Below are 55,408 nucleotides of genomic sequence, written 5' to 3'. Positions count from 1 at the left end.
GCGTCAGCTACACCATCCGCGGCGAGCGGGTGACGGGCGCCAACCCGATGGTCGAGGTGGTCACCACCGGCGTGCTGCTCCAGCGGCTGCAGCGCAACCCCGAGCTCCCCGGCGTCGACGTCGTGATGCTCGACGAGTGCCACGAACGCCACCTCGACGCCGACACCGCGCTGGCGTTCCTGCTCGACGTGCGCGAGACGCTCCGCCCCGACCTGCGGCTCATCGCCACCTCCGCGACCGCCGACGTCGAGCCGTGGTCCAGGCTGCTCGGCGACGCGCCCGTCGTCATCGGCACCGGGTCCGCGCACCCCGTCGAGGTCGTCTGGGCGCCGCCCGCCCGGCCCGTCGCTCCCCCGCACGGCCTGCGCGTCGACCCCGCCCTGCTGTCCCACGTGGCCGCGGTCGTACGGCAGGCGCTCGACGCGTCCGGAGGCGACGTGTTGTGCTTCCTGCCCGGCGTGGGCGAGATCAGGAGGGTCGCGGCGCAACTCGGCGACCTGGCCTGCGACGTGCTCCAGGTCCACGGGCAGGCGCCCGCCTCCGTGCAGGACGCGGTCCTGTCGCCGGGCTCCGCGCGCCGGGTCGTGCTGGCCACCTCGGTCGCCGAGTCCTCGCTCACCGTGCCGGGCGTCAGGGTCGTCGTCGACTCGGGCCTGGCCCGCGAGCCGCGCACCGACCACGCGCGCGGACTGGGCTCGCTCACGACCGTGCGCGTCTCCCGCGCCGCCGCCACCCAGCGGGCCGGGCGCGCGGGGCGCGAGGCTCCCGGCACGGTGTACCGGTGCTGGAGCGAGGCCGAGCACGCCCGCCTGGCCGAGCATCCGCGTCCCGAGATCGTCCTGGCCGACCTGACCGCCTTCGCGCTCCAGGCCGCCTGCTGGGGCGGCTCGGAGCTGGCCCTGCTCGACCCGCCGCCCGCCGCCGCCATGGCGGCCGCGCAGGCGGTGCTGCGCGAGCTCGGCGCGCTGGAGGAGCGCGTCACCGGCCTGGGGCGGCGCATGGCGCTCATGGGCGTTCACCCGCGGCTGGCCAGGGCGCTGCTGGAGCTGGGGGCGCCGGCCGCCGAGGTGGTGGCGCTGCTGTCGGAGCAACTGCCCAGGGAGGCGGGCGACGACCTGGTCGAGGTCTGGCGCGCGGCACGGCGGGGCGGCGACGGCTTCAGCGCGCGATGGCGCCAGGAGGTCAGGCGCCTCAGGCAGGCGGCTGACCCGCGCCCCGGGCGTGCGGCCGTCGCGGACGACACGCGTCAAAAGCGCGCTCCCGTCACGGACGACACGCATCTCAAGCGCGCGCCCGTGTCCGACGACACGCTTGCCGGGCGGGCCGTCGCGCTGGCCTTCCCCGAGCGGGTCGCCAGGAAGCGCGGCTCCGGCTACCTGATGGCCAACGGCACCCGCGCCGAGCTGGCGGCGGGCTCCCGCCTCGACACCGCCGAGTGGCTGGCCATCGCGGTGGCCGACCGCCAGACCGGCCAGGCCTGCGCCCGCATCAGGCAGGCCGTGGTGATCGACGAGGAGACCGCGGCGCTGGCCGTACCACCGACGACCGGCCAGGAGGTCGCCTGGCGCGACGGCGACGTGGTGGCGCGGAGCGTCACCCGGCTGGGCGCGATCGAGCTGTCGTCACGCCCGCTGGAGGGCGCCGACGTGCGCGAGGCGCTCCTGGAGGGCCTGCGCTCCGACGGCGTGCTGGTCTGGAGCCGCGAGGCGCTGGCGCTCAGGGACCGGCTGGCCTTCTGCCACCGGCGCCTGGGCGAGCCGTGGCACCCCATGGACGACCTGGCCGGCCTGGCCGACCTGTGGCTGGAGCCCGAGCTGTCACGCGCCAGGAGGCGCAAGGACCTCGAACGCATCGACGTGGCCCAGGCCCTGCGCAGGCTCGTCCCGTGGAGCGAGCGGCTGGAGGAGCGGGCGCCCGAGCGCATCGAGGTGCCCAGCGGGTCGAAGATCAGGATCGACTACTCGGGCGAGCGGCCGGTGCTGGCGGTCAAGCTGCAGGAGCTGTTCGGCTGGGACGACGCGCCGCGCATCTGCGGCGTGCCGCTGGTGATCCACCTGCTCTCACCGGCGGGGAGGCCCGCCGCCATCACGGCCGACTTGGCGACGTTCTGGCGGGAGGGATACCGTGCGGTCCGCGCCGAGCTGCGGGGGCGCTATCCGAAGCACCCGTGGCCGGAGGATCCCCTGGAAGCGGTGGCGAGTCGTGGAACCAAGCGCGGCGGCGCGTAACAACGCGGAGTGGTGCGACCTGGTGTGCCGCACCCATGGCCGGCCCGGCCGGTTCGGCGAGCGGGCGTGGACCAACCCGCGCCGCACGCCCGTCTACTACCCCGACGCGGTCACCCTCTCCCCGAACGCGACCCCTGACGACGTGCTGGCCGCCATCGACACGGGCGCCGGAGCCTCGGTCAAGGACAGCTTCGCCACGCTGGACCTGAGCGCCCACGGCTTCCACGTGTTGTTCGAGGCCAAGTGGATCGCCCGGCCGCCGGCCCCCGCACCCGCGGCGGACGGCTGGGAGGTGACCACCGACGTGCGGGAATGGAGCAGGTCCTACCCCGACGGCCTGTTCCTGCCCGAGCTGCTGGAGGAGGCGACCCTGGTCTGGCACCGCGACACGGCCTGCGGCGCGGCGCTCAACCGGACCGGCGACGTCGTGGGCCTGTCCAACGTCCACGGCGACCCCGACGCCGCCTTCCGCGGCTCGGTCGCGATGGCGGCCGAGCTCTTCCCCGGCCTCCCCGTCGTCGGCTACGAGGCGGGCCAGGACCTGGAGGCGGCGACGTCGGCGGGCTTCCTGCCCATCGGGCCGCTGCGGGTGTGGCTCAAGGATTGATCAGGCGCTCCACGCTCTCCCAGGTCGCCTCGGCCGTGGCGGGCACCCGCTCGCCCACGCCCTTGTCCTTGAGCCCGGTGGAGGTGGAGACGCACACCACGGGACCGTCGAAGCTCTGCCCGAGCTGACGGAAGCCCGCGACCGCGGCGGCTCCCGACATCTCCGCCCACATGCCGCGCGCGGCCATCCAGCGCTGCGCCTCGGCCATCTCCTCGTCGCTCAGGGTCAGCGCCTGGCCGCCGCTGCCGCGCAGGGCCACGACGCCCCGGTAGCCGCTGACGGAGGCGCCGATGGAGTAGGCGTCCGAGCTGCGGTAGTCGACCTTCGCCGTGTCCTGTCCCGAGCGGAAGGCGACGGCCAGCGGACCGCTGGTGGCGGGCTCGCAGGAGTAGAGCCGGGGCACCTCGGCGATGACGCCCAGGTCCCGCAGCTCGGCGAAGCCCTTCCAGACGCCGTAGATGAGCTCGGCGTATCCGGTCGGCACGAAGACCGCGGCAGGGGCCTGGCCCAGCTGGCCGTACAGCTCGTAGGAGATCGTCTTGTAGCCCTCGGGGCCGAAGCCGTGTCCGGTGTGGGTGACGGTCAGGTTGCTGACCGGGTGGTAGCCGAGGCGCTCGACGATCTGCCTCATCAGCGGCCAGCGTCCGGCGGCCGGGACCGACAGCACGTGCGCGCCGTACGCCCTCAGGAAGTCCTGGACGACCGGGGGCGACTCCGCCGAGCCCAGCACGATCGCGGGCAGTCCGGCGCGGGCGGCGTAGGCCGCCGCCGAGGCTCCGTGGTTGCCGGAGGAGGCCACGACGACACCCGGCGCGCCCGCGCCGATCGCCGCGCTCACCGTGACCCGGTTCAGCCGGTCCTTGTGCGACCAGGTCGGGTTGCGTGACTCGTCCTTCACGAACAGGCCGTCGAGCTCCACGAGCGGGGTGCCGCCCTCGCCGAGGGTGGGCGCGTGCAGCGGCGGGAGCAAGGGGGCCCAGCGGGCGATGTCGGGCAACGGCGGCTGCTCGAACAGCTCGGGCGGGACGCCCGCGTAGTCGTAGTCGACCTCGACCGGGTAGGCCACCTCGGCCGTGCTGGTCTCGGGGCAGCCCGCGGTCAGCGGCGGCCAGAGGGGGAGGCGGATCGCGGGATCGCCGAGTGAACGCTGTCCGGTTGCCAAGGATCTCGTCATATGAGCTATCTTAGTGATATCACTTCGATAGCAAGGAGCCGGGCATGGAACGACGCGTCTTCAGGGTGAACGGTTTTCTCGTCCTGCTGATCCTGCTGGCACTCGGCGCGGCCGCCTTCTTCGCCGGCGGGGGCGACGAGACCAGGCTGCTCGTGTTCGGCGGCGTGTGGCTGGTGGTGTTCCTCTTCACCATGACCGGCTTCACCGTGGTCAACCCCAACCAGGCCAAGGTGGTGCAGTTCCTCGGCCGTTACATCGGCACCGTCTCGTCGGCGGGCTTCCAGTGGGTGCCGCCGCTGACCAGCAAGCGGCAGGTCACGCTGCGGGTGCGCAACTTCGAGACCGCCAAGCTCAAGGTCAACGACGCGGTGGGCAACCCGGTGGAGATCGCCGCGGTCATCGTCTACAAGGTGACCGACACCGCCAAGGCCGTCTTCTCCGTCGACGACTACGAGGAGTACGTGGCCATCCAGTCGGAGGCCGCCGTGCGCCACCTGGCCACCACGCACCCCTACGACTCGCACGAGCCCGACGTCACCAGCCTGCGCGACGGCGCCGAGGTGGCCGGCGAGCTCACCACCGAGCTGCGCGACCGCACCGACCTGGCCGGGGTCGAGGTCCTGGAGGCCCGCATCACCCACCTCGCCTACGCGCCCGAGATCGCCCAGGCCATGCTGGTGCGCCAGCAGGCCGCCCAGGTCGTCGCCGCCCGCACCCGCATCGTCGAGGGCGCCGTCGGCATGGTCCAGCTCGCGCTCGACCGGCTGGCCGCCGAGGGCGTCGTCGACCTCGACGAGGAGCGCAAGGCGCAGATGGTCTCCAACCTGCTGGTCGTCCTGTGCGGCGACCGGGCGACGCAGCCGGTGGTCAACGCCGGCAGTCTGTATGCCTGAGCGCAAGCGGCTCCTGCTCCGGCTGGATCCGGAGGTCTACGACGCCGTCGCCAAGTGGGCCGCCGACGACCTGCGCAGCATCAACGCGCAGATCGAGTTCGCGCTCCGGCTGGCGTTGAAGCAAGCGGGGCGGGAGCCGCGCAAGGACTAGCATGCCGCCTGATATGCCAGTTAAATCGGGACATGTCATGGGCCGGTCGATCAGCCGTTGAGATAGCGGAGGCGGTACGGCAGGGCGAGGTGTCCGCCGTCACCGTGGTGGAGCAGCACCTGGAGGTCATCGCCAAGCGCGACCAGGCCGTCGGGGCCTTCCGGGTGCTGCGCGAGCAGGCGCTCGACGAGGCGCGTGCCGTACAGGACCGCCGCGACCGCGAAGACCTCCCCCTGGCCGGCGTGCCGGTCGCGATCAAGGACAACCTCGAGGTCGCGGGCGTGGCCACCCGCAACGGCTCGCGCGCCACCTCCCAGGAGCCCGCGAACGCCGACCACCCCGCGGTCGCCCGGCTCAAGGCCGCGGGCGCGATCGTCGTGGGCGTCACCAACGTGCCCGAGCTGTGCCTGGTGGGCTTCGGCGACAGCGTGTTCGGCACCGTGCGCAACCCCTGGAACCTCACCCGTACGGCAGGCGGCTCCTCCAGCGGCGGCGCGGCGGCGGTGGCCGCGGGCATGGTGCCCATCGCCCTCGGCAACGACGGCATGGGCTCCCTGCGCATCCCCGCGGCCTGCTGCGGCGTGCTGGCCATCAAGCCGGGCACAGGGCTGGTCCCGCCACCCGCGCACGACTGGCGCGGCCTGTCGGAGAACGGGCCGATGGCCACCTCCGTCGCCGACCTGTCGCTGGCGCTGTCGGTGCTGGCCGCCGATCCCGGCCTGGCCGAATGCTGGCGCGCCGGCGCCCGCACCGACCCGTCGCCGCGCCTGCTGCGCTCGGTGTGGGACGACTCCGACGACTACGCCGTGCGCGCGCCCGGCGAAGCTCGCCACAGCAGCCCAGAGCCGTTCGACCTGCGCCTGGGCGTCGCCCCCCAGCCGCTGCCGGTGGGACTGAACGTCGACAAGGAGTTCCAGGGCGCGGTCCGCGCCGCCGCCGACGCCCTGCGCAACGCCGGGCACACCTCGCTCGACCACACCCGCCGCCTGCCCGCCTGGCTCGGACCCGCGACGATCGCCACCTGGCTGACCTGCGCCGCGGAGGACGCCGACGAGCTGGACCTGGGCAGGCTCGAACCGCGCACCCGGGGTCTGGCGCGGGCCGGGCGGCTGTTCAAGCGCCTCGGGCTCGACGGCGCCAGGAGCAGGGCACGCTGGACCGACTCCGGCGCCGAGGTCTGGTTCGACGGCTCCGACGTGATGGTCGCGCCCACCCTGGCCATGCTGCCGCCGAAGGCCGACCGCTGGGGGCGCCGCGGCCTGCTGCGCAACCTGCTGGTCAACGTGCGCTACGCCCCGGTGACCGGGCCGTGGAACATGTCGGGCTGGCCCGCGATCACCGTGCCGTTCGCGACCCACTCCAGCGGCATGCCGCTGGGCATCCAGCTCGTCGCGCCGCCCGGCGGCGAACCCCATCTGCTGGGGCTCGCGGCCCAGCTGGAGACGGCCCGGCCGTGGCCGAGACACGCGCCCGGCTACTCGTCGTGACGTCAGGTGAGTCCGAGACAGGCGTGTCGGCATTGATCTGATGTGGCACGATTTCCCCCGTGACTGGGGGACAACTGGGGCCGGTGATTCCGGGCTACCAGCTCATCGAGGCAGTCGGGCAGGGCGGCTTCGCCGTCGTCTACCGGGCCCTGCACGAGCGGGTCGGGCGCGTCGTCGCCGTGAAGGTGCTCTCGGTCACCGACCTCGACGAGCGGGCCGTGCGCAACTTCCGGCGCGAGCTCGAGGTGACCAGCCGGCTCAGCGACCACCCCAACATCGTCGCCGCCCTCGACACCGGCACCACCGCCGACGGCCGGCCCTACATCGTCATGGACTTCTACGAGGCCGGCAGCCTGTACGGCAGGCTGCGCACCTCGGGAGCGCTCCCAGTCCCCGACGTGCTCCGCATCGGCGTCAAGGTCGCGGCGGCCCTCGCCGCCGTGCACGAGGCCGGCGTCTTCCACGGCGACATCAAGCCGCAGAACATCCTCATGTCCAAGTACGGCGAGCCGGCGCTGGCCGACTTCGGCGTCGCCCGCATGCTCGACGTCGGGCAGCTGTCGTCCAACACGCTCACCCTCACCCCGCACCACGCCGCGCCCGAGGTGCTCAACGGGTCGCCGCAGACCGTGTCGTCCGACGTGTACGCGCTCGGGTCGACGCTGTACCAGCTGCTGTCCGGGCGGCCCGCGTTCTACGAGCCGGGGGACGTGGGAGTGGCGCCGTTGCTGCTGCGGGTGCTGCGGCAGCCGATGCCCCCCATGGAGCGGCCCGACGTGCCGGTGGCGCTTCGGGCGCTGGTGGAGCGGGCGATGGCCAAGCAGGCCGGCGAGCGGCCGGTGGACGCCTGGGCGTTCGCGGGAGAGCTGCAGGAGGTGCAGCGAGGGCTCGGGCTGCCCGTGACCGAACCCGCCACCGTCACCCGGGCGACTCCGCCGCCGGCCCACCATGCCGCGCCCTCCCCGCCCACCGCGCCTTCCCCTGCCGGTGCGTCGCCGTCACCGGATGCCGCCGGTGGGCGCAGGTCTCGGCGGTGGGTCGTCGCAGCTGTGGCGACCGCCGTCACCGTGGTGGGCGCGGCCGTGGCCGTCAGCCTCTCCACCAGCGGCTCCACCCCCGCCACCGCCGCCGACGGCGCCACCCAGTCCCCGCCCTCCGCTCCCGCCGAGACCCCCACCGGGGCCGCGGGCACCCCCACGTCCAGCGCGTCGCCGCCGCCCACCAGGAAGGCGTCGGCCCTGGCCAAGGTCACCCTGACGGCCGACACCACCAGCCCCGCCGCGCCCGGCCAGTCGTTCCAGCTCAAGCTGACCGGCCGCCTCTCGAACGGGCACCCGGCCAACCTCACCCGCGCCGCCGTCGAGTACCACAGCGCCAACCCGCAGGTCGCCACGGTGAGCCCCGACGGCCAGGTCACCGTGCTCGCCAAGGGCAGGGTCCGCATCACCGCGAAGGTGACCATGAACGGCACCTCGCGCGTCGCCGCCCTCCCGCTCGACGTGGGCGGTACGGCGACGCCGACCCCCAGCGCCTCCCGGCAGGCCGCGCCGAAGACGGTGAAGGTGCCCGCGTCGCTCACCAACATGGTCCGCGGCGGCGCCTACTCGGGCGACGCCTTCCCGTCCTGCGCGACCTGCAAGGTGAAGTACGGCAACCCGGCCTACTACCGCGAGACCTACTTCCGCTTCGACCTCGGTTCCGTCAGGGTCAAGCCCGCCCAGGTCCGCTCGATCGTGCTCCACGCGTGGATGCACGTCGACGACCACGGCGACGTGGAGGGCAACGCGATCGCCTACGCCATGGGCAACAACTGGACCTCCCGCGTCACCATGGACAACCGCCCGCAGGTGGGCAACCGGCTCGCGAACTTCCCGCCGGTCGGCGACACGGGCACCTGGGTCGAGCTCGACCTCACCGGCTACTTCGCCTCGAAGCTCGGCGGCCAGGCCAGCATCGCCCTGGCCGAGGAGAAGGGCGTGGGGCTGGCCGTCGGCGGACTGTCCTCCGGTTTCAAGCCGTACCTGGAGATCTCTACCCGTTAGATCCGCATATGGCACGATTTACCCCCGTGACGTTGGAGATCCCTGGGTACCAGCTCCTCGAGCCGGTCGGCGAGGGCGGCTTCGCGGTCGTCTACCGCGCCCAGCACGAGCGCCTAGGGCGCACGGTCGCGGTCAAGGTCCTCACCGTGAGCAGGATCGACGAACGCGTGCTGCGCGGATTCCGCCGCGAACTGGAGGTGACCAGCCGGCTCAGCGACCACCCCAACGTGGTCGCGGCACTCGACACCGGCGTCACTGCAGACGGCAAGCCGTACATCGTCATGGACTTCTACGAGGGCGGCAGCCTCTACGACCGGCTCCAGTCGGGCGGGCCGCTCCCCCTGCATGAGGCGCTCCGGATCGGCGTCAAGATCGGCGGCGCCCTGGCCGCCGTCCACCACGTCGGCGTCTTCCACGGCGACGTCAAGCCGCAGAACATCCTGCTCTCCAGGTACGGCGAGCCCGCGCTGGCCGACTTCGGCGTCGCACGCATGCTCGACGTCGGGCAGCTGTCGTCGCACACACTGACGCTCACGCCGTACCACGCGGCTCCCGAGGTGCTCAACGGCTCGCCGCAGACCGTGTCGTCGGACGTGTACGCGCTCGGGTCGACGCTGTACCAGCTGCTGTCGGGCCGGCCCGCGCACTTCGAACCGGGGGACACCGGGGTGGCGCCGCTGCTGCTGCGCGTGCTCCAGCGGCCGGTGCCGCCGTTGTCGCGCCAGGACGTGCCGGAGGCGCTGCGGCGGCTCATCGAACGGGCGATGGCCAAGTCGCCGGAGGAGCGGCCCCGGGACGCGCTGGCGTTCGCGATGGAGGTTCAGGGGGTGCAGCAGGCGCTGGGGATGCCGGTGAGCGAGCTGCCGTCGCACATGGGGATCACGCCGCATGTGTCGGGGCCGCACCCGGCGCCTCCGACTTCGGGGCCGCACTCGGCGCTGCCGTCTTCGGGGGCCGTGCCGTCGGGGCCGGTACCGGGGTTCTCCGCCGCACCCCCATCGTTCGGCGCCCCGCTGCCCGCCACACCCGGTCAGCCGACGCCGCTCCCGCACCCCGCGCCTGCCGCCCCGCCCCTGCACCCCGCGCCTGAGCCCCCGCAGCTCGGCCAAGCCGCCCCGCCGCACCCCACACCGCATGCCCCGCCGTACCCCACGCCGCACGTCCCGCCGCACGCCCCACCGCACCCCACGCCGCACGTCCCACCCGTCGCGTCCGGTGGCGTGGGGCGCACCAGGCCGGCCGAGCCCGTGGGGCGGCGAAGGTGGCTCGCCGTCGCGGGTGCCGGTGCCGCCGTGGTCGCCGTCGCCGTGGCCGCGACCGTCTTCCTGACCACCCGCGAGCCCGATCCCCCGACCCAGGCCCTGACCGCCGCCACCACACCCCCGCCCGCGCACGCCACCCCCACCCCGTCCCCCACCGCGACCTCCTCCCCCCGCCGCCCCAAGGCCACGCTGAAGACCGTCTCCCTGTCTCCCGGAGCCCACGCCCTCACCCCCGGCCAGACGATCCAGCTCGCCCCGAAGGCGGTGCTGTCCGACGGCCGCCGGGCGGACCTCTCGAAGGCCGAGGTCACGTACGAGAGCTCCGCCCCCGAGGTGGCCACGGTCGGCCCCGAGGGCCTGGTCACCGCCGTCAAGCCGGGCACCGCGGAACTGACCGCCCGGGTGACCGCGGGCGGCCGCACCCGCAAGGCGACCACCACCGTGAGCGTGGCGCCCGCCGCCGGAAAGCCTTCGACGATCACGGTACGGGCGTCGTCGTCCGCCGACGTCCGCGGCGGGACCTACGCCAACGCGATGTTCCCCGCCTGCTCCCAGTGCGAGGTCAAGGGCTCGTCCAACCCCAGCTACACCCGGGAGACCTACCTCGGCTTCGATCTGGGCGGCATCAAGGCCAAGCCGGCCGACATCGCCTCGGTGAAGTTGCGCGTGTTCGCCTACGTCGAGGACGACCGCAGCAAGACCCAGGAGGTCTTCCAGGTCCACACCGCGGGCAACGCGTGGAAGGCGCTGGACGTCACCTGGAACTCGCGGCCGGCGGTGGGCGGGCGGCTCGCGACGCTGACCGTGTCCGACGTGGGCCGCTGGTACACGGTCGACGTCACGCAGTACGCGAAGTCCAGGCTGGGCGGCCGGCTGAGCGTGGCCTTCGCGGACGCGGACCAGAGCGACGGCCGCATCGTGGTCCGGGCGGTGGGCGAGGCCACCAACGCCCAGTTGAAGATCACCAAGCGCTGACCCAAAAAAGCGAATCGATATCGGTATATGTCATCCTCCAGGCGTGACTGGGGGAGATCTTGGCGACCGCATACCCGGATACCGGCTGATCGAGCCGGTAGGCCAGGGCGGGTTCGCGATCGTCTACCGCGCCCTCAACGAGCGGCTCGGCCGTACGGTCGCGGTCAAGATCCTCTCGGTGGCCGGCATCGACGAGCGGGCGCTGCGCAACTTCCGGCGTGAGCTGGAGGTCACCAGCCGCCTCAGCGACCACCCGAACATCGTCACCGCCCTCGACACCGGCACCACCGCCGCCGGCCGGCCGTTCATCGCCATGGACTTCTACGAGGGCGGCAGCCTCTACGACCGCCTGCGCGCCGCCGGGGGCCTGCCGGTGCAGGAGACGCTGCACCTCGGGATCAAGGTGGCCGGCGCGCTGGCCGCCGTGCACGAGACGGGCGTCTTCCACGGCGACGTCAAGCCGCAGAACATCCTGCTCTCCAGGTACGGCGAGCCGGCGCTGGCCGACTTCGGCGTGGCCAGGATGCTCGACGTCGGGCAGCTCTCCTCCAACACGCTCAACCTGACGCCGCACCACGCCGCGCCCGAGGTGCTCCACGGCTCGCCGCAGAGCGTCGCCTCCGACGTCTACGCGCTCGGCTCGACGCTCTACCAGCTGCTCTCCGGGCGCCCCGCTTTCTACGACCCCGCCGACGCGGGCGTCACCCCGCTGCTGCTGCGTGTGATCAGCCAGCCGCTCCCGCCCCTCCAGCGTCCCGACGTGCCCGCCGGGCTGCGGCAGCTCATCGAACGCGCCATGGCCAAGGACCCGGCCGCCCGGCACCGTGACGCCACCACGCTCGCCAGGGAGCTGCAGGAGTTCCAGCGAGCTTCCGGCCAGCCGGTCACGAGCCTGCCCGCCCTGCTCCAGGCGCCCCAGCCGCTCCCCCAGCAGCCGGTGCCGCCGCAAGCCCCGACCCGAGCGACCTCCAGGAAGCGGACCTGGCCGATCGTCACCGCGTCGGTCGCCGCCGCCGCGATCGCGGTCGCCGCCGCGGTGATCCTCACCCGCGACGATCCTGCCACGGGACGACGTCCTGTCGCCGCGGAGTCGCCCGGCATGCCGACCCAGCCCGTGGCGGGCACGAGCGAGCCCACCGCGAGCCCTGCGGCCCGCAAGGCGCGCAAGCCCGTGCTGGAGACCGTCTCCCTCACCCCCGCGGTCCACACCCTGCGGCCGAAGCAGACGGTGCGGCTGTCCCCCGAGGGCACCACCACCGCCGACCGGCCCGCTGACCTGGCCAAGGCCACGGTCGTCTACGAGAGCTCGGCGCCCGCCGTCGCGTCGGTGGACGCCAGTGGCCTGGTCACCGCGCTCAAGGCGGGTACGGCTCAGCTGACCGTCCGGGTCACCGCCGGCGACCGCACCCACACCGCGACCACCACCGTGCGGGTCGCGGTCCCGGAGAAGCGGATCAAGACGATCAAGGTCCCGGTCACGGCCTCCGCCGATGTGCGCAGCGGCAGCTACGCCAACGCGATGTTCCCCACCTGCTCGGTCTGCGAGGTGAAGGGCGCGGGCAAGGGTTTCTGGGTCCGCGAGTCCTACTTCGGCTTCGACCTGGGCTCAGTTAAGGCCAAGCCCGCCGAGATCACCTCGGTCACCCTGCACGTGTTCGTCGTCACGGCCGACGGCAACGGCTCCGACGCCGACCTGGACGTCCACGTCCTGGGCGATGCCTGGAAGGCCATGGACGTCACCTGGAACTCCAAGCCCGCGCTCGGTGCGCAGCTCGGCACGTTGCACGTCGACCGCACGGGGCGCTGGCATACGCTGAACATCACCTCCTACGCCAGGTCCGAGCTCGGCGGCCGGCTCAGCCTGGGCTTCGCCGACGACCGCACCGACGGCCTGCGCACCCACCTCAGCGGCGTCGGCAGCGGCAAGTCGGCCGCCTACCTGGAGATCAGGACCTCGTGATGGCGGGCGAGAGCGTTCCCGGCTACCAGCTGATCGAGCCCGTGGGCCAGGGCGGCTTCGCCGTCGTCTACCGGGCGGTCAACGAACGCCTGGGCCGCGAGGTCGCGGTCAAGGTCCTCTCGGTGACCAACGTCGACGAGCGGGCGCTGCGCAACTTCCGACGCGAGCTCGAGGTGACCGCCAAGCTGAGCCACCATCCGAACGTCGTCGCCGCCCTCGACACGGGCCTGACCGCGCTCGGCCGGCCGTACATCGCGATGGACCTCTACGAGGGCGGCAGCCTGGCCGACCGGTTGCGGGCCCACGGCGGGCTGCCGGTGCAGGAGGTGCTGCGGGCCGGAGTGAAGATCGCCGGGGCGCTGGCGGCCGTGCACGAGACAGGGGTCTGCCACGGCGACGTCAAGCCGCAGAACATCCTGCTGTCCAGGTACGGCGAGCCCGCGCTGGCCGACTTCGGCGTCGCCAGGATGCTCGACGTCGGGCAACTGTCGTCCAACACGCTGAGCTTCACCCCGCATCACGCCGCGCCGGAGGTGCTCAACGGCCGGCCGCAGAGCGTGGCCTCCGACGTCTACGCGCTCGGGTCGACGCTCTACCAGCTGCTCTCCGGGCGCCCCGCCTTCCATGACCCAGGAGATGCCGGAGTCGCCCCGCTGGTGCTGCGCGTGATCAACCAGCCCTTGCCGCCGCTGGGGCGCTCCGACGTGCCCGCCCCGCTCCGCAAGCTCCTGGAGAGGGCCATGGCGAAGGCTCCCGCGGACCGGCCCCGCGACGCCCGGTCCATGGCGGTGGAACTCCAGGGGCTGCAGCGCGCGCTCGGGGTCCCTGTCACCGAGCTGCCGGAACTGCTCGGGGCGCCCGAGACCACGGTGCCCCACGAACCCCCGAAGCCCCGGCGTCCATGGAGGATCGCCGCCGCCGCGGCCACCGTCGCGGCGGTGGCCGTCGCCACCACCGTCGTGCTGCTCGACGGCTCTCCCGAGAGCGGCGGGCAGCAGGTGCGCGCCGAGCAGCCCATCGTCCCCACCCAGCCCGCCGGGAAGACGGTCGAACCGGAGCGGACCACGCGGCCCTCTCCCCGCAGGACGAAGAAGGCCACGGTCCAGCCGGTCTCGCTCGCCCCGTCGATCCACCGGCTCGCTCCGGGCAAGACCGTGCAGCTCGCGCCCAAGGGCGCCGGGCAGGCCGCGCTCGTCTACGAGAGCTCCGATCCCGCCGTCGCCACCGTCGACGCGAGCGGCCTGGTGACCGCCGTCAAGCCGGGCACCGCCGTCCTGACCGTCCGCGTGAGCGTCGCGGGCAAGGAGCAGACGGCCACCACGGCGGTCCGCGTCACAGCCCCGGCCAGGAAGACGATCAAGGTGACGGCGTCCGCGGCGGCCGACGTCCAGGCGGGGACGTACGCGAACGTCATGTACCCCACGTGCGCCGAGTGCGGGATCAAGAGCCACAAGCAGACCAGCCTCAACCGCGAGACCTACCTGGGCTTCGACCTGGGCGCGGTCAAGGGCGAGGTCGTCTCGGTCACGCTGCACGTGCACGCGCGGGTCGCCGACGACTCGGGCGACGGCGCGGAGAACGTCCACGTGCACGCCGTCGGCGACGCCTGGAAGGCCCTGGACGTGACCTGGAACTCGCGGCCGGCGCTCGGCGCCAGGCTCGGGACGCTGGACGTCGTGAAGTCGCCGCGATGGCTGACGCTCGACATCACGAAGTACGCCAGGGGCAAGCTCGGCGGCCGGATGAGCCTGGGCTTCGCCGACGACGACTATCCCAAGGGGCTGAGGGTCTACGTCGGCGGCAAGACCGCCTACCTGACGGTCACGACCCGCTGAAGGCCGGGAGCACCCGGCCTTCAGCGGGAGCGTCAGATCCCGACCGGGTGCCAGACCGTCTTGGTCTCCAGGAAGCGAGTCATGCGCTCCAGGCCGGGCTCGGCCGTCCAGTCTTGCGCCGCGGGCCTGATGACGCGCTTCAGGTTCTCGGCGGCGTCCTGCTCGGCCTTGAGCGCGAGCTCGGGGTCGTCGACGCCGGTCAGGTCGAGGCCGTTGACGTCCATGTGCGCGGCCAGGCCGGGCACGAGCTCCTTCTGGAAGCCGGTGAGCAGGTTGACCACGCCGCCGGGCAGGTCGGAGGTGGCCAGCACCTCGCCGAACGTGATGGCCGCCATCGGCGAGGAGCACACGACCACGCACGTGTTGCCGGTGACGATCACCGGGGCGATCACGGAGATCAGCCCCAGGAACGGGTCGGCGGGCGCGACGACGGCGACGACGCCGCTGGGCTCGGGAGTCGACAGGTTGAAGTACGGCCCGGCGACGGGGTTGGCGGTGCCGTGCACGGAAGCGATCTTGTCGGACCACCCGGCGTACCAGACCAGCCGGTCGACGGCGGCGTCGACCTGCTCGGCCGCCGCCTTCTTGCCGCCGCCGATCTCCTCGGCGAACTGCGCCCTGCGCCCCTCGAGCATCTCGGCGACGCGGTAGAGGATCTGGCCGCGGTTGTACGGCGTGGCGCCCGACCAGCCGGGGAAGGCCTTGCGGGCGGCGGAGACGGCGTCGCGCGCGTCCTTGCGCGAGGCACGCGCGGCGTTGGCGACGAACTCGCCCTTGGAGGAGGCCACCACGTAGGACCTTCCGCTCTCGGACCGGGGGAAGGCCCCGCCGATGTACAGCTTGTAAGTCTTGCGGACGGACAACCGGGTCATCGTGGCTCCTGGATCGGCCGTACCGGCACGAAGATCTGACCGCAGCGGCTCACACCGCAGCGGTGGGCGAACGAGCCGGTGCGGACCGGGCGGCCGGCGCGGGCGTAGGCCTTGCCCCGCGTGGCCAGCGACCGGCGGCCACGGCGCTTGGACAGCCGATGATCACACATCAAGGTAGGCCTCCAGTCCCCGCAGCCCGCCTTCTCTCCCGTAGCCGGACTCCTTGTAGCCGCCGAAGGGCGAGGTGGGGTCGAACTTGTTGAAGGTGTTGGCCCACACGACTCCGGCGCGGAGCCGGTCGGCCATCCACAGGATGCGCGAACCCTTCTCGGTCCAGACGCCGGCGGACAGGCCGTAGGGGGTGTTGTTGGCCTTCTCGACGGCCTCGGCGGGGGTGCGGAAGGTCAGCACGGACAGGACCGGGCCGAAGATCTCTTCGCGGGCGATCCTGTGCGACTGCGCGACCTCGGTGAAGAGCGTCGGGGCGAACCAGAAGCCCTTGGCGGGCAGCTCGCACGCGGGCGACCAGCGGGCGGCGCCCTCGGCCTCGCCCGCGTCGGACAGCTCGCGGATCTTGGCGAGCTGCTCGGCGGAGTTGATCGCGCCGATGTCGGTGTTCTTGTCGAGGGGGTCGCCGACGCGCAGGGTCGAGACGCGGCGCTTGAGGGATTCGAGCACGACGTCGTAGACCGACTCCTGGACCAGCAGGCGCGAGCCCGCGCAGCAGACGTGGCCCTGGTTGAAGAAGATGCCGTTGACGATGCCCTCGACGGCCTGGTCGACGGCGGCGTCGTCGAAGACGATGTTGGCGGCCTTGCCGCCCAGCTCCAGGGTCAGCTTCTTGTCGGTGCCAGCGACGGTGCGGGCGATGATGCGCCCGACCTCGGTGGATCCGGTGAAGGCCACCTTGTTGACGTCGGGGTGGGCGACCACGGCGGCGCCGGTCTGGCCCGCGCCGGTGACGATGTTGACCACGCCGGGCGGCAGGTCGGCCTGCTGGCAGATCTCGGCGAAGGCCAGGGCCGTCAGCGGGGTGGTCTCGGCGGGCTTGAGCACCACCGTGTTGCCGCAGGCGAGCGCCGGGGCGATCTTCCAGGCCAGCATGAGCAGCGGGAAGTTCCACGGGATGACCTGACCGGCCACGCCCAGCGGCCGGGCGTCGCCGTAGCCGGCGTACTTGAGCTTGTCGGCCCAGCCGGCGTAGTAGAAGAAGTGCGCGGCGACGAGCGGCAGGTCGACGTCGCGCGACTCGCGGATGGGCTTGCCGTTGTCGATCGACTCCAGGACGGCCAGCTCGCGGGCGCGCTCCTGGATGAGGCGGGCGATGCGGAACAGGTACTTGGCCCGCTCGCTGCCGGGCAGCTGGCTCCACACGCCGAAGGCCTTGCGCGCCGACTGCACGGCGCGGTCGACGTCGTCGGAGGTGGCGTTGGCGATCTCCGCGAGCTTCTCTTCCGTGGCCGGGTTGACGGTCTTGAACGGCTTGCCGGAACCCTCGACGAACTCGCCGTTGACGAACAGGCCGTAGGACGACTTGATGTCGACGACGTCGCGCGATTCCGGCGCAGGTGCGTATTCGAACATCATCAGTCCAAGGTGAAGTAGTCGGGACCGGCGTAGCGGCCGGTGGTGAGCTTCTGGCGCTGCATCAGCAGGTCGTTCAGAAGCGTGGAGGCGCCGAGGCGGAACCAGTCGGGGGACAGCCAGTCGTCGCCGACGGTCTCGTTGACCAGGACCAGCATCTTGATGGCGTCCTTGGTGGTGCGGATGCCGCCCGCGGGCTTCACGCCGATCTGGGTGCCGGTGGCCGCGCGGAAGTCGCGGACGGCCTCCAGCATGATCAGCGTGACCGGCAGGGTGGCGGCGGGCTGCACCTTGCCCGTGGAGGTCTTGATGAAGTCGCCGCCGGCCATCATCGCCAGCCAGGACGCCCGCCGTACGTTGTCGTAGGTCGCGAGCTCGCCGGTCTCGAGGATGACCTTGAGGTGGGCCTCGCCGCAGGCGGCCTTCACCGCGACGATCTCCTCGTAGACCTTGAGGTAGTCGCCGGACAGGAACGCTCCGCGGTCGATGACCATGTCGATCTCGTCGGCTCCGGCCGCGACCGCCAGGGCGGTGTCGCTCACCTTGACCTCGAGCGAGGAGCGCCCGCTCGGGAAGGCGGTGGAGACCGAGGCGACCTTGACCCCTGAGCCCTTGAGCGTCTCGACGGCCACGTGGACGAGGTCGGGGTAGACGCAGACCGCTGCCACCCTGGGTGCGCCCTCTCCGGGGTGCATCGCCTTGGTCGACATCGCCCGGACCTTGCCGGGGGTGTCGGCGCCCTCCAGGGTGGTCAGGTCGACCATGGAGATGGCCAGGTCGATCGCCTTGGCCTTGGCGGTGGTCTTGATGGAGCGCGTGCCGAGCATGGCCGCGCGCTGGTCCGCGCCCACCCGGTCGACGCCGGGCAGGCCGTGCAGGAATGCTCGCAACGCCGCATTGGAGGATGCGACGCCGGCGAGCGAAGTAGTCACAGTTGACACCATCACAGCATCGCCGACGGAACGTGATGATTCCAAACTCACTTGTAGCTGAGAATCACCTGTTCGCCACGGGCGTCGACGGTCGCCCACATCATCGTGGTGCCCGGGACGTTGGCCAGACCGGTGATTTCCGCCTCGGGCAGGTCCAACGGCACCTCCTGCCACTTGCTCGACGCGGTGTAGTGCGTCATGGAATCGGGACCTTGCTGTTTCCTGGCGGCCAGCCACAGACCGCCCGCGCCGTCGGGCGCGGCCCGCCGGAAGCCGGTCCCCGCGGGCCGGTAGGACGAACGTTTCCACGACACGCCGTCCCAGTGGAGCACCAGCCCCTCCTTGGAGGAGACGAGGGAGCCCACCGCCCAGACGTCGTCGGGCCCGAGCGCCACGATGTCGTGCAGTTCCGCGTACGGCAGGCGCGGCAGTGACACGCGCCGCCATTCCCGCCCCGACCAGCGCAGGATCGACGCCGACGGCCCGCCTTCGTAGCTGCTGAGCGCCCACAGCTCGCTCCTGGAGGCGGCGGCGAAGTCGGTGATCGGCATCGGCGCCCGCCGGCTGGTCCAGCTCTTGCCCGTCCAGTGCCACACCATGTCCTCCATGCCATGGTCGCCGAACCTGAGCCCGGCGGCCCAGCACTCGCCCTTCCTGGGCACCAGGGCGGCGGTGGCGTGGGCGCCGGACTCACGGATCGGCAGGGCCGTCCACGTCCTGCCGTTCCAGCGCCAGACCTCGACCTGTTCGACGCTCTCGTTGAAGCGCCAGATCTCGCCGGGGCCATGGGCGCGCACCAGGTAGGGCACCGCCGTACCGCCCGCGTTGTGCCAGGCGCGGCCGTCCCACCGCAGCAGGGGCTTGCCCGTGCGCACCACCCAGGCGTCGTCCGCGCGGCTGGCGCCCACGTCCTGGTAGCCGCCTAGGACATCGCTCCTGGCTGTCCTGACCACCCCCCATTCAGCCTCTTGACCTGCGGCGGGAGTGTTCTGGCTGAGCAACGCCAGGATCAGAAGAAGCTTCACGGAGCACCATCGTGGCCTGCCTTAGGCGCTCATGAGGCGTGTCCTAGGTAGTCCTAGGCCCACGGTTAGGCAAGAGATAAGGCATCCGTCCGATGCCTGCCCATGGGCCTTAGGAGGAGAGTTATAGCCATGAACGCAGAACTCGAATACCAGCTCATCAAGTCCCACGCCTCCGAGCTCCAGCGCGAGGCCGCCCGCCACCGCCGGGTACGCGAGGCCGAGAAGTCCAGCCGGTCCGAGCGCCGCTCGGTCTTCGGCAAGCGCCGCCACGAGTCATGACCGCCCCACAAGTGCCCGGCCGCATCCTCCCTCGCGGCCGGGCCCTGGAACCACCGTGACGATTTGACCCGATTGTGATTGATCGACTCTCAGCTTCCTTGCGGGCGGTTGGCCCGCAGCTTCCTTGAGAGACAGCAGACGTTTTGACACCCGCGGCCGTGGAGAGACCCTCCGCGGCCCTCGCATATCCACGGAAAAAGCAATAGACGGGGCATGCCATGCTTAACGACATGCTGGGACGTTCGGTGAGCCCGGTCTTCGTCGGGCGGCAGGACGAGCTCGAGGTGCTCGCGGAGGCCTACGACGAGGCCAGGAAAGGGTCCGCGACCGCCGTGCTGATGGGGGGCGAGGCGGGGGTCGGCAAGACCCGCATCGTGCAGCGCTTCTCCGAGCGGGCCTCCCAGGACGGCGCCCACGTGCTCTTCGGCGGATGCGTCGAACTCTCCAGCGAGGGCCTCGCCTACGCCCCCTTCACCGCCGCGCTGCGGCAGCTCGTGCGCGAGACGAGCACCACCCACGTGGCCTCCCTGCTTCCCGAGGGCGCCGCCCGCGATCTGGCCCGGCTGCTGCCCGAGTTCGGCGCGCCGAGCGCCGACGGCGACACCGACACCGGCCGCGCCCGGCTGTTCGAGCAGTTCCTCACCCTCCTGGAACGCGTCTCGGAGAGCCGCCCCACCGTCCTGGTGATCGAGGACATCCACTGGGCCGACCGCTCCAGCCGCGACCTCATCGCCTTCCTCAGCCGCAACCTGCGTGCCGTACCCGTCCTGATGGTCCTCACCTACCGCTCCGACGACCTGCACCGCCAGCACCCGCTGCGGCCGGTGCTGGCCGAGCTGGGCCGGGTCGAGGGCGTGCTGCGGCTCGACCTGCCCCGCCTGTCGCGCGACGAGGTCGCCCAGCAGATGGCGGGCATCCTCGGCAACACCCCCGAATACACCTCCGTGCAGAGCGTCTACGAGCGCAGCGAGGGCATCCCCCTGTTCGTCGAGGCGCTCATCGAGTGCGGCGTGGAGTGCGCCTTCCCCGACTCCATGCAGGACCTCATCCTCGGCTCCGTCGAACGCCTGCCCGAGGAGACCCAGCGGCTGCTGCGCACCGCCGCCGCCGGCGGCACCAGGATCGGCCACACCCTGCTCGCCAGGGTCAGCGGCTTGTCCGACATCGAGCTGGAGAGCGCCCTGCGCCCGGCCATCGCCGGCAACGTCCTGCAGATCGCCGACAACCGCGCCTACGTCTTCCGCCACGCCCTCATCCGCGAGGCCGTCCACGACGAACTCCTGCCCGGCGAGCACCAGCGCCTGCACGCGCGCTACGCCGAGGAGATCTCCAAGAACCGCATGCTCGTGCCGCCAGGACGGGCCTACGTCGAGCTGGCGCACCACTGGTACAGCGCGCGAGACGACGAGCAGGCGCTGGTGTCGGCCTGGGAGGCGGCGCGCAAGTCGTTCAAGGCCTTCGCCTACACCGAGGCCATACCGCTGCTCGAGCGCGTGCTCATGTTGTGGGACAAGGTCCCCGACGCCTCCCAGCTGATCGGGGTCAGCCACACCGACGTGCTGGAGAAGGCGGCCTCGGCCGCCGCGGCGGGCTCGGAGATCGAAAAGGGCCTGAAGTTCATCAAGGGCGCCCTGAAGGAGCTCGACGAGGCCGTCGAACCCGAGCGCGTCGCCCTGCTCATCATCAAGCAGATCGGCCTCAGCATCTCCAAGGGCAAGCAGAGCATGATCGGCGACTACCGCCACGCGCTCGGCCTGGTGCCCCAGCCCGGCTTCGCCCGCGCCCAGGTGCTGCACCACATGGGCCGCCACCTCATGCTCATCGGCGAGGTCGAGGAGGGCAGGCAGCAGGCGGAGGAAGGGCTCAGGCTCGCCCGCGAGCTCGGCGACGCGGGCCTCGAAGGCGATTTCCTGCTCGACCGCGCCCTGGGCTTCTCCATCCACAGCGACCTCGAGTCCACGATCGACCACATCATGCGCGCCCGCGACCTGGGCGAGCAGACCGGCGACGGCAGCCTCGTCACCCGCGCGATCGGCAACGGCGTCGACTCGCTGTGCGAGCTGGGCCGCCTCGACGACGCGATCGAGCTGTCCTTCGAGGGCGAGCGGCTGGCCAAGAAGTACGGCAGGCTGCGCACCAACGGCACCTTCATACTCAACAACCGGGCCGAGGCGCTCGAAGCGCTCGGACGCTGGGACGAGGCGATCGAGACCGTCGAGCGCGCCCTGTCGCTGGGCCCCGCGCTGCGCAACCGCTACCACCTCATCCGGGTGCGCGCCGACATCGCCCTGTCACGCGGGGAGCTGGAGTACGTCGAGGGCATCCTGGGCGAGCTGGGCGTGCTCAAGGAACGCCCGGAGGACTTCGTCCAGGACATCACCAACAGCACCCGCCTGCACATCGGCTGGCACCTGCTCAAGGGCGAGCCCGACGTGGCGCTGTCGGTCGCCGAGCGCATCCTGGGCCACCCGCTGCTGTCGAGCAAGGCCATGCTGACCTGGCGCCTGCTGTCGGTCATCCGCCTCGTCTGCGACGCCGCCTCCGCCGTCGAGCCCGCCCGCGCCACGGCTGTGCGCGAGCACGCCAGGGCCGTAGCGGCGGGCCTGCGCCGCAGCGGGCCGGTCGCCACCGCCTACCAGCTCACCTTCAACGGCGACTTCGACGCCGCCGCCACCGCGTGGGAGGCGCTGAAGCGGCCGCACGCCCAGGCCAAGGCGCTGCTCCACGCCGCCTCGGAGTTCGCCCACTCGGGAGACCGCGACTCGGCCGCCGTACGGCTGCGCGCCGCCCATCCCCTGGCCTCGGCCCTGCGGGCGACGCCGCTCATCACCGAGATCGAGACGCTCTCCCGGCGGGTCGGGGCGACGCTGGAGCAGCAGGACGGCTCCTCCGAGCTGCTGACGCCTCGCGAGCTCGAAGTGCTGCGCCTGGTGGCGCTCGGGCGCAGCAACCGCGACATCGCGGCCGAGCTGTTCATCTCGGCCAAGACGGTCAGCGTGCACGTGTCGAACATCCTGGGCAAGCTCGGGGTCGGCAGCCGCGGCGAGGCCGCGGCCGCGGCTCACCGGTTGTCGCTGCTGGCCTGAAGCAGTGTCCTGACCCGCTCCAGCTCCTCGGGAGCGGCTCGCGTCGACGCCCACATCCGCTTCAGGTCGTCGCCGTGCCGCCGGGGGACGACATGGGTGTGGAAGTGGAAGACGTCCTGGCCGGCGGCCTCGCCGGTGGAGTGGGTGATGTTCACACCGTCGGGGGCCAGCGCCGCCCTGACCAGCGCGGCCACCCGATGCGTCATGCGCGCCACGTGGGCGTGGCTCTCCTCGGAGATCTCCCAGGCGTCCCGCGCGTGCACGCGCGGGACGATCAGCGTGTGACCGGGCGCGGCCGGGGCCCGGTCGAGGAAGGCCACGGTGTGCTCGTCCTCCAGCACCCGGTGGCTCGGCAGCCGCCCGGCGACGATCGAGCAGAAGATGCAGTCGATGACGACCCCCATTGATTAGTCCGGAGTTACCGGTTCCCCGCGGAATCCGTCGTTGATCCGGCCCAGGCTAGCCGAGAGGCTGATACCCCACATATGCCTTTTCACCTGGGGAGAAGCTGGTGCATGCTGCGCTCAGCCTGACCGGCCTGCGCAAGTCCTTCGGCGCCTCGCGCGCCGTCGACGGAGTCGATCTGGTGGTGCCTCCCGGCGCGTTCCTCGGCCTGGTCGGGCAGAACGGCGCCGGCAAGACCACCACGTTGTCGATGGCCGTCGGGCTGCTTCGCCCGGACGCCGGCCGGTCACACGTGTTCGGACACGACGTGTGGGCGGCTCCCGACGAGGCCAAGGCGCTGATCGGAGTCCTGCCCGACGGCTTGGCGATGCCGGAGCGGCTGACCGGGCGCGAGGTGCTGACCTATCAGGGGCTGCTGCGGGGCATGCCGCGCAGCACGGTCGACCAGCGCGCGGACGAGCTGCTCAGCGTCCTGGAGCTGGACCGGGCCGAGAAGACCCTCGTGATCGAGTACTCCACCGGCATGCGCAAGAAGATCGGCCTGGCCACGGCGCTGCTGCACGCGCCGCGGCTGCTGGTGCTCGACGAGCCGTTCGAGGCGGTCGACCCGGTGTCGGCGGCGACGATCAAGACGATCCTGCGCGGCTTCGTCGCGGGCGGCGGCTCGATCGTCCTGTCCAGCCACGTGATGGCGCTGGTGGAGCAGCTGTGCGACCACGTCGCGGTGATCGACCGCGGCAGGGTGGCGGCCGCCGGGTCGCTCGCGGAGGTGCAGGACGGCCGGAGCCTGGAGGAGCGGTTCGTGGAACTCGTCGAGGGCGAGTCCGCCGGAGCGAAGGAGCTGACGTGGCTGTCGCGCTGACGATGGCCAGGATGAAGGTCTCGCTCCTGCGACACTCGCTCAAGGGGCCGATGACCTCGACGGGGGTGCTCCTGGGCGTGCTGCTCGCGGGCTGGACCCTCTACCTGGCCCTCACCGCCGATCCCGCCGTCCTCGCGGGGGCGTACGCGGTGTGGATGCTCGGCTGGATGCTCGGGCCGCTCTTCATGGGCGGCGGGGACGAGTCGCTCAGGCCGGAACACTTCTCCCTGCTCGGCATCAAGTCACATCGCCTGGCCAGCGGCCTGCTGGTGGCCGCCTTCATCGGCATGGCCCCGCTGATCAGCCTCGTGGCGTCGCTCGGGCTGGTGATCTCCGGCGTACGGCAGAGCCCGGCGGGCGCCCTGATCGCCGTGGTCGCGATCGTGCTGCAGCTGGCGCTCTTCGTGCTCGTGTCGAGGGTCGCCGTCGCCCTCCTCGGCCTCGCCCTGCGCTCGCGCCTGGGCGCGGTCGGCGCCGGCCTGCTCAACGGCGCCATCCTGGGCGCGCTCTGCCAGATCTGGGTCTTCCTCGCCCTCTTCGACCAGAGCGGGGTGCCGCAGCTCGTCTGGCAGCTCCCCTCGGGCTGGGGGCTGCTGGCCGTCAACGGCGAGCCCGGCCGGCTGGTCGCCCTGGCCGTCCTCGACCTGGTGCTGCTGGGCGCGTGGGCGGCGCTGCTGTCGAGGCGTGCTGGGGCGCCGCGCACGTCAGGAAGGCCCAGGCGGGCCGTCACGGCCCATGGCGCCCTCGGCGGCGTCTTCGCCAAGGAACTGCGGACCTGGACCCGCGACCTGGTGCGCAACTACCAGGTGATCTTCTCGCTCTCCTTCGGCGTCTGCTTCGGCGCCTCGCCGCTGCTGCTCGGATGGGACGGCATGCTGCCGTACGCCGGGCCGATCTTCGTCGTGATGGCCGCCTCCCTGACGTCCAACCTCTACGGCTCCGACGGCACCGCGTTGTGGCTCACGCTGCTGACGCCCCGGGCGTCGGACGTGCGCGGGCGCCAGCTGGCCTGGCTGGCGGCGGTGGGCCCGGCGGCCGCCGCGGTCACCGTGGTCACCGCCGCCGTCGCCGGCGGGCCCTGGCCGCTCGTGCTGGCGCTGCTGGCCGCGATGCTCGGCGGGGCCGCCGGGCTCATCCCGCTGGTGTCGGTCTACGGGCTGGTCCCCGGGACCGACCCGCACCGGCGGGGCGGCAACCCGCTGCGGGTGAGCGACGACAACGGCGGGCTGACCGGGCTGGCGTACCTGATGCTGGCGCTCGTGGTCGCCTCCGGCGTGCCCGCCGGGCTCGTCGCGCTCTCCTACGGGTGGGCCGGGGTCCCGGTCGGGCTGGCCACCGGGTTCCTGTCCGCGTGGGGGCTCGGCCTGCTGGCCGAGCGGCGGCTGCGCGAGCGGGGCGTGGAGCTGCTGCAGGCCATGCGCACCGGGCGTCGGGTCCCGGTGCTCACGCCCGCGGGGCCGCCTCAGAGGGTGCGGACCCTGCCCAAGACCGCGCCGCCCCCGCTCGCCGCCCTCCTCTTCCTGCTCGGCGCGATCCCGCTGTTCCCCCAGGGCATCGTGGCCGGGATCTTCGTCGCCAACGGGGTCGAGGGCCAGAGCTGGTTCCTCGCCACCTACCTGGCGCCCGGCCTGCGCTGGCCCGCCGTGGGCGGCATGGTTGTGCTCGGGCTGATCCTCTTCGGCGTCGCCGCCCACCAGACGGCTAGCGCCAGAAGGCGAGGTCGTGCTCTGCCGCATAGTCGATCTGCCTGATGTCGTCAGGGGCGAGCGACTGCGTCGTCCTGCCCTTCGACAACTTCGGCCACTCCGGCAGTCCCGGCCCGTTGGGTGAGCCCGTGCGGGCGAAGTTCGTCCAGTAGCCGACCATCTGGTCCGACAGGACCCGCTGCTTCGGCGACAGCTCGGTCTTCGCCTCGGGGAAGATGTACGGCAGGTCGCCGGCGTGATAGGCGCCCCAGTCGAACCCGTTCCGCAGCGGCAGGAACATCGGGGCGTCCCGGTCGGCGAACTCGTATCCGTAGACCGGCACGTGCCTGGCCAGAGCCGTGTTCTGGGCGTGCGTGCCGCGTGCCCACATGCGGTCGGTGATCACCGTGGCCCACGCCATGCTGGGCGACGGCTCGGCCGGGTAGCGCTTCATCACCCGTCCCGCGTCCTTGCCGAAGGCCGCCTCCAGCCGCTTGCCGTACTCATCGAGCGTCAGCGGCTCGCCCATGCCCACGAAGAGCCGGTGCTCGTCCTTGGTGGCGCCCGCGAGCACCGGCACCCGGTGGAACTCCCCCGCCGCCAGCCGCTTGGCGGGCGACTCGGGCAGGACCGCGTTGCCGTACGCGTAGACCTGGAAGACGTTCATGATCTGCGGCACCGCCAGGATGCGCTCCACCGGCAGCGCCCGCAGGCACGCCACGTCGGAGCAGCCCAGCTGCTTGGCGTAGATCTGGCCCAGCCCGGTGACCTCGGCCTCCGAGCGCCATCCGAACGACTCGATCGTGGGCACGCCGGGCACCAGGCTGCCCGCGGGCATGTCCATCATCGACTCGCCGCTCATCATGATCGCCCGCTGGAACAGGCCAGCGGAGCCCGGCGCCGTCAGGTGGCCGCCGATGGCCAGGCCGCCGTAGGAGATCCCGAAGAGGGTGACGTTGGCCGGGTCGCCGCCGAAGGCCCCGATGTTGCGCCGTACCCAGCGCAGGGCCTCCTGCTGGTCCTGCAGGCCGTAGGCGCCGGAATCACGCAGGCCCGGGTAGCCGAAGCCGCTGAAGACGCCGAGGCGGTAGTTGATCGTCACGACCACCACGCCCTTGGCCGCCAGCAGCTTCGCGTCCGAGTAGTGTCCCGCGCCCAGCGCCCCGTCACCGTGCACCCACACCATGACCGGGCGCTTGCTCCCCTTGGCGCGCGGCGTGGTGACGTTGAGCATGAGGCAGTCCTCGTTCGTGCTCGCCGTCTTGGCGTACTCGGAGCCGACCTGCGGGCACATGGGACCCGGCTTTGTGCCGTCGCGCACGCCCGTCCACGAGGGCACGGGCTTGGGGCTCTCCCAGCGGGCGGCCGTGGCGTAGCGGATGCCCTGATAGGTCGCGGTCTGCGCGGTCACGGATCCTCGAACGGCCCCCGCAGGCGTCTCGACGATCGCCGGATCCGCCGACGTCGCGGTGCAGCCGGTGGCCAGAAGCGTGGCAATGAGCAGGGTTTTCATACCTACCACGGTCCGGGATCCCGGGCAGTGGCCACTAGAACCGTAGATCCGGGAAAGGCCGGGACAAATGTCACGAGGCCAGGTGAGCGTGGTGGTCGTAGGGCTTCAGCGTGATCGAGTCCGCCTTCTGCGCGGCCTTGGCCATCAGGCCGCGCAGGGGCCGCGAGGTCATGACCTTCACCGACAGGTTGCGCATCCTGATCGCCATGCGGCTCCCGGGCAGGAACCCGCCGACCCCGCCGGGCGGCAGCTTCTGGCACTCGGTGACGTAGGGCCGCATCGCCTCCTCGTAGCGCGCGAAAGCCGTACCGTGCTCGCCCCCGGCCGCGGCCAGCTCGCCCGCCAGCACGTACGCGCCCACCAGCGCCATCGCGGTGCCGTTGCCCGACAGCGGCGAGCCGCAGTACCCGGCGTCGCCGAGCAGCACGACCCGCCCCCGCGACCAGCTGTCCATGCGGACCTGGCTGATCGTGTCGAAGAAGAAGTCAGGCGCCTGCGCCATCACGCTGAGCAGGTACGGCGTGTGCCATCCCACGTCGGAGAACCGCTCTCGCAGGATCTGCTGCTGCCCGGCGGCGTCGTGCCGGTTGTAGACCAGGTCGGTGGCGGTGAAGCTGAACATCGCCTTGGCGCTGCGCCCCTTCTCCGGCCGGATCCCCGCCAGGCGGCCACCGGGCGCGCTGTGCAGCAGGAACCAGTGCCCGAGGGTGAGATCGTCGGCTGGGATGGTGAAGTAGGCGGTGTAGGCGCCCAGATGGTGCACGAACTGCTGCTCGGATCCGAAGGTCAGCCTGCGGACGTTGGAGTGCAGGCCGTCGGCGCCGACCACCAGGTCGAACCGTCGCGGCGCGGCGCGTTCGAAGGAGACGTCGACGCCGCCATCCGACTCGGCGATGGAGGTGATGGAGTCGTCGAACAGGTACTCCACGCCCTGCTGGGCGGCGCCGTACAGGATGTCGGTCAGGTCGCCGCGCAGGATCTCGATCTCGGCCACGGCGCCTTCGCCGCCGAACAGGTCGGCCGGCATGGCCGCCCGCCTCCTGCCGTTCGCGTCGACGTAGGCCAGGCCGCGCTCGTCGATGGCCGCCGCCCGGATCCGCGCCATGATCCCCATGCGTTCCGCCACCTCGCGGGCCGCTCCGCGCAGGTCCACCGCCTGGCCGCCCGGCCTGGGAGCCGGCGCCCGCTCGACCACGGTCACGGAGAAGCCATGGCGAGGCAGCCAGTGGGCCAGGGCGAGTCCGGCGATGCTGCCGCCGGAGATGAGGATGTGCTTCATGGGGGACGACGCTACGCAAGGTGCCATACCGGCGAATCAGTCATTTATTGGGTAATCGATACTTAATGCCGTGTTGTGCGGTCGGAAGCAGGAGATGGCGGTCATCGACCGTCTGCTGGACGGCGGCGGCGCCCTGATCGTCCGCGGCGAGCCGGGCATCGGGAAGACGGCGCTGATCGACTACGCCGTCGCGGCGGCGTCGGGCACGCGGGTCGCCGGCGCGTCCGGCATCGAGCCTCGTGAGGGAGGCACGCGGGTGCTCCGGGCCACCGGCATCGAGGCCGAGGCCGACCTGCCCTTCGCCGCGCTCCACCTCCTGCTGCGCCCCCTGTTCGACCGGATCGACGGCCTGCCCGACCCGCAGCGGGCGGCCCTGCGCGGCGCCTTCGAGCTGGCCCCCGTCACCTCCGCCGACCGCTTCCTCATCGGCCTCGCCGTCCTGTCGCTGCTGTCCGAGGCCGCCCACGAGCGCCCCCTGCTCTGCGTGATCGACGACGCCCACTGGCTCGACCGGGCCTCGGCCGACACGCTGCTGTTCGCCGCCCGGCGGCTGGGGACCGACAGGATCGTGCTCCTGTTCGCCACCCGCTGCGAACAACCCACGCCCGGCCTCGACGAGGTCAGGCTGGCCGCGCTGACCATGGAGGACTCGGCCGCCCTGCTGTCGCGACGAGCCGCGGAACTCAGCCCGGTGGCGCGCCGCCGCCTGCTGACCGAGGCCGCCGGCAACCCGCTGGCGCTGCTGGAGCTGCCCGCCGACGAGGCCTACTCCACCGGCGACCTGCCCCTGGCCCAGCGTGTGCAGGACACCTTCCTGGCCCAGATCCACCGGTTGCCCGAGCAGACCAGGCTCCTGCTGCTCGTCGCGGCCAGCGACTCGAGCCCCGACCTGGACGTGGTGCTGGGCGCGGGCAAGGCGCTCGGCGCGCCCGCCGTGGCGCTCGACGCGGCGCAGGGCCTCATCACGGTCGCCGAAGGCGTGGTGACCTTCCGCCACCCGCTGGTCAGGGCCGCCGTCTACCGGGGCGCGCCGCCCGTCCTGCGCCTGGCCGTCCACGCCGCCCTCGCCGAACTGCTCGCCTCTCCCGCCGACGCCGACCGCCGCGCCTGGCACCTGGCGGCTGCCACGGCGGGCCCCGACGAGCACGCCGCGCACGAACTGGAACGCACCGCCGTACGAGCAGGGCAACGCAGCGGCTTCGGCTCCGCCGCCATCGCCTACGCCCGCGCCGCCCGCCTGTCCCCCGACCCGGCGGAACGGGCGCGCAGGAACGTCCTGGCCGCCGAGGCGGCGGCCGAGGCGGGCGACCTGGACCTGGCCGACGAACTCGCCGAGCTGGCCTCGGGCCAGACCACCTCCCCGCGGCTGCTGGTCAGGATCGCCATGACCCGCTCCACGGTGAACTCCGCCCGCGGCCGCCTGCGCACCGCGCACGCGCTGCTGCTGGAGGCCGCCGAGCTCGACCCCGGCGGCGCGCTCTGGCCGCTCATGGGCAGCATGTTCCTGGCCTGGAACTCCGGCGACGACGACCTCGCCGCCGAGACGCTCGAACGGCTCGCCGCCCTCCGCATGGCGCCGGACGACCGCCTGACCCCGGTCCTCCAGCTGGCCGTCTGGTCGGTCACCCTGCAACTCGGCCTGCCGCCCACCGGCCTGCCGCCGCTCCCCGACGTCACTCGCGCCGCCCTGCGGCTCGACATCGCCGGCATGGACAGCCTCATCCTGATCTGCGGCGCAGGACTGGCGATGGGACACGACAGGAGGATCAGCGAGCTGGCCGCCGCCACGGTCGGCGAGCTGCGCGCCCAGGTCCGCATCGGCCCGCTCCCCGCCGCCCTCACCTACCTGGCCGCCGCCCACGCCCTCATCGGACGGTACGGCGAAGCGCTCGGCGAGGCCGAGGAGGCGCTGCGGATCGCCCGCGACACCGCCCAGGCCGAGTGGGTCGGCCAGGCGAGCTCCATCCTGGCCTACATCGCCGCCGTCCAGGGCGACGAGCGCCGCTGCGCCACGCACGCGGAGAGCGCCGGCTCCGTCGCCGTCGCGGCCGGCCGCTGGTCCACGGCCCTGCTCGACCTCGGGTACGGCAGAGCGGAACAGGCGCTGACGCGGCTGGAGAACCTGGCGGCCGGGGCGATGCACTGCCAGCTGCCCGTCGTCCGCAGCACACCGGACCTGATCGAGGCGGCGGTGCGGGTGGGACAGCAGCCTCGCGCCCGTGCCGCGCTGCGGGCTTTCGAGTCGTGGGCGGCGCACATCGGGCTGGCGTGGAGCGACGCGCTCGTCGCCCGGTGCCGCGCGCTCGTCGAGGACCAGGAGGAGCACTACGTGCGGGCGCTGGAGCTCCACGCGGACGACACGCACCTGTTCGACCAGGCGCGCACGCAGCTGTTGTACGGGGAATGGCTGCGCAGGGCCCGGCGGAAGGCGGAGGCGCGCGGGCGTCTGCAGGCAGCGGTCAACAGCTTCGAGCAGCTGGGGGCCGGGCCGTGGGCTGCCCGGGCCCGCGCGGAGCTGCAGCTCATCGGGGCGGGCGGGGTCTCCGGTATCGGCGGCGTCGGCGGCCGGCTCACGCCGCAGGAGCTGCAGATCGTGAGACTCGCGGCTCGCGGCATGTCGAACCGCGACATCGCGGCCCACCTGTTCCTCAGCCATCGGACCGTGGGACATCACCTGTACAAGGCGTATCCGAAGCTGGGGATCGCGGGGCGGGGTGAGCTGGCCGGGATCGACCTCGGCTGACTCTCGCGAGGTCCGGCGCGTGCCGCCGTCAGAACGTGGCGATCGGGTTGACAGGGCTCCCGGACGTCCCGGCGAAGCGGACCGGCGCGACCGCCAGCTGGAAGTCCCACTGCCCCAGCTCCTCGGCCGTCGCCGCGCACGCCTCCAGGTCGCAGTTGTCGAGCATCCACAACCCCATCGCCACCAGGCTCACGGCGTGGACCGGCATCAGCAGGTCGTCGTACCCCGACGGCTGGACATCCTGCGGGCTGTCGGCTCCGATCAGCGCGACACCCCGCTCATGCAGCCACGGCAGGCACGAAGCGTGCCAGCCCGTCTGCGTGAACCCGATCGCCGCACCCGTCTCGTGCCGGGCACGGCCGTACCCGGTCCGCAGCAGCACCGCGTCACCGGTCCCCACCCGCACCCCCTGGCGCCGCTCGGCCTCCTCGAGATCCTCGGGGAACACGCCCTCCCCCGGCTCCAGCCACGGCACATCGCGAACCTTCGCGACGTCCAGCAGGACACCCCGCGTCACGATCCCGTTCGCCGCCGCCGTGACGGCCGCCCACCCCGACCCCGTCTCGGCGTCGACCATCGAGTGCGACCGCCCGTTGTACATCGTGCCGTCCCAGAAGATGTGGCACGGCGAGTCGATGTGGGTGAGCGTGTTGCCGTGGAAGGTGATGCCGAGCCGCTCGGTCGAGAAACCCCAGCGCCGGTCGGCATGGAACGCGGCCACCGGCATGTTCTCCGCGCCCGGCATGTCGGCGGCACACGGGCACGCCGTCGTCGCCCGCTCCATGTCCTTCGGCACCGCGACCTCCCACGCGCACGACACGCTCCTGCCATGCCGTACGGCACGCGCCGCCGCCAGCCGCACCTCGTCGGTGATGTGGTTGAGCGTGCCGAGCTCGTCGTCGTCACCCCAGCGTCCCCAGTTGGACAGGGAGTCGAAGTAGTCGAGCACGTCGTCTTGGGTGGGCATCGGTCGCTCTGCCGTCATACCAGCATCGGCTCCTCGGGTCACGCCACGGCCTGCTGAGGCGGGATCCTACAAGAGCCGTCCCGTCAGCCCCATGTCTTCCGAGGACGCGACGCTAGGCTCTCCGATCAGCAGCGCGCCCGCGACGGCCGCGTGTCGATCCGCGGGCCGCTCGTTCGACGAGTGGGTGAGGGCCGAGAGGCGGCCCCGCCGGACGAGGAGAACACGATGTCGAAGTACCTGCTCATCATGCGAGGCACCGACGAGTCGAACGCGGCCATGATGGCCGACATCGACGAGATGATGGCCACGACCCGCCAGTTCATCGAGGAGACGGTCAAGGCCGGCGTCCTCCTCGCGGCGGAAGGGCTGGACGATCCCGGCCAGGGCGTCGTGGTCGACTTCAGCGGCGAGACCCCGGTGGTCACGGACGGGCCCTACGGCGAGACCAAGGAGCTGTTCGGGGGCTTCTTCCTGCTCGACGTCGCCTCGAAGCAGGAGGCGGTCGAGTGGGCCAAGCGGGTCCCGACGGCCCGCGGGGCCAAGATCGAGATCCGGCGGGTGCCGGGAAGCGAGGAGGTCCCGCGGGCCGACGGGTGAGTGCCCCGCCCGCGCCGACCACGTTCTACGAGATGGCGATCCACGGAACGGCGATGAGCCTGCGAACGGCCTCGACGATGCCCGCGCGGATCTCGTCATCGCGGCCGGGCCGGGTGGTCGAACCAGGCGGCACGGTGGCTCCGACGGGGCTGTCAGCGGTGGCCAAAGCGACGATGAGCGCCAGCAACACCGCAGGAGGGCAGGCGTCGCTCACACGCCCGTCACGCTGGGCCGCTTCGATGGCGGCCAGCTTGGCCGCGTAGGCGGGCGCCGAGGTGGCGGGCTCCGGCCGGCCGGCGCTTTCCAGCCGGTGCCACGCGGTCAGCCGGATGACCTCCGGATGCTTGCGGCAGTGGTCGTGCACCTGCCCGGCGTAGGCGGGCAGGTCGTCGACGGTGAACGGGACGGCTTCGAGGCCCTGGGTGACCTGGGCCTCGAAGACGGCGTCGAAGAGTGCTTCCTTGCTGCCGAAGTAGACGTAGATGAGGTTCTTGTTCGCCGAGGCCGCCTGGGCGATGCGGTCCACGCGGGCTCCGGCCAGCCCGTGGGCGGCGAATTCGGCGGTGGCCGCCTGCAGGATGCGGGCCTGGGTGGCTTGGGCGCGGGACATGACCTCAAGTGTGACAGTTGACTAACCGGTTAGGCGCCGACGGGCCAGGAGATGTACTTGTGCTCCAGGAACTCCTCGATGCCGTAGGCGCCGCCTTCCCTGCCGATGCCGCTGTGCTTGCAGCCGCCGAAGGGCGCGTCCGGGTTGACGCCCCAGGAGGCGTTGACGTTGACCATCCCGGTGCGCAGCCGGCGCGCGACCGCGTGGGCGCGGGCGAAGTCGCGGGTGAAGACGCCGGCGTTGAGCCCGTAGTCACTGTCGTTGGCGATGCGGACGGCCTCGTCCTCATCGGCGAAGGGGATGACCGTGTTGACCGGGCCGAAGAACTCCCGCCGGGCGATGGTCATGGTGTTGTCGACACCGGTGAACAGGGTCGGTTCCAGGTAGAAGCCCTGGGCCAGGTCTTGCGGGCGGCTTCCGCCGTAAGCGAGGGGGGCGCCTTCAGCCTGGCCCTGCCGGATCATCGTCTCGACGCGGTCGCGTTCCTTGGCGCTGATGAGCGGCCCCATGGCGGTCGCCGGGTCGGCGGGGTCACCGATGGTGACGGCCTTCAGCAGCGGGATCACCTTGGCGACCAAGTCGTCGTGGACACGCTCGTCCACGAGGGTACGGGTGAGCAGCAGGCAGCCCTGACCGGCGTTGGTGACGGTGTTGCCCGCCACCTCCAGCGCCGCCCGGTCCAGGTCGGCGTCGGCGAAGACGATGTTGGCCGACTTGCCGCCCAGCTCCAGTACGACCTTCTTGAACGTGGCCGCCGCCTGCGTGGCGATCTGGCGGCCGACCGTGTTCGAGCCGGTGAAGCTGACGATGTCGACACCGGGGTTGGTGGTCAGCTCGACGCCGGCTTCCAGGTCACCGGTGACGACGTTGACCACGCCGGGCGGGAGATCGGCCTCCTGGACCATCTCGGCGAGCAACAGGACCTGCAGGGGCGTGTACGGCGACGGTTTGACCACGGCGGTGCATCCGGCGGCCAGCGCCGAGGCGAGCTTGTGCACCGTCAGCGGCACGGCCGCGTTGAACGGCGTCAGCAGCGCCGCCACCCCGGCCGGCTCCCTGGCGACAACGCCCTGGGTGGTCTGCGGTTGCCCGGTGATGGAGTACGCGGCGTGGGGGTTGAGCGGTGTCGTGAAGGCCATCGCGGGAAGCAGCCGGTCGGCCACGTCGTACAGGAAGTCGATGGCGGTCTGCACGTGGACCTGCTCGGCCAGCGGCCGGGGGAAGCCGCTCTCCCGCACCACCAGGTCGACCAGTTCGTCGCGGCGTCGGTCCATGATCTCGCCCAGGCGGCGCAACGCTGCTCCGCGCTCGCGGGGGGCGCTGCGCGGCCACGGCCCTTCGTCGAAGGCCCGCCGGGCAGCGGCGACGGCGCTAGCCGCCTCGGCCCTGGACGCCTCGGGGGCGACGGCGAAGGGCTGGCCGGATGCGGGGTTGGTGACGGGTTGCAGTTCTTGGGCGGGTACCCAGCGGTTGGCGATGAAGAGGTGGTCAGCCATGGGAGCTCCCGGAACTAACTGGTTATTTAGGTGAAGGCACGCTATTTATAACCATCCAGTTAGTCAAGTTATCACTCATGCGACCAGTGCACAGAAACGAGAGCACCGCTCTTGTGAATCAGTGCTCGCCATGAGAGCATCGATCCATAAACAGATCACCGCTCTCCAAATGAGCGGGCGACACCCCTCAGGAACGAACGTGAACCCTCAAGCCTCCCGGATCCGAACCGGCGCCATCGGCATGGCCCTGGCCGGCATCCTCTTCACCGTCTACGAGACCGCCGCGCCCCGCGAGGACGAGACCACCCTCGACGGCGCCGCCGCGTGGGCCTCGGCAGGCTGGACCGTCGGCCACCTCGCCGCGATCGTCGGACTCATCCTCATCCCACTGACCTGGGGCAGCCTCCGCGGCTTCGTCGAAGACACCCCTCTGGAGAAGCCCGCGTTGCTCGCCGCGATCACCGGCTCCATAGGTTCGGCGCTGTCAATCTCCTACTACGGTGCCGAGGTTTACGGCCTCAAGGCGATCGGCGAGCGGGCCGTGGCCGTGGGCGATGCGAGCCTCACGGAGGCCGGCGACGCGTTCCGCACCGACGCGACCGCGGTGACCGTCTTCGCGATCGGCTTGGCGCTCATCGCGCTCGCCGCGATCCTGGCCGCCTCGATCGTCTGGCGCTCGGGCACGATGAACCGCTGGAGCGCCGTGCCGATGGCGGTGGCGATGATCACTTACCTGCCGCACTTCTATCTGCCGCAGCCCGCCCGGATCGTTTGGGGAGCGCTCGTCACCGCGAGCGCGTTGTGGATCGCGGTCGAGATGTGGCGAGCCGCGAACTCCGGAAAACGTGAGCCGAGTATCGCCTAGCGGACCACCGACGTCAGGAAGCGCAGAGGCCGGCCAAGCGGCGGACGTCGGCACGGATCGACCGGCGCAGCAACCACCTCAGCGCCGGCTCCAGCAACCTCTCGGAGGTCACGCGTGGGGTGACGCGCACGTGGAAGGTGAAGCGGCAACGGTCCTCGCCGAGCGACTCGACGAGCCTGCCGCCCTCGGCGTCGATCCCCGATGTGGTGCGCCAGGCGAACGAGCGTCCCGGCTCCACCTGGATGACCTCACCGCCGTTGCGGTAGGTCCGGCCCGCGAACCGCATCACCTCGGCGGTGGTCGTGCCCACCCGGACGAGGCCTTCGGGACGCGGCGCCATCGTCTCGACGCCCCGGCGCCAGCACGGGTCCTGGCCGTAGTCGGCGACGACCGCCCACAGGCGCGCGGCCGGGCAGGCGATCTCCCCGACCTCCCGAAGCTCGATCATCCGGCCATGATACGAGGGTGGCCGAGGCGCCGGTGAACACGGTGAACGTTCGTGGTCACCGCGCCGGCGAGAGAGCCCGGAGCGAAGCGCCCGCCCCCAGGGAAGGACCACGCCCTAGCGAAGGGCCTCGAACAGCAGGATCGCCCCGAACAGCGCGAACCCCGCCGCCGCGCCGTACCTGATGATCTTCTCCGGCAGGTGCTTGCCCAGCAGCCGCCCCACCACGATCGCCAGAGCGTCCGCCGCCACCATGCCCACCGTCGACCCGATCCACGTCCCCACCCAGTCATGCTGCGTGGCCAGTGTGATGGTCGCGAGCATCGTCTTGTCGCCCAGCTCGCTCAGAAAGAACGCCACCGTCACCGCGATGATCGCGTTGCGCGTCGTCCGGGAGGCCTTCTGCGATTCCTCGTCCGTCAGCTCGTCGCCCCGCAGGGTCCACAGCGCGAACCCGAAGAACGCGATGGCCGCCACGATGTTGATCGCCTTGGTGGGGAGGGCGTCGCCGATGAGGCCGCCGATGGCGACGCTGCCGAGGTGGACGACGGTGGTGGCGATGGTGATGCCGGCGATCACGGGCCAAGCCTTGAACCGCGTCGCGAACGTCAGAGCCATCAGCTGGCTCTTGTCACCCAGCTCGGCCACGAAGATCACGGCCAGGCTGATCCAGAATGCTTCCAAGGGTCCTCTTCCGCGCGGTCCGGACCGGAAGCAGGCACCCGCCTCAAGGGGAGTCTCGGGCATGACGGCTTCGGCCCGGCAGCGACTGTCTCGTTGCCAGGCCGAAGGTCTCGTCCGCCTGAAGAACAGGCCGTCGCGACCGGGCTCGGAACGAGCCAGCGTGTCGATCGCGGCAGTTGAGGACTACTCCCCTTCGGTTTGCCTTCTCATTATAGCTGGCAGCCGATGAGCACCGGCTCGTTGACGAGCGTGACCCCGAACTTCTCCTGGACGCCGTCGCGCACCTCGCGGGCGAGGGTGAGCAGGTCGGAGGTGGTGCCGTCGCCGGGGTTGGTGAGGGCGAGGGTGTGCTTGGTGGAGATGCGGACGGGGCCGCGCGTGTAGCCCTTCGTGAAGCCCGCCTGCTCGATCAGCCAGGCGGCGGGCACCTTGATGCCGCCGTCGGGCAGGTCCCAGCGGGGGTGGCCGGGCGAGCGCGACTCGAGCGCAGCGATCGCTTCGCCGTACAGGACGGGGTTGGTGAAGAACGAGCCGGCGCTGCGCGTGTCGGGGTCGGCGGGGTCGAGGACCATGCCCTTGCCGCGGCGGATCTCCAGGACGGCGTCGCGGACGTCCTTCAGCGGCGCCTTCGAGGCGCCGAGGCGGCGGATCAGCTCGTCGTAGGTCAGTTCGCCGGAGATGTCGGAGATGGTGAGGGCGTAGGTGACGCCGAGCACGACGTACCTGCCCAGGTCCTGCTTGAAGACGCTGTCGCGGTAGGCGAAGCCGCACTGGCGCGCGCCGAGGTCGACGACCTGGCAGGTGCGGCGGTCGTAGACGCGGACGGACCTGATCGTCTCGGCGACCATCTGGCCGTAGGCGCCGACGTTCTGGATGGGGGTCGAGCCGACCTGCCCGGGAATGCCGGACATCGACTCGATGCCCGCCCAGCCCTCGGCGACCGCCCGCTCGACCAGCGGGTCCCAGTCTTCGCCTGCCTCGACGGTCACGACCACCTGGTCACCGTCGCGCTCACAACTGATCCCCTTGCCCGCGACCCTGACGACCTGCCCGTCGAACCCCGCATCGGAGATCACCAGGTTGCTGCCCCCGCCCAGGATCAGCAGCGGCACCTTGTCCCTGTCGGCCTGCGCGACGAAGGAGACCAGTTCCTCGGCTGAGGCGGCCTCGACGAAATCGCGGGCGGGGCCGCCCAGTCCGAGCGTGGTGTACGGCGCCAGAATCATGCTTTCCAGACTAGGGGGCCTGGCGCAGCAGGCGGAGCACACGGTCGTAGTTCCGCCGCGACTCCTGCTCCCTGTAACCCTCCTCCACCTCGTGGTAACCGCGGTGGGTGCGCTGGACCACCGGGAGCAGCTCGTCGGGCACGACCAGCTCGCCCGGCAGGGCCAGTGAGAGCTCCAGATCGGCGTTGCGGTAGTAGCGCGCCTTGTCGGGGAAGGCGCCCAGCGCCGCCGACCTGCGCACGGCCATCAGGTAGCCGAGCAGAGCCGTGACCCGGCCAGGTCCCGCTTCGTTCCACTGCGTCCCGTCGCCCGACGGTTCGACACCCTTCCATCCCGCCGCCACCGCGCCGCCCTTGATCGCTTCGACCAGCGGCACGATGGCGTCGCCGGTCAGGATGGTCGAGGTCTCCATGAGAACGTGCACGTCGGACTCGTCCAACTGCAAGAGCTTGGTACGGCACGCGCCCCATGACGCGGTGCCGCCGCGCCAGTGGGGCTGCTCGGCGACGTGCCAGACGGTGATCCTGTCGGGATGGCGCTCCTGCAGGGCGTGCAGGGCGTCGCCGGCGCCGTCGAGATTGCCCAGATCGAAGGCGAGGACGCGGGCGGTGGTGTGCTCCATGACCGCCTCCACGCAGGCGACCAGGTCCTGCGGGTAGCCGTCGGCCAGGAGGGAGACGGTGACGGTGATGTCGGCGACGGCGGTACGGCGGCGCGTGAGGGTGATGCCCGCGTCGTCGGTGCGGTTGGAGGCCAGGGACGCGTCCCAGAGACGTTGCGCGTGCAGGAGGTCGTCGTCGGGCGTGGTGGGACGCGCCTCCTCGAAGCCCAGCTCGGTGCCGGGGCGCGCACTGGCGCCACCGGCGGCGTCGCCGGGGCCCTGTGCCGCGCTGCCCGGCCGACCCTGCGCGGGAGCCGCGCCGGCACCCGAGGTGGCAGGGATGCCGCCCTGGTCGGGGCGGTCACCGACGTCGGCGCCCGCGCCCACGTCGGGCCGGGAGCCGGTGGTGCTGTGCGCCGACCCGCCCTGGGTGTCGCGCCCGGTGCCGCTGCTGCGCGCGACAGGCGGGAGGTGCGGCTCGCGCGGCGGGTCCTCGGTCCTCGACGAGACAGGGATCGCCTCGACGCTCGGCCACACCTCGTAGGCCTGGCGTTCGCCCAGCACGAAGCCGTCGCCGTCGTCGCGGACCGTCCAGCCCGCCTGCTCTATCTCGGCCCGGAGCGCGTCCGCCGCGGCGAAGTCGCGCTCCGTCCTGGCCTTGGCCCGCCGTTCTGCGAGCTCGGTCACGTGTCGCGGCGCTTCAGTCATGAAGGGCGCCTACCCAGCACGAATGCCCGCATTCGGCCCAGCCGTACCCTTTGACCTCACACTCCGCACTTCTACGCCAGCTGCACGACCGCCCTTGCCCGCGACAACACCTTGGCGTCGCCCGACCTGGCGGTCAGCGCGACCACCACCCGCTTGTCCTCGAGCTTCTCCTCCACGACCCCGCTGACCGTGATCGTCGCCCCCTGGTCGTCGTCGGGAACCACGACCATGGCCGAGAACCGCACGCCGTAGTCGACGACCGCTCCCGGATCACCGGCCCAGTCCGTGACGTACCGCCCGGCCTGCGCCATGGTGAACATGCCGTGCGCGATCACGTCGGGCAGGCCGACCTGCTTGGCGAAACGCTCGTTCCAGTGGATCGGGTTCAGGTCGCCGGAAGCGCCCGCGTACATCACGAGGTTCACCCTGCGCACCTGGTAGTCGGCGGACGGCAGCTCCTGGCCGACCTCGACCGCGTCGTACTGCACCTTGGCCGCCATCAGCCCGCTCCTCCCCGCTCGACGATCGTGTTGTAGGTGGTGCAGACCGGCTCGCCGCCCACGGTGGTGATCTCGCTGCGGATCGTCAGCAGCTCGTTGCGTCCGGCCGTGCGGATGTCGGTGATCGTCGCCTTGGTGACCAGCTCGTCACCCGCGTAGATCGGCCGCGTGTACTCGAAGCGCTGCTCGCCGTGGACCACCATGGCGAAGTTGAGCCCGAGGTCGGGGTCGGCCAGCGCTCCGCCGCCGCTCTGGAGGCTGAAGACGATGGGGAAGGTGGGCGGGGCGATCACGTCGGGATGTCCGGCCGCCTGTGCGGCCTCCTTGTCCCGGTAGATCGGGTTGTGGTCACCGATCGCCGCGGCGAACTCCTTGATCTTCACCCGGCTGACCTCGTAGGAGGCCGAAGGCGGGTACTCGCGTCCGACGAAATCACGGTTCAAGGCCATCTGCTGCGCCCCTCGTCGTCCCTAGACTTTGTGACGCCGACGCTAACAGAACAAGGTTCGGCTGTCGCCTGCGATCTTTTCAAGTCTCGGCAACAGGGCCGCGCGTGCTCCGCCGTACGCCGAAAACCCCGCCCGGCACCGGCCCGGACAGGGTTTCGTACGGCTGACGCGACGAACCGGCGCCCTCAGGGGAGGACACCGGTCGTGCATATGAATGTTCAGGAGTCCCGCTCTTACCGAGCGGTGAGCTCCCCGCCTTGCGGCACCGGCCTAGCGGGTCTCGCGGTGGGCCTGGTGGGTGCGGCAGTTGGGGCAGTACTTCTTCAGCTCAAGCCGATCCGGGTCGTTGCGCCGGTTCTTCCGCGTGATGTAGTTGCGGTGCTTGCACTCCTGGCAGGCCAGCGTGATCTTCGGCCTAACGTCGGTGGCAGCCACTTGGGAGTGCCTTTCTACGTTCGGGATTGGGACACACCCATGCCCGAGCCGGGGGCTCGGGATTGGGTAGTAGCGGAGGCCGGACTTGAACCGGCGACACAACGATTATGAGCCGTTTGCTCTGCCTGACTGAGCTACTCCGCCATGGTCCGGGCACAAGCAACCCGGACCCGTTGAGGATACCCGACCTTGGGAGCACATTCGAACTCGGCCAAGCCGTGCGGGGGTACCACCAGTATGCCCCAGGATCCCGCATGAGCAGTAATCGTCAACTGCGATCGTGAGGGACGCGTAAAAGGTCCCGTTCTGGCCATCCAGAAACGGGAGAGCTACCGTCGTGACCAGTGGGGGGCGTCCAGCCCGGGCGCTGGTCCCGGGTTGGGCGCGCGGCGCAGAGGGGGCATGGGGCGCGGCTGCCCGCCTGGCGCCCCATGCCTCTCGCGTGGCGTCTAGCTGTTCTGTGCCGTGTTGTACACGTTCTGCGCGTCGTTGCCGAAGTACGGCCCGAACATGTAGCTGGGCAGGAAGTTGTACTTGAAGCTGTTCACCGAGTTCACGATGCCGGTGCCGGTCGCCTCGCTGAAGGACAGGAACCAGGGCCCGCCGCTGGAGCCGCCGGTCATGTTGCACCGCAGGCCGAGGCCGTTGCTGAGCAGGAAGTCGTTGATGACCGTCCCGCTGCAGTAGATCAGCCGTGAGCCGTCGTACGGCGAGGCGGCCGGGTGGCCGAAGGCGTACATGAGCTGGCCGCGCGCCTGGTTGAAGGCGATGCCCTGGCCGCCGACGACGTCGGTCAGGCGCTGGCCGTTGAGCGGTGCGACCACGGCGGCGGCCACGTCGTAGTTGATGTCCTCGCTCGCGTGCCACTGGGGCGTGGTCAGCAGCGTGGTGGCCGCCCAGGTGCCGTAGGGCGCGTTGCCGCTGTTGTAGCCGGGCACGAAGGCCCAGTTGGTGTGATACGCCCCATCGAGCTTGACGCAGTGCCCGGCCGTGATCACGACGCTCTTGTTGACGCTGGTCACGGCGTTGCCGGAGCAGGAGGCCGTCCTGCCCTGGTAGGTGAAGAAGACGCGCCCCTCGGTCCTGGCGACCGCGCCTCCGGCGGTCCAGGGCTCGCCGGGGCTGTTGGCGCGCAGCGGCTCGACGACGGTGGGCGTGCCCGCCTCGGGCACCGGGCCGTTGACGCGAGCCCGGCGGGTGATCTCCATCGGCCGCGCGGAGGACATCCGCTCGGGTGTCCAGAACTGCCGCACCCGCTCCTGCGCCGACGAGCTGGCGGCGGCGGACTTCGAGGGGGCGGGGTCGTCCTTGACAGCGCTTGACGCGGGGGTGGCCGTGAGCGCGAGGGTGGGGATGGCGAGGAGCGTGACGAGAGTGGCGCGGGGTAAGCGCATGTGCACCTCCAAACGGGGATGCCCGGGACGATAAATCGGATCCCGAAGTGCGCCTATGTGCTTATATGACGAAAGCTCATGATTCTTTACTCACTTTTGTGAGAAGAGATGACACGTCACTTGACAGCCTCGACAGAGCAAGGGGAGAAACGAAGAACGCCCGGCTCCGAATGACTTCGGACCGAGCGCTTGTCTTGCCAGGAGTGGAGCCCCCAAACGGAATCGAACCGTTGACCTTCTCCTTACCATGGAGACGCTCTGCCGACTGAGCTATAGGGGCTTGTCTCGCTTCGCCCTTCGGCGCTGCGGACAGGTGTAACCATACACGGCACTCAGCCATGATGCGAACTGGAACCGGCGGCCTCGTAACGACGCCCGACCGGCAGTCGCACCACCTCGCATAAATCGGCGAGCTCGACGAAACGGGCGACCTGTTCGACGGAGACGCAGTCGGCGATCAGCCAGCCGTGCCTGCGGATCCTGAGCACCTGCCGCCCCGCACGGGTGGCGGGAGCCACCTCGTAGCCGTCGGGTCCGATCCACCGCCTGTCCATAGCGGCTCACAGTAGCGACCGGGTCTCTCATTTTTCGGCAGACCCAGGCGTTACAGCCATACCGAGAAGGTTCACAGGCGGTAGAACCCGATGAAGCCCTTCTTGGCGGCGATCTTGTCGATGCGGACCTTGGCGCCCGTCTCGGGGGCGTTCATCATCTCGCCCGAACCCAGATAAATCCCGACGTGGCTGGTTTTGGTGGCGTTCTTGCCGAAGAACACCAGGTCGCCGGGACGCGGGATGGCGGCCTTGCGTAACTTGGCGATGTGGTCGTCGGTTGTGCCCGGCCCCAGGACGTCGGAGCCGTGCGCCAGCGCGTAGACCCACCGCACGAAGCCCGAGCAGTCGAGCCCCCGGGTCTTGGCCGCCGGACACGGCTTGATCTTCCCCCGGTATCCGAGGCACGTCCCCCGCGACGGACCCGGCCGGGACGCGTGCCCGCCGCCCCAGGAGTAGACGATGTCGCGCTTCTCCAGCTCGTAGGCGATGGTCACGATCGCCGGGTCGACCTGCCGCCAGACGGGGGCGCTGGCGGCGGTGAGGAGCAGGACGGCCAGCGCGCCGGCCTTGGCCGCCGCGCCGTACCTCGCTGGACCCTCCAGCGCCCGAAAAATCATGCTTTAAGGGTTACCTTCACCTCTCCCACGGTAAATCGGATCCCCACCGAACCGGCGGCCTTGGGCTTGACCAAGAAGACGAAGTTCAGCTTCTTCCCCACGTTGATCTTCGGGATCAGGCACCTCACCGCCGTCCCGCTGAACTTGCAGCCCTTCGGCGCCTTGGCGATCTTGCCTCCGAAGGCGCGGCCGTCGACGCGGATGTCGGTGAGCGGGTGCGGCCCGGTGTTGGCCAGGGAGAGCACGAACGTCTTGCGCCCGCGTGCCGTACCTCCCACGTTGACCTCGGCGGGCGGGTTGGCGAGCGCCTTGAGCTGGCTCTCGGTGCCGTTGAAGGAGTCCTGCCCGCCGACCAGCGTGCCCTTGTCGGCCGACTGCCAGAAGGTGTGTTTGGTCCAGCCCTTGGGCAACTCGCCGGGTTCGGTGCCCCACCGGGCCAGCCAGAGCGGGTTGGCCCTGAACTTCGTGGAGTCTCCTGTGCAGGTCCGCCACCAGCTCGTGGTGGTGTAGATGATCGCGTTCCGCCCGGTCCTGCGCTTGTAGATGGTGGTGAAGTCCTTGATCCACGTCACCATCTGCTCGGGCGTCAGGTTGTAGCAGGTGTTGAGCCCGTTGCGGTCCTTGTACGGGTTGTCCTCCAGGTCAAGCACGCCCGGCAGGGTGAGCCCGTCGGCGACCCACGCGCCTCCGTTGGCGAGGAAGTGCTCGGCCTGCTGCGTGCCTTCCGAGGAGTTGGGCAGCGCGAAGTGGTAGGCGCCGCGCACCAGCCCCGCGCCGGCCGCTCCGCCGTACTGGCTCTGGAAGGCCGGGCTGGTCCAGTCGCTGCCTTCGGTGGCGTGGACGAACGCGAACTTGCCGCCACCCGAGGTCACCGTGGACCAGTCGACCTCGCCGGTCCAGTTGCTCACGTCCACGCCGGGCACGCCGTTGCTCGCCTCGGCGGTGCCGGTCAGCGCCGGGACTCCCAGCGCCGCGAGGGCGGCGATCAGCACCATACGTCTCACGGGGCGCTTCCTTTCACAGAGGGGTGTCGAAGATCCTGACGTAAGCGCGCACACACCCGCAACGGCGGACGAATATCATCTACGCTCGTCACCGTGGACATCGAGGGTCAGGGCGCGGCGGCGCTGCTGGTGTCCCTGGGCCGGGCGAGCGAGACCTTCTTCCACCTCGACCACCCCTACGTGCGCCACCAGGCCTTCTCCTACCTCGTCCCCGACGGCGGGGCGGCCGCGGGCACGATCTTCACGCTGCCGGACGGCCGCGAGGTGCACTTCTCGGTGTCGTTCGTGCTCAAGGACGGCGCCTTCCGCATCGAGGGCATGGCCGTGGTCGAGGACGAGGCCCTGCTGTCGATGCCGGTCCAGCTGGTGCCCGATCTGCACGAGGCGATCGCCGTCCTGGAGAGATACGTCGACGAGGTCACCGAGCCGGTCCGCAGGCTGGTGGACGAGCTGCTGGAGGAGCTCGCATAAGCTCCCCCGCATGAGATTCGGTACCCTCGCCGACGCCCCGCAGATCGCCGCGCTCCACGTCGACAGCTGGGTGAGCGCCTACGCGGGCATCCTGCCCGACGACTACCTGGCGGGGCCGCTGCTCCAGGAGCGGCTCGAACTCTGGGACGCCCGTCTCACCTACGCGGCCGACGACGCCTGCCTGCTCATCGAGGGCGCGCACGAGGGGTTCGCCTACCTGGTCCCCCAGCACGACGGGCGGGTGCTGCTCGACAACCTGCATGTCAGGCCGGGGCTCAAGCGCTCGGGCATCGGGCGTTCGCTCATGCGCGAGGCGTTCACCTGGACGGCGGCGCATCATCCCGGAGCGCCCCTCTACCTGGAGGTGCTGCGCGACAACGTGCCGGCCATCGCCTTCTACGAGCGCCTGGGCGGGCAGGTCACCCGGGAGTTCGACGAGACCTTCCCCGCCGGGTTCGTGATGCCGGTCGTCGAATACACCTGGACGCCCGACCGGTTCAGCCCGTGCTGAGCCGTACGGTCACGACGTCGCCCTCGTCGATGCCCTCGGCCTTGCGCACCACCGTCTTGATGGGCACGACGTAGAGCCCGTCCTTGGGCCACAACGAGGTCGTCCACTCGGTGCGGCCGATGCGCGCGCTGACCGGGATCATGCCCCAGCCGTAGGTCACGCCGGCCGACACCTGGTGCAGGTCGAGGCTCTGCTCCTCCGGCACCGTGACGAAGAACCACGGGGCGGGGCCTCGCCAGTACCAGACCTCGCCGCTGAACTCGAGCTCCATGCGCGCCATGCTAGATTCCGATCCGGACGTTCTCCTTCCGGAATCACGCATGAGCCCTACCGCGCGAGCGCTGCTCGCCCTCGAACTGATCCAGGCCTCTCCCGGCATCACCGCCGAGCGCCTGGCCGACAAGCTGGGCGTCTCCGAGCGCGCCGCCCGCCGTTATGTCGCGATCCTGCGCGAGGCGGGCATCCCCATCGAGTCGATGCGCGGGCCGTTCGGCGGCTTCACCGTGGGGCGCGGCCTGCGCCTGCCGCCGCTGACCTTCACCGCGACCGAGGCGCTCGGCCTGGTCATGGCGGTGCTCGACGGCCACCACGCCGCGAGCGATCCCACCGACCTCGTCGGGAGCGCGCTCGGCAAGATCATCAGAGCCCTGCCCGCGCCCGTCGCCGCCCAGGCCGAGGCCGTACGGCGAGCGGCCGCTCCCGCGCCCGACCGGGCCGCCGCGCGCCCCGATCCCGACATCACGACCACCCTGGTCCAGGCCTGCTCCCAGCGCCGCCGCGTGCGCATCGGCTACCGCTCGGAGGCGGGCTCGGAGCGGGAGTTCGAGGTCGACCCCTGGTCCGTGGTCGTACGGCATGGCCGCTGGTACCTGCTGTGCCACTCCCATTCCGCCGGCGCCGTCCGCACCTATCGTGTCGACCGGGTGCGCTCCGCCGCCGTCCTCGACGCTCCGTTCACCCCTCCCTCCGACCTTGATCCCGTGGCCATGCTCGAAGCGCACCTGTCGGCCGGGTGGGAGTTCGAGGTCGAGGTGCTCATCGACGCCCCGCTCCCGGTCGCCGGGCGCTGCATTCCGCGCATCATGGGCACGCTCGAACCCGTCGACGCGGGCACGACGCGGCTGGCCGGCAGCACCAGCAACCCGCAGTGGTACGCCGAGCAGCTCGCCGTCCTGCCCGCGCCGTTCCGTGTCGTCGAGTGCCCCGAGCTCCGCGCGGCGGTCCTGGACATCGCTCAGCGCATGATCGCCGCGACCCGTGTCTAGGTGCGTCCCGGCCAGTAAGGGCTGAGCAGGTCGAACCTGTTCGGCAGGCCCAGCAGGTAGCGGATGTCGTCGCTGTCGTAGATCGGATCGAACTCGCGCGGCAGGTAGAGCTGGAACAGGCGCGCCCTGGTCGCGGTCGACCCCGCGGCGTCCATGATGGCATTGGCGGCCATGCGCCCCGCCTCGTTGCCGCCCTCCATCGTGGCCAGGTTGATGCTGTTGCGCACGTAGTCGGCGGCGAGGAAGAGGTTGGGGATGCGGGTCGTCGCGCCCGGCCGGTTCGACCACGACGACGGGGTGTTGATCAGCAGCGGCTCGTCGTTGGCGACGGCCGGGGTGCCCTCGCCCGTGATGGCGGGGTCGACGAACCACGAGTGCACGATCGAGTCGGGCAGCATCGCCGCGCCGCCCGGCAGGGCCGAGCGCACCTGCGCCAGGACCTCCTGGACGATCTGCGGCCTGGTGCACTGCTTGGCGGTCTTGCCGAACAGGATGCCAGGAGTGTTCCAGTCGGACAGGTCGAGGGACAGGCAGTCGGTCGCCCGGCCGTCGCCGTACGTCGCCGCGAAGTCGTTGTTCCAGAACTGCGCCTGGCTGATCGAGGTGAGCGCCCACGGGGTCGCCGCGTAGATCAGGTGGCCCTCGGCGATCGGGCGCGGCTCCTTGAGGTAGATCATCACCCCGTTCATCCAGTCGGTCTCCAGCAGGCCGAGCCTGGCCAGGGCGGGGTCGGCGCTCTTCAGGGCGGGCGTGAGCAGCGGTTGCAGGCGCTCGACCGGCATCGCGGCGACGTAGTGGTCGGCGGTGACCGTGCCCGCCGCGCCGCTGGGGTCGGTCACGCGCACGCCCGTGATGCGCCCGCCCGAGTAGTCGAAGCCAGTGGCCGTCCACCCCACCTTGAACTGCACGCCCATGCTGGTCAGGTGGTTGATCCAGGGGGTGATCCAGACGTCGCTCGAGGGTCCGTTGAGCACCTGGTCCGGTGGCCCGTACGGCCCGAGGCCGAGGCCGCTGTAGACGAGCGCCTCGAACATCAGGCCCATGGTGCGGGTGTTGGCCTTGTCGGGCTGCGCGGCCACGAGCGAGGCGGTGAACATGTGCACCAGCAGGTCGCGGTACTCCTGCGACATGACGTCGGCCTTGATGAAGTCGGAGAACGCCATGTTCTCCCACTGGCCCAGCCGCCGTCGTGGTCCGCTGGTGACGAAGGTGATGAGCTTGGCTACGAAGAAGTCGATCTGCAGGATCGGCACGGTGGTCAGGGCTGTCAGGGCGGTGCGTAAGTAGTCCCTGATCGCCTCGGGGGTGAGCACGCCTCCCACGTCGCCGGGGATGGGGATGCGTAACTCCTTGCCCTTGTAGGCGATGACCTCCAGGGTCGCCGCCACGAGGTTGTCGCGCACGGTGCCCGAGCCGTACGGGATGCGGCTCATCGTGTCGGGCAGGTTCTGGTAGAAGCCGGGGAAGAAGCGGAAGCCGTGCTCGCCCGGCAGGTCCTGGCGTCCTCCGGCGCCGGTGCCGGGGACGGGGATGCTCCTGGACTTGCCGCCCAGGGTCTTGCGCTCGTAGACGGTGACCTGGAATCCGCGCTCGGCGAGCTCGTGGGCGGCGCTGAGGCCGCCCATCCCGGCGCCGAAGATCGCGACGTTCCTGCCGGCGGCGGCGCCCACCAGGGAGGGGGCCGCCGCCCTGGCTCCTTGCGCGCCCCACAGGGGGCTCGTCGCCGCTCCGGCCACCGTGGCCATGGCGCCCGTGACGAAGCGGCGCCGTCCGACCGTGTTGTTGTCGTCCACGACGAACCTCCCACCTAACCGACACTGCTGTTGGTTCAGTTAGGCGGAACGATGAACGCGCGGACCACTTCTGTCAATACGGGTCGGGCAGCCGGGACAGGCCGTTCCAGAGCACGAGCATGGCCGCCTCGACCAGTTGCTCGCGCGGCATCGACGGGTGGCGCGCCCACCACTGGGCCATGCCGTCGGTGCCGGAGATGAGGAGCTCGACCACCGCCTGGGCGGCCTCGGTGTCGGGATCGAGCCCCAGCCTGCGCAGATCCCGTCCGAGCATCACGGCGACCGACCTGGTGCGGGTCTCCCTGATGCCCCAGCGCACCGCCTTGATCTCGGGGTCGTCCTCGTCGGTGTGGTCGAACAGGAGGCGGCGGGCGGCGGGGCTGCTCTCGGCGAAGCTGAAGTAGGCGTCGAGCGTGGCGCGCAGGCGGCGTCCCGGGGATCCCGAGCCCGTGATCCTGGCGCCGACGTGCTCGACGAGCAGGGCGTTCTGCTCCTGGAGGACCGTGATCATCAGGACGCGCTTCGAGGGGAAGTGGTCGTAGAGCACCGACCTCGTGACCCCCGCCGCGGTCGCGATCTCCTCCATCGCCGTGGCGTGGTAGCCGCGGGCGGCGAAGACCTCCAGCGCCTCCCGGGTGATGCGAGCTCGGCGGGCAGAGCCCGGCATGCGCTTCTTCAGCTCCTTGCTCGCCATGCGGTGCACACTACCCGTGTTGACGCGCGGACCCCGGCGGCTTAACGTCACAAGCAACCGACAGGATCGTTGGTTAGGTCGTGGATGGAGTGCCGATGACCGAGCACGCCGACGTCGTCATCGCCGGGGCACGCTGCGCGGGCTCCGCCGCCGCGGCCACGCTCGCCCGCGCCGGACACCGCGTGATCGTCGTGGACCCCGCCCGGTTCCCCTCCACGACCGTCTCCACCCACCTGCTCTTCCCCGCCGGCGTCGCCGAGCTGGCCCGCATCGGCGCCCTCGACCGCATCGACAAGATCGGCGCCCCCCGATTACCCCGCGCCTTCATCGGCGGGCCCGGCCACGCCGCCTCCGGCACCTACAGCCCGGTCGACGGCATCGACTACGGCCTGTGCGTACGGCGAGCGCCCCTCGACGCGGCCCTGGTCGAGACGGCCCGCGAGGCCGGCGCCGAGGTCAGGGAAGGCCATCGTGTCACCGGCCTGATCTGGGAGGACGACCGCGTCGCCGGCGTCCGCGTCGGCAGCCGCGAGACCCCGGGCCAGGAGTACGACATCCGCGCCCGCCTCGTCATCGGCGCCGACGGCCGCCGCTCCACGATCGCCAGGCTCGTCGGAGCCGAACACCCCCGCCTGACCCACCCCAACGGCCGCGCCTGCTACTACGCCTACTACGACGACCCCCACCACGAATGGCGCAACACCGCCGCCATGTGGCTCACCGGCCGCGAGCTCGGCAACGCCTTCCCCTGCGACGACGACCTCACGCTGGTCCTGCTCATGCCACCCGCCGCGCGGGCGGCCGACTTCCGCGGCAACCTGGAGGCAGAGTTCGACAGGACCGTGCGCCTGGTGCCCGGCCTGGCGGAACGCCTCACCGGCTGCGCCAGGACCGGGAAGATCGTCAGCTCGGCCGAGCACCCGTCGTTCTTCCGCCGCTCCTCAGGACCGGGCTGGGCGCTGGCCGGCGACGCCGGGCATTTCAAGGACCCGGTCACCGCCCAGGGCATCCGCGACGCCGTACGCTTCGGCCGCCTGCTCGGGGAGCGGGTGCGCGACGTGCTCACCGGGCCGCCCGACGTGCTGGACCGCGCGACGCGGTCGTGGGAGCGCACCAGGGACGCGCAGTGCGTGCACACGTATCAATGGACGAACCTGCTCGGGCGCGGCGACGGGCTCGCGCCGGTGCAGTTCGAGCTCCTTCGGCTGCTGACCGCGCCCACCGATGGCGTACGGCGGGTGCTGGAGGTGTATTCGCGCATCCGCGACCCGCGCGAGACGCTCGCCCTGAGCGGGCTGGTCAAGGCCACCGCGCTGGCGCTCCGGCACGGGCGCGGGGAGCGGGCGGCGATCGTGGGGGGCGTCCGGGAGACGCTGATGGAGCTCGCGGGACACCGGTCGGAGGCCAGGCGGCTCCTGGCCGATCACGCGCCCACGGGGACGTGGTCGGGCTGATCCTCGGTTGATCGACGGCCCAGTTCCCGCACCGGCCTGATCAGCAGCAACGCCGCGGCCACGCCCAACGTCACCACCGCCGAGCCCAGCAGGAACGTGCGCGGCTCCATCACCACCGAGGCCGGTCCCGCCAGTGCCTGGCCGACCGCCATGCCCGCCACCGACCCGGCGATCTGGTAGGCCGACACCCGGTTGAGCACGTCGGGCGCGACCTGCGTCTGCACGCTGGTCGACCACATCACCGACCAGAACGCCAGCGCGATCCCCCCGAGCACGTGCCCGGCCATCATCACCGGCAGCGGCGCCCCCAGAGAGGCCGTCAGCGGCACCGCGACGTACCCCGACAACGCCAACGCCCCCGCCGCGAGCGGCCGCCGCGGCCGCAGCCTGATCGCGACCAGCCCGCCGGCCACCGTACCCAGCCCGAGCGCCGCCATCACCCAGCCGTAGTCGGCCCCGATGACCTGCGACGACAACGGCACCGACGGCCCGATCACCAGCACGCCCCAGAACACCCAGACCAGGATGACCGACCACATCCAGCTCCTGGCCCTGAACTCGTGCCACCCCCGCCGCAGGTCGGCCAGCACGTTCGCGGGCTCAGGCTTCGGTACGGCGACGCGGACCAGGACCAGGCACACCGCGCTGACCAGGAAGGTCGCCGCGTCGAAGGCGTACACGAAGACGGGACCCGCGGCCAGCACCAGGATCCCGGCCAGCGCCGGCCCGGCCAGCTGGGTGATCGCTTCGGCGATCTTCAAGGTGGCGTTGGCGCGCTGCGGGTCACGGGCGACCAGCGGCACCATCCCGTTCACGCCCGGCTCGAACAACCCGGCCCCGATGCCCGACACGAACGCCATCGCCATCAACAGGCCGAACGGCGGAGTGCCGTCGACGAACGCGAATGCCACCGTGACCTGGGAGAAGATGCGCAACACGTCCGCGGTGATCATCATGGTCCGCGCCCCGAACCGGTCGGCGAAGACCCCGCCGAAGAGCATCACGAGGATGGCCGACGTCGTCCAGACGGCCAGCGTGTAGCCCACTCCCGCGATGCCGTACACCTGGCCGACCGCGAGGGCGGCGGCGACGGGCATCATGGCGTCGCCGAGCAACGAGACGGTCCTGGCGCCGAAGTAGAGGGCGAAATTCCTGGTCCACATGGCCACCAATTCTTGATATTTCGAGATCAGAGCGCCGGTGTCCCAGATGACATCATTAGGTACATTTACGCCATGGTCTCAGCGCCGCTCCCCGTGTGCCTCCCGGTGCCCGCCCCGCCGGTCGACCCGCACCGCGTGGTCGCCCTCGTCGGCGAGAACCAGGAGCTCTACCCGGTCACCTCGGCCTCCGCGGTCTTCGGCTACCACGGCCGGCTGATCCCGCAGCATTACGGCTTCAGCCTCAGCACCGAGCGCCCGGGGCCGCTCACCACCACTCTCGGCGCGACCATCCACGTCGAGCACGGCCTCGACGCCCTCGCCGGCGCCGACACGGTCGTCATCGCCGGCTGGACGCTCGCCCCCACGCCCGCCGTACTCGACGCCGTCGCCGCCGCCCACGCCAGGGGCGCCCGCATCGTCGCGGTCGCGGCGGGCATCTACATCCCCGCGGCGCTCGGCCTTCTCGACGGCCGCCGCGCCTCGGTCCACTGGGAGCTCAGGGCCGACCTGGCCGCGCGCCACCCGCGCATCATCCCCGACGACACCGTCATCTACGTCGACCACGGCGACATCGCCACCGCCGGCGCCTCGGCCGCCACCCTCGACCTCTGCCTCCACCAGGTGCTGCAGGAGCACGGCGCGTCGCACGCCATGCGCATCGGCCGCCAGCTCGCCGCCGGTCCCCATCGCGAGGGCTGCCAGCGGCAGTACCCGCCGCTGCCCACGACGGGCCCGATGCCGGACTCGCTGGCGGGACTGCTGGAATGGCTCCTGGCCCACCTCGGCGAGCCGATCACCGTGGACGACATGGCGGCCTACTCCGGCGTGTCACCGCGCACCCTGACCAGGCAGTTCACCGACCAACTGGGCGTCCCTCCGGCGCGGTGGCTGCTGGAGCGCCGGCTCGCCGCCACGCGTGCGCTGCTGGAGGACACGGACCTGCCGGTGGAGACCATCGCGGCCCGCGTCGGCCTGTCGTCGGCGGTCAACCTGCGCCGGCGCTTCCACACGGCACTCCACACCACACCTGCGGCCTACCGTCGCTCATTCCGCTGACGCCCGGCGTCCGTACAGCAGCCGGTCGAGGACCTCCCTGTCCCCCACGAGCGCCGCACTCCCCTCCGCGAGCGCTCCGTCGACCGCTGCCCGATCGCCCATCAGCCGCCCGAGCGTCTTGGGATCCGTCCGCAGCGAGATGTCGGCCGTGCCCGGTTCGCCACTGCCCACCTCGACCTCACCACCCTCCACCCGCACCGTCCAGACCGACCCGTCGAGATCGAGACGGGCGACGATCTTCGGCGCGGAGGGATCACGCCGCACACCCCGCCGCAGAAAGATCAGCGCCGACGTGGCACTGAGCACGGCAGGCTCCGGCGGAGCGGGCGCCTGGCTCCCCCAGTCGCCCAGCGCCAGGACGATCGGCTCCAGCTTCCTGCCTCGCTCGGTCAGCTCGTAGACCTGCGCACCCGAGAGCTTCCTGCGGTGGATCACCCCGTGCTGCTCGAGCTCCCTGAGCCGGTCGGCGAGCAGGTTCGAGCTGGCGTTGGGCAGGGCGTGGCGCAGCTCGGAGAAGCGTTGGGGCACGAAGAGCAACTCGCGGACGACCAGCAGGGCCCACCGCTCTCCGACGATGTCCAGCGCCCGGGCGACCCCGCACTGGTCTCGATAGCTGCGACTGGTTGGCATGCCACTTATTCTAAACCATCGCTGGTTGTTTTTAACAACTTCCTAAGGTTACTGTTCCGCCATGAGCACACAACTGCACGCCACCATCGTGGACCCTGATGCCCATCAGGTCCTCTTCGAGAACGAGCACGTCCGCGTGATCCAGGCCCGCGCCTCCCACGGCTGGACGAGCGCGATGCACTCCCACCAGCCGATGCTCGTGGTCAACCTCGGCACCGGACGGCAGAAGGTGACCTGGGCCGACGGCACCACGCAGATCATCGACCTCAACCCCGGCGCCGTCGTCTGGCAGGACGACTCCTTCGACCACTCATGGGAACTGCTGTCCGGCGACGTGAACGTCGTGCTCGTCGAGGTCAAGTCGGCGGCTACTCCTGGCGAAGTACGGCAGAGCATCCCAGCGGGCGACGCGCCCGCCTAGCCGTCCGGCGACGCTTGGGAGCATGGCGCAACCCGACTTCCACGCCTTCCTGACGCGGCTTCCCCACGAGCTGGCCTTCAGCGAGGACGACCCCGCCTCGATCATCGACCGCTACTACACGCCTGACGTGCGCTACCACAACGACGGCATCACGCTGGACCGCCAGCGCCTGATCGACCACGTCGGGCCGGCGCGCAGGACAGCGACCAGGCTGGAGGTCGAGGTGCATGACACGGTGGTGGAGGGCTCCATGGCCTCCGCCCGGTACACCATGACGGCGGTGACCAGGAAGGACAGGGTCATCAGGATGGAGATCTACCTGTTCGCGCGGTACGCAGCAGATGGGCGGGTGGAGCGGGTGGACTCCATCACCCGGCCCATCGGCTAGGACCGTCAGTTCACCGTTCGCAGCTCGTGCGGGGTGTTGTTGAATCGACGGCCACCGTCCTCGGTGACAGTGACGATGTCCTCGATCCGGACTCCGAACCGGCCGGGCAGGTAGATCCCCGGCTCGATGGAGAAGCACATCCCGGGGACGAGCTCCTGCGTCTCGCCCTCGACCATGTAGGGCGGCTCGTGGGTGGTCAGCCCGATGCCGTGGCCGACGCGGTGGATGAAGTACTCGCCGTAGCCGGCGTCGGTGATGACCCTGCGCGCGACCCGGTCGATCTCCTGGCAGGCGACGCCGGGCCGTACGGCTTCGAAGGCGGCCTGCTGGGCTTGGCGCACGATGTCGTGGACCTCGCGCACCTCGTCGGGCGGGTTGTCGCCGACGTAGACGGTGCGGGTGGTGTCGGAGCCGTAGCCGCCCTTCAAACCGCCGAAGTCGAGCACCACGGTGTCGCCTTCGGCGATGGTGCGCTCGCCCGCCTCGTGGTGCGGGTTGGCCCCGTTGGGCCCGGAGCCGACCACGGTGAAGTCGACCTGGCTGTGGCCGTACTCCGTGAGCAGGGCGGCGAGGTCGGCGGCGACCTCCGTCTCCCTGCGACCGGAGAAACGCACCTTGAGGATCTCCTCGTACGCCTGGTCGGCGGCTGCTCCGGCGGCGGCCAGGCGTTCCAGCTCGTCGGCGTCCTTCACGGCGCGGAGCATGGGCAGGGCCTTGGTGAGCGAGACGTACAGCGTATCCGGCAGCTCTTCCTGGAGGCCGAGCAGGTGCATCGCCCACGCGGAGTCGGAGATGCCGTAGGTGCCCACCCGGTTGAACAGACGCGCGGCCGCCTCGTAGGGGCTGGTCCCGTCCGCCCAGTCCACCAGCTTGACAGGGGCCTTCTCGGCGTCTGGCCGCTCCAGGCGCGGCACGATCATGGTGGGCTCGTGGCCCGCGGAGAGCACCAGCAGGGTAAGGCGTTCGGTGATCGCGACCGGCCGGTAGCCGGTCAGGTAGACCAGGTCGGGGCCCGGCGCGATGAGCAGGCCGGTGAGGTTCTTGTCGCGGGCGTGCCGCAGAGCTTGGGCCATGCGGTCGGTGAAGCTCATGACGCTCCATATCGCTGCAGGAAGAGTGCCTCGGTGAGCGCCATGTTCGCGATCTCGTCGGGGTGCACGCTCTCGTTGGGCGCGTGCATGAGCGTCAGCGGCTCCTCCACGCCCATGAGGATGATCTCGGCATCCGGGAAGGTGTCGTGGAAGACGTTGCACAACGGGATCGACCCGCCCTGCCCGAGGCTGGTCGACTCGACGCCGTAGGCTTCGAGCATCGCCTCTCGCAGCGCGGTGTAGGCGGGGCCGTCCGTCTCGGCCAGGAACGGCTGGCCGGATGCCTCCCGTTCGACGGTGACGTGCAGGCCCCACGGCGCGACGGCCTTCAGATGGGCGATCAGCGCGTCCTGGGCGTGGCCCGCGTCCATGCCGGGCGGCACCCGCAGGTTGAGCCGAGCCTTGGCGTGCGGCTGGATGGCGGCGGCGGAGCCGACGAC

At 71.2% G+C, this 55,408-nt stretch carries 53 protein-coding genes and 2 tRNA genes (2 of these 55 running past the window's edge); 23 read left to right on the top strand and 32 right to left on the bottom strand.

All coding sequences use genetic code 11. From position 1 onward, the window contains the following. Nucleotides 1–2,228: the 3' portion of an ATP-dependent helicase HrpB gene (hrpB, locus tag ACIBH1_RS27100; protein WP_397316723.1), read on the top strand. The gene continues 178 nt to the left of window position 1, outside the view; 2,228 of the gene's 2,406 nt are visible here — the last part of the coding sequence; its start codon lies off the left edge, out of view; its stop codon occupies nt 2,226–2,228. Further along, on the top strand, nt 2,203–2,835 hold the full coding sequence (locus tag ACIBH1_RS27095) for a hypothetical protein (RefSeq protein WP_397316722.1): 633 nt from the start codon (nt 2,203–2,205) through the stop codon (nt 2,833–2,835). The genes hrpB and ACIBH1_RS27095 overlap by 26 nt, the downstream gene beginning before the upstream one ends. Here ACIBH1_RS27095 and ACIBH1_RS27090 read toward each other — a convergent pair. Then, a complete protein-coding gene (locus tag ACIBH1_RS27090; RefSeq protein ID WP_397316721.1) occupies nt 2,825–4,009 on the bottom strand; it encodes a pyridoxal-phosphate dependent enzyme in 1,185 nt (394 codons plus the stop codon). The two genes, ACIBH1_RS27095 and ACIBH1_RS27090, sit on opposite strands and share 11 nt — an antisense overlap. A gap of 44 nt (nt 4,010–4,053) precedes the next feature. Here ACIBH1_RS27090 and ACIBH1_RS27085 point away from each other — a divergent pair, with 44 nt between their 5' ends. Genes ACIBH1_RS27085 through ACIBH1_RS27055 form a run of 7 tightly spaced genes read left to right on the top strand, consistent with a single transcriptional unit; the run spans nt 4,054 to nt 14,614 of the window. Further along, nucleotides 4,054–4,902 carry an SPFH domain-containing protein gene (locus ACIBH1_RS27085; RefSeq protein WP_397316720.1) on the top strand — a complete coding sequence of 283 codons (849 nt, stop codon included), beginning with the start codon at nt 4,054–4,056 and terminating at the stop codon, nt 4,900–4,902. Continuing rightward, nucleotides 4,895–5,053, top strand: coding sequence for a hypothetical protein (locus ACIBH1_RS27080; RefSeq protein WP_181616173.1), 159 nt, complete (start codon nt 4,895–4,897; stop codon nt 5,051–5,053). The genes ACIBH1_RS27085 and ACIBH1_RS27080 overlap by 8 nt, the downstream gene beginning before the upstream one ends. 32 nt (nt 5,054–5,085) lie before the next feature. Beyond that, entirely contained in the window at nt 5,086–6,540 is a 1,455-nt protein-coding gene (locus ACIBH1_RS27075) for an amidase (RefSeq protein ID WP_397316719.1), read from the top strand. A 59-nt stretch (nt 6,541–6,599) separates the two neighbouring features. Next, nucleotides 6,600–8,582, top strand: coding sequence for a protein kinase (locus ACIBH1_RS27070; protein WP_397316718.1), 1,983 nt, complete (start codon nt 6,600–6,602; stop codon nt 8,580–8,582). A gap of 26 nt (nt 8,583–8,608) precedes the next feature. Next, nucleotides 8,609–10,819, top strand: a complete 2,211-nt coding sequence (locus ACIBH1_RS27065; RefSeq protein ID WP_397316717.1) for a protein kinase — start codon at nt 8,609–8,611, stop codon at nt 10,817–10,819. A gap of 43 nt (nt 10,820–10,862) precedes the next feature. Further along, complete coding sequence (locus ACIBH1_RS27060) at nt 10,863–12,779, top strand: protein kinase (protein WP_397316716.1); 1,917 nt, start codon at nt 10,863–10,865, stop codon at nt 12,777–12,779. Beyond that, nucleotides 12,779–14,614, top strand: coding sequence for a protein kinase (locus tag ACIBH1_RS27055; RefSeq protein WP_397316715.1), 1,836 nt, complete (start codon nt 12,779–12,781; stop codon nt 14,612–14,614). The genes ACIBH1_RS27060 and ACIBH1_RS27055 overlap by 1 nt, the downstream gene beginning before the upstream one ends. Before the next feature lie 32 nt (nt 14,615–14,646). Here ACIBH1_RS27055 and ACIBH1_RS27050 read toward each other — a convergent pair whose 3' ends face one another. From ACIBH1_RS27050 to ACIBH1_RS27030, 5 genes are read right to left on the bottom strand one after another with little or no spacing between them, the layout of a single operon-like run. Beyond that, nucleotides 14,647–15,486, bottom strand: a complete 840-nt coding sequence (locus tag ACIBH1_RS27050) for an aldehyde dehydrogenase family protein (RefSeq protein WP_397316714.1) — start codon at nt 15,484–15,486, stop codon at nt 14,647–14,649. Further along, a complete protein-coding gene (locus ACIBH1_RS27045; protein ID WP_397316713.1) occupies nt 15,483–15,656 on the bottom strand; it encodes a hypothetical protein in 174 nt (57 codons plus the stop codon). Before ACIBH1_RS27045 ends, ACIBH1_RS27050 begins: the two co-directional genes overlap by 4 nt. Continuing rightward, complete coding sequence (locus tag ACIBH1_RS27040; protein ID WP_397316712.1) at nt 15,649–17,073, bottom strand: aldehyde dehydrogenase family protein; 1,425 nt, start codon at nt 17,071–17,073, stop codon at nt 15,649–15,651. The genes ACIBH1_RS27045 and ACIBH1_RS27040 overlap by 8 nt, the downstream gene beginning before the upstream one ends. Continuing rightward, nucleotides 17,073–18,014, bottom strand: coding sequence for a deoxyribose-phosphate aldolase (deoC, locus tag ACIBH1_RS27035; protein WP_397316711.1), 942 nt, complete (start codon nt 18,012–18,014; stop codon nt 17,073–17,075). Before deoC ends, ACIBH1_RS27040 begins: the two co-directional genes overlap by 1 nt. 35 nt (nt 18,015–18,049) lie before the next feature. Continuing rightward, on the bottom strand, nt 18,050–19,027 hold the full coding sequence (locus ACIBH1_RS27030; RefSeq protein ID WP_397316710.1) for a hypothetical protein: 978 nt from the start codon (nt 19,025–19,027) through the stop codon (nt 18,050–18,052). Nucleotides 19,028–19,156: 129 nt separating this feature from the next. Here ACIBH1_RS27030 and ACIBH1_RS27025 point away from each other — a divergent pair, with 129 nt between their 5' ends. Beyond that, nucleotides 19,157–19,306 (top strand): hypothetical protein, encoded by a 150-nt coding sequence (locus ACIBH1_RS27025; protein ID WP_181616162.1) that lies wholly within the window; start codon nt 19,157–19,159, stop codon nt 19,304–19,306. Between the two features lie 230 nt (nt 19,307–19,536). Next, the gene (locus ACIBH1_RS27020; RefSeq protein WP_397316709.1) at nt 19,537–22,392 is read left to right on the top strand and encodes an ATP-binding protein; all 2,856 of its coding nucleotides are present in this window, start codon (nt 19,537–19,539) and stop codon (nt 22,390–22,392) included. Here the strand turns inward: ACIBH1_RS27020 and ACIBH1_RS27015 are convergent. After that, nucleotides 22,368–22,796 carry an HIT family protein gene (locus tag ACIBH1_RS27015; RefSeq protein WP_397316708.1) on the bottom strand — a complete coding sequence of 143 codons (429 nt, stop codon included), beginning with the start codon at nt 22,794–22,796 and terminating at the stop codon, nt 22,368–22,370. The genes ACIBH1_RS27020 and ACIBH1_RS27015 overlap by 25 nt on opposite strands. 107 nt (nt 22,797–22,903) lie before the next feature. Here ACIBH1_RS27015 and ACIBH1_RS27010 point away from each other — a divergent pair, with 107 nt between their 5' ends. Beyond that, entirely contained in the window at nt 22,904–23,659 is a 756-nt protein-coding gene (locus ACIBH1_RS27010; RefSeq protein ID WP_397316707.1) for an ABC transporter ATP-binding protein, read from the top strand. Next, nucleotides 23,644–25,410, top strand: a complete 1,767-nt coding sequence (locus ACIBH1_RS27005) for a hypothetical protein (RefSeq protein WP_397316706.1) — start codon at nt 23,644–23,646, stop codon at nt 25,408–25,410. Before ACIBH1_RS27010 ends, ACIBH1_RS27005 begins: the two co-directional genes overlap by 16 nt. Here ACIBH1_RS27005 and ACIBH1_RS27000 read toward each other — a convergent pair. Both ACIBH1_RS27000 and ACIBH1_RS26995 read right to left on the bottom strand, forming a co-directional pair. Beyond that, nucleotides 25,361–26,857, bottom strand: coding sequence for a carboxylesterase/lipase family protein (locus ACIBH1_RS27000; protein WP_397316705.1), 1,497 nt, complete (start codon nt 26,855–26,857; stop codon nt 25,361–25,363). The genes ACIBH1_RS27005 and ACIBH1_RS27000 overlap by 50 nt on opposite strands. A 70-nt stretch (nt 26,858–26,927) precedes the next feature. After that, nucleotides 26,928–28,136: an FAD-dependent monooxygenase gene (locus ACIBH1_RS26995; RefSeq protein WP_397316704.1), complete on the bottom strand. Its 1,209-nt coding sequence runs from the start codon at nt 28,134–28,136 to the stop codon at nt 26,928–26,930. Between the two features lie 70 nt (nt 28,137–28,206). Here ACIBH1_RS26995 and ACIBH1_RS26990 point away from each other — a divergent pair, with 70 nt between their 5' ends. Continuing rightward, nucleotides 28,207–30,879: an ATP-binding protein gene (locus ACIBH1_RS26990; RefSeq protein ID WP_397316703.1), complete on the top strand. Its 2,673-nt coding sequence runs from the start codon at nt 28,207–28,209 to the stop codon at nt 30,877–30,879. 28 nt (nt 30,880–30,907) lie between these two features. Here ACIBH1_RS26990 and ACIBH1_RS26985 read toward each other — a convergent pair whose 3' ends face one another. After that, complete coding sequence (locus ACIBH1_RS26985; RefSeq protein ID WP_397316702.1) at nt 30,908–31,864, bottom strand: cyclase family protein; 957 nt, start codon at nt 31,862–31,864, stop codon at nt 30,908–30,910. A gap of 207 nt (nt 31,865–32,071) precedes the next feature. Here ACIBH1_RS26985 and ACIBH1_RS26980 point away from each other — a divergent pair, with 207 nt between their 5' ends. Beyond that, nucleotides 32,072–32,443: a YciI family protein gene (locus ACIBH1_RS26980; RefSeq protein ID WP_397316701.1), complete on the top strand. Its 372-nt coding sequence runs from the start codon at nt 32,072–32,074 to the stop codon at nt 32,441–32,443. Between the two features lie 25 nt (nt 32,444–32,468). Here ACIBH1_RS26980 and ACIBH1_RS26975 read toward each other — a convergent pair whose 3' ends face one another. Continuing rightward, nucleotides 32,469–33,053 (bottom strand): TetR family transcriptional regulator, encoded by a 585-nt coding sequence (locus ACIBH1_RS26975; RefSeq protein ID WP_397316700.1) that lies wholly within the window; start codon nt 33,051–33,053, stop codon nt 32,469–32,471. Between the two features lie 29 nt (nt 33,054–33,082). Then, nucleotides 33,083–34,549 (bottom strand): aldehyde dehydrogenase family protein, encoded by a 1,467-nt coding sequence (locus ACIBH1_RS26970; protein ID WP_397316699.1) that lies wholly within the window; start codon nt 34,547–34,549, stop codon nt 33,083–33,085. Nucleotides 34,550–34,679: 130 nt separating this feature from the next. Between ACIBH1_RS26970 and ACIBH1_RS26965 the strand changes: the two genes are divergently transcribed. After that, a complete protein-coding gene (locus ACIBH1_RS26965) occupies nt 34,680–35,414 on the top strand; it encodes a hypothetical protein (RefSeq protein WP_397316698.1) in 735 nt (244 codons plus the stop codon). A gap of 13 nt (nt 35,415–35,427) precedes the next feature. Here the strand turns inward: ACIBH1_RS26965 and ACIBH1_RS26960 are convergent, their stop codons facing one another. From ACIBH1_RS26960 to ACIBH1_RS26900, 13 genes are all read right to left on the bottom strand, one after another. Next, nucleotides 35,428–35,862 (bottom strand): SRPBCC family protein, encoded by a 435-nt coding sequence (locus ACIBH1_RS26960; protein ID WP_397316697.1) that lies wholly within the window; start codon nt 35,860–35,862, stop codon nt 35,428–35,430. Nucleotides 35,863–35,976: 114 nt separating this feature from the next. After that, complete coding sequence (locus ACIBH1_RS26955) at nt 35,977–36,543, bottom strand: TMEM165/GDT1 family protein (RefSeq protein WP_397316696.1); 567 nt, start codon at nt 36,541–36,543, stop codon at nt 35,977–35,979. A 209-nt stretch (nt 36,544–36,752) separates the two neighbouring features. Beyond that, nucleotides 36,753–37,769: a UDP-N-acetylmuramate dehydrogenase gene (locus tag ACIBH1_RS26950; protein WP_397316695.1), complete on the bottom strand. Its 1,017-nt coding sequence runs from the start codon at nt 37,767–37,769 to the stop codon at nt 36,753–36,755. A 10-nt stretch (nt 37,770–37,779) separates the two neighbouring features. After that, nucleotides 37,780–39,057 carry a hypothetical protein gene (locus ACIBH1_RS26945; protein ID WP_397316694.1) on the bottom strand — a complete coding sequence of 426 codons (1,278 nt, stop codon included), beginning with the start codon at nt 39,055–39,057 and terminating at the stop codon, nt 37,780–37,782. A 92-nt stretch (nt 39,058–39,149) separates the two neighbouring features. Next, nucleotides 39,150–39,578, bottom strand: coding sequence for a MaoC family dehydratase (locus ACIBH1_RS26940; RefSeq protein ID WP_397316693.1), 429 nt, complete (start codon nt 39,576–39,578; stop codon nt 39,150–39,152). Then, a complete protein-coding gene (locus ACIBH1_RS26935) occupies nt 39,578–40,027 on the bottom strand; it encodes a MaoC family dehydratase N-terminal domain-containing protein (protein ID WP_397316692.1) in 450 nt (149 codons plus the stop codon). Before ACIBH1_RS26935 ends, ACIBH1_RS26940 begins: the two co-directional genes overlap by 1 nt. Before the next feature lie 270 nt (nt 40,028–40,297). Then, nucleotides 40,298–40,462, bottom strand: a complete 165-nt coding sequence (rpmG, locus tag ACIBH1_RS26930) for a 50S ribosomal protein L33 (protein WP_181616146.1) — start codon at nt 40,460–40,462, stop codon at nt 40,298–40,300. A gap of 70 nt (nt 40,463–40,532) precedes the next feature. Further along, nucleotides 40,533–40,606: transfer RNA gene (locus ACIBH1_RS26925), tRNA-Met, on the bottom strand. Nucleotides 40,607–40,911: 305 nt separating this feature from the next. Then, complete coding sequence (locus ACIBH1_RS26920; protein WP_397316691.1) at nt 40,912–41,856, bottom strand: trypsin-like serine peptidase; 945 nt, start codon at nt 41,854–41,856, stop codon at nt 40,912–40,914. A 204-nt stretch (nt 41,857–42,060) separates the two neighbouring features. Beyond that, nucleotides 42,061–42,136: transfer RNA gene (locus ACIBH1_RS26915), tRNA-Thr, on the bottom strand. 52 nt (nt 42,137–42,188) lie between these two features. Continuing rightward, on the bottom strand, nt 42,189–42,410 hold the full coding sequence (locus ACIBH1_RS26910; RefSeq protein ID WP_397316690.1) for a transposase: 222 nt from the start codon (nt 42,408–42,410) through the stop codon (nt 42,189–42,191). Nucleotides 42,411–42,481: 71 nt separating this feature from the next. Next, complete coding sequence (locus tag ACIBH1_RS26905) at nt 42,482–43,027, bottom strand: C40 family peptidase (protein WP_397316689.1); 546 nt, start codon at nt 43,025–43,027, stop codon at nt 42,482–42,484. Continuing rightward, nucleotides 43,024–44,022: a lysozyme gene (locus tag ACIBH1_RS26900; protein WP_397316786.1), complete on the bottom strand. Its 999-nt coding sequence runs from the start codon at nt 44,020–44,022 to the stop codon at nt 43,024–43,026. Before ACIBH1_RS26900 ends, ACIBH1_RS26905 begins: the two co-directional genes overlap by 4 nt. 102 nt (nt 44,023–44,124) lie before the next feature. Here ACIBH1_RS26900 and ACIBH1_RS26895 point away from each other — a divergent pair, with 102 nt between their 5' ends. Next, the gene (locus ACIBH1_RS26895) at nt 44,125–44,502 is read left to right on the top strand and encodes a hypothetical protein (RefSeq protein WP_397316688.1); all 378 of its coding nucleotides are present in this window, start codon (nt 44,125–44,127) and stop codon (nt 44,500–44,502) included. Nucleotides 44,503–44,512: 10 nt separating this feature from the next. After that, a complete protein-coding gene (locus ACIBH1_RS26890; RefSeq protein ID WP_397316686.1) occupies nt 44,513–45,013 on the top strand; it encodes a GNAT family N-acetyltransferase in 501 nt (166 codons plus the stop codon). On the opposite strand, the gene ACIBH1_RS26885 is transcribed toward ACIBH1_RS26890, so the two are convergent. Further along, entirely contained in the window at nt 45,000–45,284 is a 285-nt protein-coding gene (locus ACIBH1_RS26885) for a DUF1905 domain-containing protein (RefSeq protein ID WP_397316685.1), read from the bottom strand. The two genes, ACIBH1_RS26890 and ACIBH1_RS26885, sit on opposite strands and share 14 nt — an antisense overlap. A gap of 49 nt (nt 45,285–45,333) precedes the next feature. Here ACIBH1_RS26885 and ACIBH1_RS26880 point away from each other — a divergent pair, with 49 nt between their 5' ends. Further along, complete coding sequence (locus ACIBH1_RS26880) at nt 45,334–46,278, top strand: helix-turn-helix transcriptional regulator (protein ID WP_397316684.1); 945 nt, start codon at nt 45,334–45,336, stop codon at nt 46,276–46,278. On the opposite strand, the gene ACIBH1_RS26875 is transcribed toward ACIBH1_RS26880, so the two are convergent. Both ACIBH1_RS26875 and ACIBH1_RS26870 read right to left on the bottom strand, forming a co-directional pair. Continuing rightward, complete coding sequence (locus ACIBH1_RS26875) at nt 46,275–48,071, bottom strand: FAD-dependent oxidoreductase (RefSeq protein ID WP_397316683.1); 1,797 nt, start codon at nt 48,069–48,071, stop codon at nt 46,275–46,277. The two genes, ACIBH1_RS26880 and ACIBH1_RS26875, sit on opposite strands and share 4 nt — an antisense overlap. A 73-nt stretch (nt 48,072–48,144) precedes the next feature. Next, nucleotides 48,145–48,765, bottom strand: a complete 621-nt coding sequence (locus ACIBH1_RS26870; RefSeq protein ID WP_397316682.1) for a TetR/AcrR family transcriptional regulator — start codon at nt 48,763–48,765, stop codon at nt 48,145–48,147. A 95-nt stretch (nt 48,766–48,860) separates the two neighbouring features. Between ACIBH1_RS26870 and ACIBH1_RS26865 the strand changes: the two genes are divergently transcribed. Next, on the top strand, nt 48,861–50,219 hold the full coding sequence (locus tag ACIBH1_RS26865; protein WP_397316681.1) for an NAD(P)/FAD-dependent oxidoreductase: 1,359 nt from the start codon (nt 48,861–48,863) through the stop codon (nt 50,217–50,219). On the opposite strand, the gene ACIBH1_RS26860 is transcribed toward ACIBH1_RS26865, so the two are convergent. After that, nucleotides 50,189–51,382, bottom strand: a complete 1,194-nt coding sequence (locus ACIBH1_RS26860; RefSeq protein ID WP_397316680.1) for an MFS transporter — start codon at nt 51,380–51,382, stop codon at nt 50,189–50,191. The genes ACIBH1_RS26865 and ACIBH1_RS26860 overlap by 31 nt on opposite strands. Nucleotides 51,383–51,454: 72 nt before the next feature. Between ACIBH1_RS26860 and ACIBH1_RS26855 the strand changes: the two genes are divergently transcribed. Next, a complete protein-coding gene (locus ACIBH1_RS26855; RefSeq protein ID WP_397316679.1) occupies nt 51,455–52,438 on the top strand; it encodes a GlxA family transcriptional regulator in 984 nt (327 codons plus the stop codon). Here ACIBH1_RS26855 and ACIBH1_RS26850 read toward each other — a convergent pair. Next, nucleotides 52,427–53,068, bottom strand: a complete 642-nt coding sequence (locus tag ACIBH1_RS26850) for a winged helix-turn-helix transcriptional regulator (RefSeq protein WP_397316678.1) — start codon at nt 53,066–53,068, stop codon at nt 52,427–52,429. The genes ACIBH1_RS26855 and ACIBH1_RS26850 overlap by 12 nt on opposite strands. A 61-nt stretch (nt 53,069–53,129) precedes the next feature. Between ACIBH1_RS26850 and ACIBH1_RS26845 the strand changes: the two genes are divergently transcribed. Both ACIBH1_RS26845 and ACIBH1_RS26840 read left to right on the top strand, forming a co-directional pair. Next, complete coding sequence (locus ACIBH1_RS26845; RefSeq protein WP_397316677.1) at nt 53,130–53,489, top strand: hypothetical protein; 360 nt, start codon at nt 53,130–53,132, stop codon at nt 53,487–53,489. 22 nt (nt 53,490–53,511) lie between these two features. Beyond that, nucleotides 53,512–53,877: a nuclear transport factor 2 family protein gene (locus ACIBH1_RS26840; protein ID WP_397316676.1), complete on the top strand. Its 366-nt coding sequence runs from the start codon at nt 53,512–53,514 to the stop codon at nt 53,875–53,877. A 5-nt stretch (nt 53,878–53,882) separates the two neighbouring features. Here the strand turns inward: ACIBH1_RS26840 and ACIBH1_RS26835 are convergent, their stop codons facing one another. Together ACIBH1_RS26835 and ACIBH1_RS26830 are read right to left on the bottom strand one after the other, a co-directional pair. Further along, entirely contained in the window at nt 53,883–54,968 is a 1,086-nt protein-coding gene (locus tag ACIBH1_RS26835; RefSeq protein ID WP_397316675.1) for an aminopeptidase P family protein, read from the bottom strand. Then, nucleotides 54,965–55,408, bottom strand: the 3' portion of a protein-coding gene (locus ACIBH1_RS26830; RefSeq protein WP_397316674.1) for a dipeptidase. It continues 894 nt past the right edge of the window; the window shows 444 of its 1,338 coding nt (coding positions 895–1,338); its start codon lies beyond the right edge, outside the window; its stop codon occupies nt 54,965–54,967. The genes ACIBH1_RS26835 and ACIBH1_RS26830 overlap by 4 nt, the downstream gene beginning before the upstream one ends.

The sequence above is a fragment of the Nonomuraea sp. NPDC050663 genome (assembly GCF_044456985.1).
Classification (GTDB): Bacteria; Actinomycetota; Actinomycetes; order Streptosporangiales; family Streptosporangiaceae; genus Nonomuraea.
This window is presented reverse-complemented; position numbering and strand designations above follow the sequence as displayed.

Excerpts from the sequence above, each read along its gene's own strand:
- ACIBH1_RS26850 (WP_397316678.1), bottom strand. The coding sequence starts at position 53,068 with ATGCCAACCAGTCGCAGCTATCGAGACCAGTGCGGGGTCGCCCGGGCG.
- ACIBH1_RS27075 (WP_397316719.1), top strand. The coding sequence starts at position 5,086 with ATGTCATGGGCCGGTCGATCAGCCGTTGAGATAGCGGAGGCGGTACGG.
- ACIBH1_RS26935 (WP_397316692.1), bottom strand. The coding sequence starts at position 40,027 with ATGGCCTTGAACCGTGATTTCGTCGGACGCGAGTACCCGCCTTCGGCC.
- ACIBH1_RS26965 (WP_397316698.1), top strand. The coding sequence starts at position 34,680 with ATGAGAGCATCGATCCATAAACAGATCACCGCTCTCCAAATGAGCGGG.
- ACIBH1_RS26920 (WP_397316691.1), bottom strand. The coding sequence starts at position 41,856 with ATGCGCTTACCCCGCGCCACTCTCGTCACGCTCCTCGCCATCCCCACC.
- ACIBH1_RS27085 (WP_397316720.1), top strand. The coding sequence starts at position 4,054 with ATGGAACGACGCGTCTTCAGGGTGAACGGTTTTCTCGTCCTGCTGATC.
- ACIBH1_RS27000 (WP_397316705.1), bottom strand. The coding sequence starts at position 26,857 with ATGAAAACCCTGCTCATTGCCACGCTTCTGGCCACCGGCTGCACCGCG.
- ACIBH1_RS26885 (WP_397316685.1), bottom strand. The coding sequence starts at position 45,284 with ATGGAGCTCGAGTTCAGCGGCGAGGTCTGGTACTGGCGAGGCCCCGCC.
- ACIBH1_RS26910 (WP_397316690.1), bottom strand. The coding sequence starts at position 42,410 with ATGGACAGGCGGTGGATCGGACCCGACGGCTACGAGGTGGCTCCCGCC.
- ACIBH1_RS27050 (WP_397316714.1), bottom strand. The coding sequence starts at position 15,486 with ATGACCCGGTTGTCCGTCCGCAAGACTTACAAGCTGTACATCGGCGGG.
- ACIBH1_RS27025 (WP_181616162.1), top strand. The coding sequence starts at position 19,157 with ATGAACGCAGAACTCGAATACCAGCTCATCAAGTCCCACGCCTCCGAG.
- ACIBH1_RS26855 (WP_397316679.1), top strand. The coding sequence starts at position 51,455 with ATGGTCTCAGCGCCGCTCCCCGTGTGCCTCCCGGTGCCCGCCCCGCCG.
- ACIBH1_RS26950 (WP_397316695.1), bottom strand. The coding sequence starts at position 37,769 with ATGATTCTGGCGCCGTACACCACGCTCGGACTGGGCGGCCCCGCCCGC.
- ACIBH1_RS26835 (WP_397316675.1), bottom strand. The coding sequence starts at position 54,968 with ATGAGCTTCACCGACCGCATGGCCCAAGCTCTGCGGCACGCCCGCGAC.
- ACIBH1_RS26960 (WP_397316697.1), bottom strand. The coding sequence starts at position 35,862 with ATGATCGAGCTTCGGGAGGTCGGGGAGATCGCCTGCCCGGCCGCGCGC.
- ACIBH1_RS26975 (WP_397316700.1), bottom strand. The coding sequence starts at position 33,053 with ATGTCCCGCGCCCAAGCCACCCAGGCCCGCATCCTGCAGGCGGCCACC.
- ACIBH1_RS26970 (WP_397316699.1), bottom strand. The coding sequence starts at position 34,549 with ATGGCTGACCACCTCTTCATCGCCAACCGCTGGGTACCCGCCCAAGAA.
- ACIBH1_RS27090 (WP_397316721.1), bottom strand. The coding sequence starts at position 4,009 with ATGACGAGATCCTTGGCAACCGGACAGCGTTCACTCGGCGATCCCGCG.
- ACIBH1_RS27045 (WP_397316713.1), bottom strand. The coding sequence starts at position 15,656 with ATGTGTGATCATCGGCTGTCCAAGCGCCGTGGCCGCCGGTCGCTGGCC.
- ACIBH1_RS27055 (WP_397316715.1), top strand. The coding sequence starts at position 12,779 with ATGGCGGGCGAGAGCGTTCCCGGCTACCAGCTGATCGAGCCCGTGGGC.
- ACIBH1_RS26865 (WP_397316681.1), top strand. The coding sequence starts at position 48,861 with ATGACCGAGCACGCCGACGTCGTCATCGCCGGGGCACGCTGCGCGGGC.
- ACIBH1_RS27080 (WP_181616173.1), top strand. The coding sequence starts at position 4,895 with ATGCCTGAGCGCAAGCGGCTCCTGCTCCGGCTGGATCCGGAGGTCTAC.
- ACIBH1_RS27040 (WP_397316712.1), bottom strand. The coding sequence starts at position 17,073 with ATGATGTTCGAATACGCACCTGCGCCGGAATCGCGCGACGTCGTCGAC.
- deoC (WP_397316711.1), bottom strand. The coding sequence starts at position 18,014 with ATGGTGTCAACTGTGACTACTTCGCTCGCCGGCGTCGCATCCTCCAAT.
- ACIBH1_RS27020 (WP_397316709.1), top strand. The coding sequence starts at position 19,537 with ATGCTGGGACGTTCGGTGAGCCCGGTCTTCGTCGGGCGGCAGGACGAG.
- ACIBH1_RS26890 (WP_397316686.1), top strand. The coding sequence starts at position 44,513 with ATGAGATTCGGTACCCTCGCCGACGCCCCGCAGATCGCCGCGCTCCAC.
- ACIBH1_RS26940 (WP_397316693.1), bottom strand. The coding sequence starts at position 39,578 with ATGGCGGCCAAGGTGCAGTACGACGCGGTCGAGGTCGGCCAGGAGCTG.
- ACIBH1_RS26880 (WP_397316684.1), top strand. The coding sequence starts at position 45,334 with ATGAGCCCTACCGCGCGAGCGCTGCTCGCCCTCGAACTGATCCAGGCC.
- ACIBH1_RS26845 (WP_397316677.1), top strand. The coding sequence starts at position 53,130 with ATGAGCACACAACTGCACGCCACCATCGTGGACCCTGATGCCCATCAG.
- ACIBH1_RS27015 (WP_397316708.1), bottom strand. The coding sequence starts at position 22,796 with ATGGGGGTCGTCATCGACTGCATCTTCTGCTCGATCGTCGCCGGGCGG.
- ACIBH1_RS26840 (WP_397316676.1), top strand. The coding sequence starts at position 53,512 with ATGGCGCAACCCGACTTCCACGCCTTCCTGACGCGGCTTCCCCACGAG.
- ACIBH1_RS26985 (WP_397316702.1), bottom strand. The coding sequence starts at position 31,864 with ATGACGGCAGAGCGACCGATGCCCACCCAAGACGACGTGCTCGACTAC.
- ACIBH1_RS26995 (WP_397316704.1), bottom strand. The coding sequence starts at position 28,136 with ATGAAGCACATCCTCATCTCCGGCGGCAGCATCGCCGGACTCGCCCTG.
- ACIBH1_RS26980 (WP_397316701.1), top strand. The coding sequence starts at position 32,072 with ATGTCGAAGTACCTGCTCATCATGCGAGGCACCGACGAGTCGAACGCG.
- ACIBH1_RS26905 (WP_397316689.1), bottom strand. The coding sequence starts at position 43,027 with ATGATTTTTCGGGCGCTGGAGGGTCCAGCGAGGTACGGCGCGGCGGCC.
- ACIBH1_RS26900 (WP_397316786.1), bottom strand. The coding sequence starts at position 44,022 with ATGGTGCTGATCGCCGCCCTCGCGGCGCTGGGAGTCCCGGCGCTGACC.
- ACIBH1_RS26870 (WP_397316682.1), bottom strand. The coding sequence starts at position 48,765 with ATGGCGAGCAAGGAGCTGAAGAAGCGCATGCCGGGCTCTGCCCGCCGA.
- ACIBH1_RS26860 (WP_397316680.1), bottom strand. The coding sequence starts at position 51,382 with ATGTGGACCAGGAATTTCGCCCTCTACTTCGGCGCCAGGACCGTCTCG.